The sequence below is a fragment of the Streptomyces sp. NPDC050703 genome (genome assembly GCF_040654435.1).
Classification (GTDB): domain Bacteria; phylum Actinomycetota; class Actinomycetes; order Streptomycetales; family Streptomycetaceae; genus Streptomyces.
Genome location: NZ_JBFAHX010000027.1, coordinates 57,218 through 107,992, shown reverse-complemented (window position 1 = coordinate 107,992; position 50,775 = coordinate 57,218). Strand labels below are relative to the sequence as shown.

Here is a 50,775-nt window from a genome sequence, read left to right as displayed (position 1 = left end):
CGCTCCCCCCACCCCCCCCCCCACCCCCAGTTAAACAACACTCTCCCCCCCCCCCCCCCTCTCCCCACCCCCCCGGCTGCGCGGCGGGCGTCTCCCTCCCGCCCGCCCGGTACCCCGTGGTCCATGGGTGCCGTAGGGGCAGGGCCGCTGCTTCGTGGTTCCGGGGAGGCGGGTGGGTGGGAGAGGGGGCGCCGCGGAGCGGTGGTTCAGGGCCGTCCGAGGCTCAGGAGCCAGCCGTCGTGAGGGCGGCCGACAGCTCCACGGCCACCTGCTGGAGCACCGGCACGATCTTCTCCGTGGCCGCCTCGGTGACCCGCCCCGCGGGGCCGGAGATCGAGATGGCCGCCGCCGTCGGCGAGTCCGGCACCGGCACGGCGAGGCACCGTACGCCGATCTCCTGCTCGTTGTCGTCGACCGCGTACCCCGCGCGGCGGACCTCCTCCAGCGCGTCGAGGAACCCCTGCGGCGTGGTGATCGTCTTCTCCGTGGCCGCGGGCATCCCGGTGCGCGCGAGCAGCGCCCGCACCTCCTCGGGGGGCGTGTGGGCGAGGAGTGCCTTGCCGACGCCCGTGGAGTGCGGCAGGACCCGCCGGCCGACCTCGGTGAACATCCGCATGGAGTGCTTGGACGGCACCTGCGCCACGTACACGATCTCGTCGCCGTCGAGCAGCGCCATGTTCGCCGTCTCGCCGGTCTCCTCGACGAGGCGGGCGAGGTAGGGCCGGGCCCAGGTGCCGAGCAGCCGGGAGGCGGACTCGCCGAGCCGGATCAGGCGCGGGCCGAGGGAGTAGCGGCGGTTGGCCTGCTGGCGTACGTAGCCGCAGGCGACCAGCGTGCGCATCAGGCGGTGGATCGTCGGCAGCGGGAGGCCGCTGCTGGCGGAGAGCTCGCTGAGACCGACCTCGCCCCCGGCGTCCGCCATCCGCTCAAGGAGATCGAAGGCGCGCTCTAGGGACTGGACGCCACCGCTCGCGGCGGGGGGCTTTGAGGCGGCGACTTCAGCAAGGGCGTCGTTGGCGCTTGACGTCGGCACGGCGCGTTCCTTTCGGTGCTGGCGGGCAAGGAAGCAGCCTACCGGGCGGTTCCTCGCCGGGGCTCGGGCGCGCTCTCGCGCCGTCGCCGGTCGGGTCGCCTTTGTCCGCGTCTCCATGGGGTTGTCCAAGGAGCCTTCGGCGCCGTCGTTGTGCGTAGCTACGTTTTGGTGAGCGGAATCATATTTCCACCTTGTGGAAAAGTCCAGTGCCGATTTCCGGCGCCCCGCCGGCCGCCCTCGGGCCCGCATCCGACCCTTGACGCCACGAGAGCGAGCGTGAAAACTTCTTCAACAGAACGTTGAATTCCGTTAAGCGGAAACACAAGGTCTGTGTAGCGGAACAGAAGAGACGAAGAGAGGGGACACGGGTGTCCGAACGAGACGTCGACGCCGTCGCGAGTGCCGGGAACGGCGAGGCGGAGCTGGTGCTGCGCTCCACACGTGTCGTCACCCCGGAGGGGACCCGGGCCGCCTCGGTCGCCGTCTCCGGCGGGAAGATCGCGGCCGTCGCCGCGTACGACGCCCCCGTGCCGGACGGCGCGCGTCTGGAGGACCTCGGCGACGACGTCCTGCTGCCCGGCCTCGTCGACACGCACGTCCACGTGAACGACCCCGGCCGCACGGAGTGGGAGGGCTTCTGGACCGCCACCCGCGCCGCGGCCGCCGGCGGCATCACCACGCTCGTCGACATGCCGCTCAACTCCCTGCCGCCGACCACGACGGTCGACAACCTGCGCACCAAGCAGGAGGTCGCCAGGCCCAAGGCGCACATCGACGTCGGCTTCTGGGGCGGAGCCCTCCCCGACAACGTCCAGGACCTCAAGCCGCTGCACGACGCGGGTGTGTACGGCTTCAAGTGCTTCCTCTCGCCCTCCGGCGTCGAGGAGTTCCCCGAGCTGAACCAGGACCAGCTCACCGCCTCCATGGCCGAGATCACCGGGTTCGGCGGGCTCCTGATCGTGCACGCCGAGGACCCGCACGAGCTGGACGCCGCCCCGCACAAGAGCGGCCCCAAGTACGCGGACTACCTCCAGACCCGGCCGCGGGTCTCCGAGAACACCGCGATCGAGGGGCTCGTCGCGGTCGCCAAGCGGATCGGCGCGCGGGTGCACGTCCTGCACCTGTCCTCCTCCGACGCGCTCCCGCTCATCGCCGCCGCCAAGCGCGAGGGCGTCAGGCTGACCGTCGAGACCTGCCCGCACTACCTGACCCTGACCGCCGAGGAAGTCCCCGACGGCGCCAGCGAGTTCAAGTGCTGCCCGCCCATCAGGGAGGCGGACAACCAGGACCTGCTCTGGGCGGCGCTGGCCGACGGCACCATCGACTGCGTCGTCACCGACCACTCGCCCTCCACCGCCGACCTGAAGACCGACGACTTCGCCACCGCCTGGGGCGGCATCTCCGGACTCCAGCTCAGCCTGCCCGCCGTCTGGACCGAGGCCAGGAAGCGCGGGCACACCCTTGAGGACGTGGTGCGGTGGATGTCCACCCGCACCGCGGAACTGGTCGGACTCGACCAGAAGGGCGCCATCGAGGCCGGCCGCGACGCCGACTTCGCGGTCCTCGCGCCCGACGAGACCTTCACCGTCGACCCCGCGGAGCTCCAGCACAGGAACCGGGTCACGGCGTACGCGGGCAAGACCCTCAGCGGCGTCGTGAAGTCCACCTGGCTGCGCGGCGAACGCATCCTGCACGGCGGCGAGTTCACCGAACCCGCAGGCCGACTTCTGGAAAGGAAGAACTGACACCGTGACGGCGCAGAACACCCCTACCCCCGCCACCTTCACCGGCGACGCGAGCCCCTACGGCGGCGGCGAGCCCTACGCCGACTACCGCACGGCCGACTTCCCCTTCACCCAGTACGCCAACCTCGCCGACCGGCAGCTCGGGGCCGGTGTGATCGCCGCCAACGACGAGTTCTTCGCGATGCGCGAGAACCTGCTGCTCCCGCACGCCGCCGTGTTCGACCCCGAGCACTTCGGCCACAAGGGCAAGGTCATGGACGGGTGGGAGACCCGCCGCAGGCGCGGTGTCTCGGGCGAACACCCGTGGCCCACCGAGGACGACCACGACTGGGCGCTCGTACGGCTCGGCGCGCCCGGCGTCGTACGCGGCATCGTCGTCGACACCGCCCACTTCCGCGGCAACTACCCGCAGGCCGTCTCCGTGGAGGGCACCAGCGTCGACGGCTCGCCGACGCCCGAGGAGCTGTGCGGCGACGACGTGAAGTGGACGACCCTCGTCCCGCGCACCCCGGTCGGCGGACACGCCGCCAACGGCTTCGCCGTCGACGTCGAGCAGCGCTTCACGCACCTGCGCGTCAACCAGCACCCGGACGGCGGCATCGCCCGCCTCCGCGTCTACGGCGAGGTCGTCGCCGACCCCGCGTGGCTCGCCGCGCTCGGCACGTTCGACGTCGTCGCCCTGGAGAACGGCGGCCAGGTCGAGGACGCCTCCGACCGCTTCTACTCCCCGGCCACCAACACCATCCAGCCGGGCCGCTCCCGCAAGATGGACGACGGCTGGGAGACCCGCCGCCGCCGCGACGACGGCCACGACTGGATTCGCTACCAGCTGGTGCAGCAGTCCGAGATCCGGGCCGTCGAGATCGACACCGCCTACCTCAAGGGCAACTCCGCCGGCTGGGCCGCCCTCTCCATACGTGACGGCGAGTCGGGGGAGTGGGTCGAGGCCCTGCCGCGCACGCGGCTCCAGCCCGACACCAACCACCGCTTCGTCCTGGACACGCCGGCCGTCGGTACGCACGCCCGTATCGACATCTTCCCGGACGGCGGCATCTCCCGTCTGCGCCTGTTCGGTTCGCTGACCGAGCAGGGCGCGGCCGGCCTCGCCGCCCGCCACCGGGAGCTGGGCGGCTGACCGGCGCCCTCCCCGAACGCGGGGCGCACCGGGTGGACAGCCCCGGTGCGCCCCGCACTCATGACCGGACGCCCCGCCGGGGACGCGTCAGGCGGCGTGGCCGCCGTCCACCGACAGCTCGGTGCCGGTGACGTACGCGGCGTCGTCCCCGGCGAGATAGCCGACCAGCGACGCCACCTCGTCGGCGGAGCCGAAGCGGCCGAGGGCCGTCATGGCGCTCTGCCCCTCGGCGAAGGGGCCGCCCGCCGGGTTCATGTCGGTGTCGATGGGACCCGGCTGGACGAGGTTCGCCGTGATCCTGCGGCCGCCCAACTCCCGTGCCAGCGCCTTGTTCAGGCCGACCAGCGCGGCCTTGCTCGTCGCGTAGAGCGTGCCGCCGGGGCCGGGGACGCGCTGGGCCATGCAGCTGCCGATGGTGATGATCCGGCCGCCGTCGCGGAGCCGGGCGGCGGCGGTCTGCGAGGCCAGGAAGACCCCGCGTACGTTGACGGCGAGGACCCGGTCGAGGTCCGCGAGCGTCAGGTCGCCGAGGGGGCCGAGCACCCCGATGCCCGCGTTGTTCACCAGGATGTCCAGGCCGCCGAGGTCGTCGGCGGCGCGGTCCACCGCGCCCGCGGCGTCGCCGGCGTCCGCCGCGTCCGCCCTGATGGCGAGGGCGCGCTGCCCCATGGCCCGGATCTTGGCGACGACCTCGTCCGCCGCGCTCTCGTTCTGTACGTAGGTGATCGCCACGTCCGCGCCCTCCTGGGCCAGGCGCAGCGCGATCGCCGCGCCCATGCCGCGGCTGCCGCCGGTCACCAGGGCGGTCCTGCCGATGAGAGAAGACATGTCCGTACCTCTTTCACATGCTGTCGTTACGCGTGACTTCTGCCGTTCTGGGGCGAGAAGTGCTTGTGCGCTCAATGAAAGACGTCCGGGCGGGCCGGGGCTGGCGGTAAATGGACACCGAACTGGCCGGCCGGGAGACCGAGCGCCCGGCCGGCCGGGGGAGACCGCGGGGGGCGGGGGAGAGTGGTGAAGGTCCGTGAACTAGCGGCGAATTTCCCGGACTTGGCGTTGACACGCCAACCTCTACGCGCGTCACACTGGCCCCATGCGAATCCCCCCACGAATCCTCGGCGCATCCGCCCTCGCCGCCGCCCTCCTCATCGGCGGCCCCGTCACGGCCACCGCGGGCGCGGCCCCGGCCGCCCCGGTGGCCCACTCCGCCCCGGCCCCGTACTCCGCCGCCGCGGTCGGCGACATCTGTCTCTCCGCGCTGCCCTCCGAGGCGCACGACACCCTCGACCTGATCGCGGCGGGCGGCCCCTACCCGTTCCCGCAGGACGGCACCGTCTTCCAGAACCGCGAGGGCGAGCTGCCGCGGCAGGGCTCCGGCTACTACCACGAGTACACGGTCGTCACGCCGGGCTCCGACGACCGCGGGGCCCGCCGCATCGTCACCGGTGAGAAGAGCCAGGAGGACTACTACACCGCCGACCACTACGCGTCCTTCGACCTGGTCGACCACGGCTGCTGAGGGTCCGAGCCGGCACCCCGGCCGACCACCCTGGCCCCGTCCGCCGGGGCCCGGGTCAGCGCCTGCCGCGGCTCTCGGCGACGGCGAACAGCGCGCAGGCGAGGACGGTCAGCGTGACGCTCGCGTAGACCTCGTAGCCGTCGAGGAACCGCAGGCGCGCCACGACGCCCCAGCCGTCGAGGCGGCCGGTCAGCTCGTGCACCAGACCGGCCGCGCCCTGGAGCAGCAGAACGACGCCCACGCATTCAAGAAGCCGCTTCATCCCGTGATCCTCGCCCCGCCCCCCTCCCGCGCACATCCACCGGAGGGCGAGGGTCCGCCGCGCGGTCCGGGCCGAAAGTCGCGGACCGGGGTGACTTTCGTAGCCGATCACAGGCACGGGACGCCGTGCGCCGTCCGCGGTGCGTAGATTGCCGACCATGAGCGGTACCGAACCCCCGCGGCGATCCGAGTCCGTGGCCGACCACCCCCAGCCCCTGGCCAGGAGTCCGTGGACGCTGCCCTCCGCACTCGCCAGGGAGTTCGATCCCAGCCGTGCGGGACGCAAGCAGCGGCGGACCGTGCGCGACTGGGTCGTCGACTTCTCCTGCTTCCTCGTCGCCGTCGTCATCGGCATGGTGGGCGCCGACGCCGTCGGGCAGAACCCGCATGTCTCGCCGGGTGTCGCCACGTTCGACCAGGTGATCGGGGCGCTCGCCTGCGCCGCGGTCTGGCTGCGCAGGCGCTGGCCCGTCGGCCTCGCCATCGCGATGGTGCCGGTCACGGTCATCTCCGACACGGCGGGCGGCGCGGCGACCATCGCCCTCTTCACCCTCGCCGTGCACCGGCCCTTCCGCTACGTGGCCTGGATCGGCACCGCCTCGCTCGTGGCGGTGCCCCTCACCTTCTGGCTGCGCCCCGACGCCGAGCTGCCCTACCTCGCGGCCATCGCCTTCGGCGTCCTGCTGATGGCGACCGTGATCGGCTGGGGGATGTTCGTGCGCTCCCGCCGCGAGCTGCTGCTCAGCCTGCGCGACCGCGCCGTCCGCGCGGAGAACGAGGCCGCCCTCCGGGCCGAACAGGCCCAGCGCCTGGCCCGCGAGGCCATCGCCCGCGAGATGCACGACGTGCTCGCCCACCGCCTGACCCTGCTCAGCGTGCACGCGGGCGCCCTGGAGTTCCGCCCCGACGCGCCGCGCGAGGAGATCGTCCGCGCGGCGGGCGTCATCCGGGAGAGCTCCCACGAGGCGCTGCAGGACCTGCGGCAGGTCATCGGCGTCCTGCGCGGCGGTGACACGGACGCGTCCGGCAGGCCCCAGCCCACGCTCGCCGCCCTCGGCGCCCTGATCGCCGAGTGCCGCGAGGCGGGCATGAAGGTCACCCTGGACAGCCGCGTCACCGACCCGGAGGCCGTGCCCGCCGCCCTCGGGCGCACCGCCTACCGCATCGCGCAGGAGGCCCTGACCAACGCCCGCAAGCACGCCCCCGGCGCCGAGGTGACCGTCACCGTCTCCGGGCGGGCCGGCGAGGGGCTGACCATGACCGTCGCCAACCCCGCGCCGCCCGGCGACGTGCCGAAGGTGCCGGGCTCGGGACAGGGCCTGATCGGGCTCACCGAACGGGCCTCGCTCGCGGGCGGCACCCTCGCCCACGGACCGGGGCCCGACGGCGGCTTCCGCCTGGACGCCTGGCTACCGTGGGCGTCATGAAACCGATCAGGCTGCTGCTCGTCGACGACGATCCGCTGGTGCGCGCGGGGCTCTCCTTCATGCTCGGCGGCGCGGACGGCATCGAGATCGTCGGTGAGGCGGGCGACGGCAGCGAGGTCGCGCCACGCGTCGGCGAACTCCGCCCCGACGTGGTCCTGATGGACATCCGCATGCCCACGATGGACGGCCTCGCCGCCACGGAGGCGCTGCGCAAGCGCCCCGACGCGCCCGAGGTCATCGTGCTCACCACCTTCCACGCCGACGAACAGGTCCTGCGGGCGCTGCGGGCGGGCGCGGCCGGCTTCGTCCTGAAGGACACCGCCCCGGCGGAGATCGTCGCGGCGGTCCGTGCCGTCGCCGCGGGCGAGCCGGTGCTCTCGCCGACGGTGACGCAGCAGCTCATCAGCCGGGTGACGGGCGCCGACCCGCAGCTCGACCGCAGGCGGCGGGCGCTGGCCCGGCTCGACGCCCTCGGGGAGCGGGAGCGCGAGGTCGCCGTCGCGGTGGGCCGCGGCGGCTCGAACGCGGACATCGCGGCGGAGCTGTTCCTGAGCGTGGCCACGGTGAAGGCGCACGTCTCCCGCGTCCTGACCAAGCTGGACCTCAACAACCGCGTGCAGATCGCCCTGCTGGTGCATGACGCGGGGCTGCTGGACCAGGACCTCTGAGGCTCGGCCCCGCCCCGCGCGCCGCGGGGTGACGGCGTCGCTCCGGGCGCCGTTCGTCACCGGCACCGCCGTGTCCGCCCGCACAGGCCGGACGGGCTCGGCACTTTCGCCGGACCGGCTCAAACGGCGGTGGTAGTAGTCGTGCATGACTGAGACCCAGCCGGAGCCGCGCCCCGAGCCGCGACCCGAACCCATCGACCTCGCCATGGCCAGGAAGGTCCTGGAAGCGCAGCCGTTCAGCCGGCTCGTGCGGGCCCGCATCACCCGCTTCGGGGAGGGCGCGGCCACCCTGGAGATCGGTGCCCGCGAGGAACTCCAGCAGCAGAACGGCTTCCTGCACGGCGGCGTCCTCGCCTACGCGGCCGACAACTCCATCACCTTCGCCGCGGGCACCACACTCGGGCCCGCGGTGCTGACCTCCGGGTTCTCCATCCAGTACGTCCGCCCCGCGACCGGCACGAAGCTCGTGGCCCGCGCGGTCGTCGCCCATACCGGGCGGCGGCAGGCCACGGTGCGCTGTGAGCTGTTCTCCGTGAGCGGCACGGGAGGCACGGGCGGGGACGACACCGAGACGCTGTGCGCCATCGCGCAGGGCACGGTGCTGTCCACCGCCTGACCGGCGGGGGAGGTGCGCTCAGCCGCCGGGGATCTCCGTCATCCGCACCGGCCGCCGCTCGCGCCGCGACCGTTCGCACGCCTCGGCGATCCGGAGCGCGTGCAGCGCCTCGCGGCCGTCGCAGGGGTTGGTCCGCTCGCCCCGGACGACCTCGACGAACGCGGCGAGTTCCGCCTCGTACGCCGGGGCGAAGCGTTCGAGGAAGCCGGGCCAGGGCTTGTCCGGCGCGGCGGGGCCCGCCGGTTCCGCCGACGTCAGGGGCGTGCGGTCGTCGAGGCCCACCGCCAGCTGGTCGTTCTCGCCCGCCAGCTCCATGCGGACGTCGTAGCCCGCGCCGTTGCAGCGCGTCGCCGTCGCGGTGGCGAGCGTGCCGTCGTCGAGGGTGAGCAGCGCCGCGGCGGTGTCGACGTCGCCCGCCTCGCGGAACATCGCGGGGCCCGCGTCCGAGCCGCTCGCGTACACCTCCGTGACCTCGCGGCCCGTCACCCACCGCAGGACGTCGAAGTCGTGCACGAGGCAGTCGCGGTAGAGGCCGCCGGAGAGCGGCAGGTACGCGGGCGGGGGCGGCGCCGGGTCCGAGGTGATCGCCCGTACGGTGTGCAGCCGGCCGAGGCGGCCCGCCCGCACCGCCTCGCGCGCCGCCGCGTACCCCGCGTCGAAGCGCCGCTGGAAGCCGAGCTGCAGCACCGTCCCCGCGGCCTCGACCTCGCCGAGCGCGGCCAGCGTGCCCGGCAGGTCGAGCGCGATGGGCTTCTCGCAGAACGCCGGGAGGCCGGCGCGGGCCGCGGCGCCGATGAGACCGGCGTGCGCGGCGGTCGCCGCGGTGATCACCACGGCGTCCACCCCGATGGTGAGGACGTCGTCCACCGAGGGCGCGGAGACCGCCCCGGTCCGTGCCGCGAGGCCGGCCGCCCGCACCGGGTCGGCGTCGGCGACGACCAGGGACGTCACGTCGGGGTGACGGCTCAGGGCCGCCGCGTGGAAGGTGCCGATACGGCCTGTTCCGATCAGTCCGATGCGCATGGAACCAGCCTCACCGCGCCCCGCCCGCCCTGTCAATCATTTGTCCGGACAACAGAACCTCATAACTTCCCGTCATCTTCTCTTCGGGCTACGCTCGCCCCGTGTCCAAACCACTCGCCAACGCAGCGCAGGGCAAGCAGGACGGGCAGGGCGGCCAGGACCGGCAGTCCAGGGACCCCGCCGTGGCCCTGGGGCTCGGCGTCGACCGCAGCAGCCCGGTCCCGCTCTACTTCCAGCTCGCCCAGCAGCTGGAGGCGGCGATCGAGCGGGGCGCGCTGACCCCCGGCAGTCTCCTGGGCAACGAGATCGAGCTCGCCGGGCGCCTCGGGCTCTCCCGGCCCACCGTCCGCCAGGCCATCCAGTCACTCGTCGACAAGGGGCTGCTCGTACGGCGCAGGGGCGTCGGTACGCAGGTGGTGCACAGCCAGGTCAAGCGGCCCCTTGAGCTGAGCAGCCTCTACGACGACCTGGAGGCCGCGGGCCAGCGCCCCGGGACCCGCGTCCTGCGCAACACCGTCGGGCCCGCGTCCGCCGAGGTCGCCGCCGCGCTCGGTGTCGCCGAGGGGGAGGAGGTGCACCACGTCGAGCGGCTGCGCCTGGCCCACGGGGAGCCCATGGCCTTCCTGACCAACCACATCCCCGCCGGGCTCCTCGACCTCGACACCGCCCGCCTGGAGGCCACCGGCCTCTACCGCCTGATGCGCGCCGCCGGGCTCACCCTGCACAGCGCCCGCCAGTCCGTCGGGGCCCGCGCAGCGGCCGCGGGCGAGGCCGAGCGCCTCGCCGAGCCCGAGGGGGCGCCGCTGCTCACGATGCGGCGCACGACCTTCGACGACACGGGGCGGGCGGTCGAGTTCGGGGCGCACGTCTACCGGGCCTCGCGGTACTCCTTCGAGTTCCAGCTCCTCGTACGGCCGTAGGGCGGCCGGAGGTCCCAAGTCGCTCACGGTCGTCAGAATGTTCTGACAAAGCCATTGACGCTGCCGCGCGCCCGCCGCTAGAACTCCCCCAGCCGCATCCGGGCGGCCGGGGAGAAGAGGTGGTCCCATGCGTACAGCCCGTGTAGCCCGCCGTACCCGTACCCGTACCCGTACCCGTACGGCCGCGGCCCTCGTCGCGGTGGTCGCCCTCGCGGGGTGCAGCGGCTCCGGCGGCAAGGACGACGAGGACGGCCCGGGGGACGGCGGAGGCGGCGGCAAGGGCGTGGGCACGCCCCGCCTCAAGATCGCGATGGTCACGCACTCCGGCGAGGGCGACACCTTCTGGGACATCGTCCGCAGCGGCGCCAAGCAGGCCGCCCGCAAGGACAACGTCGACTTCCTCTACGCCAACGACAAGGAGGCCAAGGGCCAGGCCGAGCTGGTCCAGTCGTTCGTGGACAAGAAGGTCGACGGGCTCATCGTCACCCTGGCCAAGCCCGAGGCGATGAAGTCCGTCCTCGGCAAGGCGAGGGCCGCCGGGATACCGGTGGTCACGATCAACTCCGGGGGCGAGTTCTCCGAGGAGTTCGGCGCCCTGAGCCACATCGGCCAGGACGAGTCCGTGGCCGGCGAGGCCGTCGGCGACGAGCTCGACACGCGCGGGAAGAAGAAAGTGCTCTGCGTCATCCACGAACAGGGCAACGTCTCGCTCGAACAGCGCTGCGCCGGGGTGGAGAAGACCTTCGGCGGGTCGGTCGAGAACCTGAACGTCGAGGGCACCAACGCGCCCGGCGCCCAGTCCTCCATCAGTGCGAAGCTCCAGGCCACCGAGGACATCGACGCCGTCGTCACGCTCGGCGCGCCGATCGCCGCCCTCTCGGTGAAGGCCAGGGAGGACGCCGGGAGCGAGGCGGAGGTCGACACCTTCGACCTGAACGCCGAGGTCGTCAAGCGGCTCAAGGCCAAGGAGGTCGGCTTCGCCGTCGACCAGCAGCCCTACCTCCAGGGCTACCTCGCCGTCGACGAACTGTGGCTGTACGAGACCAACGCCAACGTCCTGGGCGGCGGCGAACCCGTCCTCACGGGACCCGCGATCGTCACCGGGAAGGACGTGCCGAAGCTGGAGAAGTACACGGCCCGCGGTACCCGATGAACACATGCCTGATCCGCGTGGTCGATACTTGGGCGGCCGGGGCCGAGGATCGGGACCGGCCGCACCGAGGAGCAGAACAAGAAGGGCACGGCGTCGTGGCAAGGGTTCGGACAGGGGTACGCGCGGTGGGCGCCGTGCTGGTGGCGGTGCTCGGAGTGTCCCTCGTGGGATGCAGCAGCACGGGCGGCAAGCGCGCCGAGGAGGCGCGCAAGGCGTCGAAGGACCGGGGAAAGGCGGCGGTGTCCACCCCGCGCTGGACCTTCGGCATGGTGACGCACTCGGGTGACGGCGACACGTTCTGGGACATCGTGCAGGAGGGCGCCGAGGAGGCGGCCCGCAAGGACAACATCAACTTCTTGTACGCCCACGACGACGAGGCGCAGCAGCAGGCCCAGCTCGTGGACTCCTACATCGACAAGAAGGTCGACGCGATCATCGTCACCCTGGCCAAGCCGGACGCGATGAAGGGAGCCCTGGCCCGCGCGAAGAAGGCCGGCATCCCCGTGGTCACCGTGAACTCCGGCTCCGCCGAGTCCAAGAAGTTCGGGGCGCTCACGCACATCGGCCAGGACGAGACGATCGCGGGCGAGGCCGTCGGCAAGGAGCTGAACGAGCGCGGCAAGAAGAAGGCGCTGTGCATCCTGCACGAGCAGGGCAACGTCGGCCACGAGCAGCGCTGTGACGGCGCCAAGAAGACCTTCGACGGCACGATGCGGAACCTCTACGTGACCGGCACCAACATGCCCGACGTGCAGTCCTCCATCGAGGCCCGCCTCCAGACCGACAAGTCGATCGACGCGGTCGTCACGCTCGGCGCGCCCTTCGCGGACGCGGCGGTCAAGGCCAGGGAGGGCGCGGGCACGGAGACGGAGGTCGACACCTTCGACCTGAACGAGAAGGTCGCCGCGGGCCTGAAGTCCGGCGATCTCGGCTTCGCCGTCGACCAGCAGCCCTTCCTCCAGGGCTACGAGGCCGTGGACCTGCTCTGGCTGTACAAGTACAACGCCGACGTGCTCGGCGGCGGCAAGCCGGTCCTGACCGGCCCGCAGATCGTCACCAAGGAGCAGGCCGGCGAGCTTGAGGACTACGCGAAGCGAGGGACCCGATGACCGCCACGGCCCCGGCGCCGGCTCCGGAGGGCAAGAGCGACGAGCGCCTCGTCAAGACCTCTCCCCTGAAGAAGCTGATGGGCCGCCCCGAGCTGGGCTCGGTCGTCGGCGCCGTCGCCGTCTTCATCTTCTTCTCGATCATCGCGGACAGCTTCCTGCAGGCCAGCAGCCTCGCCACGGTCCTGTACGCGGCCTCCACGCTCGGCATCATGGCGGTGCCGGTCGCGCTGCTCATGATCGGCGGCGAGTTCGACCTGTCGGCCGGTGTCCTGGTGACGACGTCGGCGCTCGTCTCGTCGATGTTCAGCTACCAGATGACGGCGAACGTCTGGGTGGGCGTCGGCGTCTCGCTCCTGGTCACCCTCGCCATCGGCGTCTTCAACGGCGTCATGCTGACCCGCACGGACCCGCCGAGCTTCATCATCACGCTCGGCACGTTCCTGATGCTGACCGGCATGAACCTCGGCTTCACCAAGCTGATCAGCGGCACGGTCTCCACCAAGTCGATCGGCGACATGGAGGGCTTCGAGTCCGCCAAGGCCGTCTTCGCCTCGACGATCTCCGTCGGCGGCGTCGACTTCAAGATCACCATCGTGTGGTGGCTCGCCCTGATCGCCCTCGCCACCTGGATTCTGCTGCGCACCCGCGTCGGCAACTGGATCTTCGCGGTCGGCGGCGGCGAGGACGCGGCCCGCGCGGTCGGCGTCCCGGTGGCCGCGACCAAGATCGGCCTGTACATGGGCGTCGCCTTCGGCGCCTGGGTCTCCGGACAGCACCTGCTCCTGTCGTACGACACCGTCCAGTCCGGCGAGGGCGTCGGCAACGAGCTGATCTACATCGTCGCGGCGGTCATCGGCGGCTGCCTGATCACCGGCGGCTACGGCTCCGCGGTCGGCGCGGCCGTGGGCGCGCTGATCTTCGGCATGGTCAGCAAGGGCATCGTGTTCGCCGAGTGGAACTCCGACTGGTTCAAGTTCTTCCTCGGCGTGATGCTGCTCCTGGCCACCCTGCTCAACCACTGGGTCCGCAAGCGCGCGGAGGCGACGAAATGACCGACGTGACGGACGAGGCTCCGCCGGCTCCCGGGCGCACGCCGCTCGTCGAGCTGGACGACGTCAGCAAGTACTACGGCAACATCCGGGCCCTCGAAGGCGTGTCCCTGGAGGTCCACGCGGGGGAGATCTCCTGCGTGCTCGGCGACAACGGCGCGGGCAAGTCCACCCTCATCAAGATCATCGCGGGGCTGCACCAGCACGATGCCGGCTCGCTGCGGATCGAGGGCGAGGACACCCGGCTGGGCTCCCCGCGCGAGGCCCTGGACCTGGGCATCGCCACGGTCTACCAGGACCTCGCCGTCGTCCCGTTGATGCCGGTCTGGCGGAACTTCTTCCTCGGCTCCGAGCCGACGAAGGGGGCGGGGCCCTTCAAGCGCATGGACGTGGACCTCATGCGCGAGACGACCCGCGCGGAGCTGCTGCGCATGGGCATCGACCTGCGGGACGTGGACCAGCCGATCGGCACGCTCTCGGGCGGCGAGCGCCAGTGCGTGGCCATCGCCCGCGCCGTCCACTTCGGCGCGAAGGTCCTCGTCCTCGACGAGCCGACCGCGGCGCTCGGCGTGAAGCAGTCGGGCGTGGTGCTGAAGTACGTGGCCGCGGCGCGGGACGCGGGCCTCGGCGTGGTCCTCATCACGCACAACCCGCACCACGCGTACCTGGTCGGCAACCGCTTCGTCCTGTTGAAGCGGGGCGCGATGTCCGGCAGCTACGCGCGCGACGAGGTGACCCTCGACGAGCTGACCCGCCAGATGGCGGGCGGCTCGGAACTGGACGACCTCCGTCACGAGCTGGAAAGGGCCCCGTAGGGGCCCGTCAGGGGCGCGGGGAACTGCGCGCTCAGCCGGAGAAGACCCGCGGACGCGTCTGCCGATGACCGCGCAGACGCGTCTGCGGCATGTTCGTGGCCGGCCGCGCAGTTCCCCGCGCCCCTACGGGGCACCGCGGGGTGCCCGTTGTGCGCGCCCCCGCGAGCGTGAGGCAGAATCGCCGCAATGAGCACCTACCGCGACCTAGCGCACCGCGGCTCCGCACGAGCCACCGTCCTGCGGACCGTAGGCACGCGTGAACGCCGTTCCCATCTGACGGCGCCCCGCGTCAACACCGTCGGCATCGACATCGGCGGCACCAAGGTGATGGCGGGCGTCGTCGACCCCGACGGCAACATCCTGGAGACGCTCCGCACGGAGACACCGGACAAGTCCAAGAGCCCCCGGGTCGTCGAGGACACCATCATCGAGCTGGTCCTCGACCTCTCCGACCGCCACGACGTGCACGCGGTCGGCATCGGCGCGGCGGGCTGGGTGGACGCGGACCGCAACCGCGTCCTGTTCGCCCCCCACCTCTCCTGGCGCAACGAACCGCTCCGCGACCGCATCTCCGGCCGCCTCGCGGTCCCCGTCATGGTGGACAACGACGCGAACACCGCCGCCTGGGCGGAGTGGCGCTTCGGCGCGGGCCGCGGCGAGGACCATCTCGTCATGATCACCCTCGGCACCGGCATCGGCGGCGCGATCCTGGAGGACGGCCAGGTCAAGCGCGGCAAGTTCGGCGTGGCCGGCGAGTTCGGCCACATGCAGGTCGTCCCCGGCGGCCACCGCTGCCCGTGCGGCAACCGCGGCTGCTGGGAGCAGTACAGCTCGGGCAACGCGCTGGTCCGCGAGGCCCGCGAACTGGCCGCCGCCGACTCCCCGGTGGCGTACGAGATCATCGAACGCGTCAAGGGCAACGTCCCCGACATCACCGGACCGCTCATCACCGAGCTGGCCCGCGAGGGCGACGCGATGTGCGTGGAGCTGCTCCAGGACATCGGCCAGTGGCTGGGGGTCGGCATCGCCAACCTCGCGGCGGCCCTCGACCCGTCCTGCTTCGTGATCGGCGGCGGGGTCTCGGCCGCCGACGACCTCCTGATCGGCCCCGCCCGCGACGCCTTCCGCCGCCACCTCACCGGCCGCGGCTACCGCCCCGAGGCCCGTATCGCCCGCGCCCAGCTCGGCCCCGAGGCCGGCATGGTCGGCGCCGCGGACCTGGCCCGCCTGGTCGCCCGCCGCTTCCGCCGCGCCAACCGCCGCCGCGTCGAGCGCTACGAACGGTACGAGCGCTACGCCGAGGCCCGCAGCTCCGACGACCGCACCTCCCAGGGAACCCTGTAGATGACCGTGCCCCGCCAGCCCTCGTCCCCGGACCGCCCCGGCGCCCCCGAGCCGCCGGAGCGTGGCAGGGGCAAGCCCGAGGGCCGCCGCCACATGCTCCGCCGCCGCTGGCTGACGGCCACGATCATCGTGCTCCTGATCGGCATCCCCGCCGGGTACCTGGTGATCTCCGCGAACCAGAGCCGCAACAGCGGACGCGACAAGGAGAACAAGTACTCCGCCACGGGCCTCACCGAGGGCTGGCCGTCCAAGGTGCAGCGCCGCCTCTACGAGGTGCCGGTCCCTCCGTACTCGAAGGAGGTGGCGTACTACGAGACGAACAACTGGCGCACCAGCCGCCTCTACGTCCAGTTCCTCACCAGCAACAAGGGCCTGGACACGTTCCTGCGGCGCATCGGCGCGAGCGGCGGCGACCTCAGGCCGAAGGACATCACCATCAGCAAGCGCGACCGCGAGGTCGTCGGCTGGGAGTTCACGGGCCAGGGCCCCTGGTCGGGCCTGACACACGAACAGAAGAACCCGAAGCCCACCCAGGACGTGGTGGTGGACCGCGCGAACCCGAAGCACCCGATGGTCTACGTGGTCTCGTCCACGACACCCTGAGGGGCCTCGCGGCCTCTTCGCGGGCCGTGGGGACGCACACGTTCGAGCTTGGTCCAGCCGGTCCAGCCCCGCTTCGTCAGCAGCTCGATGAACCGGCGGGACGGCGGCAGCGCCTCGAACACGTACGTGTCCAGGAGCCGGGCGAACGGTGCCTCGATGCCGGTGTCGTCGACGTAGGACTCACCCTGCTCCTCGGCCAACCACGTGATGTAGGAGGCCAGTTCGTCGGCCAGCGCCACCAGTCGCGGGTCGTCGTCGGCGTGGTCGAGTGCTGCGCTCAGGGTGAGGTAGAAGTCGATGATCCGCGGATCGGCGAGCTGCTCCCGTTTGCGTGCCATCCACTCCGGTACCCGCTCGGGGGAGCGGGCCGCCAGCGGGATCCAGCCGTCGCGTTCGACCTGGACGATCCGCTCGTCGACCCCGAGCGCCCGCAGCAGGCCGAGGAACTCGACCACCTCCCGGGGCAGCGCCAGGCTGTCCCCGGCGGCGAGGCGGGCGATCCGCTCGCGGTGCCGCTGCCGCTCACGGATCTCCGCCCGCAGCCGCTCGTCGATGTCCGCGACCGCCGCGGCGAACTGCTCCTCGTCGGCCCGCAACACCTCCCGGACGCGCGCGAGCGGGACCCCGGCCTCGGCGAGCGTCCGAATCCTGACCAGCTCGAACACGGCAGCGGCGTCGTACCGCCGATACCCGGAGTGGTCCCGTTCCGGCTCCGACAGGAGCCCCTTGGCGTGGTAGTGCCGCACCGCGCGCACGGTCACTCCCGCGTACGACGCCAGCTCGCCGATCGTCAGCATCGGACCAGTCTCCTAGTCCGCCGCCCGGGTCCGGTAGAGACGCCGCGCCCAGAGGTGGCCGGAGAGCCCGATCGCCCCGCACCAGCCGATGGCCAGGAGCACGTCCTCACCCTCGGGTGATCCGGCCAGCAGGCCGCGGAGGGCGTCCATGGCCGGTGTGAACGGCTGGTGACCGGCGAACCACCGCAGGCCGGTCGGCAGGGACTCGACCGGCACGAACCCGCTGCCCACGAACGGCAGCATGATGAAGATCATCGGCCAGTTGCTCGCGGTCTCCGGGTTCGGGCTGGCGAGCCCCAGCGCCACGGCGAACCAGGTGACCGCGAACGACAGCAGCGCGAGCAGACCGGCCAGCCCCGCCCACTGCGCCGGCGAGGCCGAGGTCCGCAGACCGAGCAGGAACGCCACACCGATGACCGTCGCGAGCGCCAGGGCGGTCTGGATCATCGCGCCGAGCACATGTCCGGTGAGCACCGAGACCCTGGCGATGGCCATGGTCCGGAACCGGTCGATGATCCCGCCCGTCATGTCGGCGGCGACCGATACCGCGGTGCTGATGGACACGCTCGCCACCGCCATCACCAGGATGCCCGGGGTGATGAACGTCAGGTAGCCGAGGCGGCCCTCCGCGGCGGTCCCGGGCGGCCGGGCCCCCATCGAGCCGCCGAAGACGTAGACGAACAGGAGCAGGAACAGCAACGGCAGGGCGGTCAGCATCAGCGTCTGTGAGGGGTAACGGACCATGTGGCGCAGATTGCGGCGCAGCATGGTCGCCGAGTCGCGGAGGGCATACGTCGCGCTGTTCATGCCGGCACCTCCTCGGTGGAGCGGTCGGTGAGGGCCAGGAACACGTCGTCCAGGTCCGCGGTGCGCACGGCGAGCCCGGTGACCGCGTCGTCGTCGAGTCCGGCGAGCAGCCTTCGCAGCGAGGTGAGGCTGCCGTCGTGCGGCAGGGTCACGGTGAGCGCCGCGGCGTTCGCGCTCGCTCCGGGGAACGTGCGCGCCAGTTCGGCCAGCCGCTCGGCGTCGGCGGCCCGGAGTTCCACATGACCGCCGGGGACCAGCCGCTTCAGCTCGGCCGCAGTGCCCTCCGCGGCCAGCCGGCCGCCGTCGAGGACACCGATCCTGTCGGCGAGCCGGTCGGCCTCCTCCAGGTACTGGGTGGTGAGGAAGACGGTGACGCCCTCGGCCACCGACTCCCGCACGATGTCCCACAGGTCACGGCGGCTGCGCGGATCGAGGCCCGTGGTCGGCTCGTCGAGGAAGACCAGCCGTGGCTCCGACACCAGCGTCATGGCCAGGTCCAGCCGCCGTCTCATGCCACCGGAGTACGTCGCCGCGCGCCGGTCGGCGGCATCGGCCAGGTGGAACCGCTCCAGCAGCCGTTCCACCACACCCCGGGCGCGGTACCGGTCGAGGTGGCCGAGGTCGGCCATCAGGCGCAGGTTCTCCCGACCGGTCAGCAGCGGGTCCACGGCGGAGAACTGCCCGGTCACCCCGATCGACGCGCGCACCCGGTCGGCCTCGCGGCGTACGTCGTACCCGGCGATCCGCGCCTCGCCGGCGTCCGCGGGGAGCAGCGTGGACAGAATCCGTACGGTGGTGGTCTTGCCGGCCCCGTTGGGTCCCAGCAGGGCGTAGACGGTGCCCGCGGGGACGGTCAGGTCGAGGCCGGCGATCACGTCGTGGCCGCCGTAGGACTTGCGCAGCCCGGTGACCTCGATCGCCCTGGTTCTCGTAGTCATGCCCGCCATGCTGGGAGGTTGCCCCTGCGTCAGGGTCAACCGCCGGGGTCACGAGGACGGCGCGGGAGTGCGGCGAACCCCCGCCCGTCACCCCCGGTTCAGCCGAACGCCTCGTTTGTTGAAGTGCCAACTGTGGGCATGTCTCTGCGTGTTGAGACGTGAGTGCACCCCCCACAGGAGGAACCCCATGCGCCGTCGACTTGCCGCTCTCGCCGTGAGTGCCGCCTCCCTGACCCTGGGGCTCGGCGTCGCCGCGGCGCCGGCGTCCGCCGTGCCCGCCGACAAGGCGCAGGTGCTGAGCCGCTGGACCCAGATTGACGTGGGCAGCTACAACGCCTGGGTCTCGGCCCGCGGCAACCAGGCGGCGTGGAGCGCGTACCGGTTCGACTGGTCCACCGACCACTGCTCCTCCTCGCCCGACAACCCCCTCGGCTTCCCGTTCAAGACGGCCTGCGCGCGGCACGACTTCGGCTACCGCAACTACAAGGAGGCCGGCACCTTCGACGCCAACAAGGCGCGGGTGGACAGTGCCTTCTACGCCGACCTCAAGAGGGTCTGCGCACAGTACGGCGGGGCCAAGAAGGCCACGTGCGACGGGACGGCCTGGACGTACTACCAGGCCGTCGACAAGCTCGGCCGCTCCGATCTGGTGGACCGCGGGGCCGCCGCCTGACCGGCCGGGCGGGGCGTCGGGGCGTGGCGGGACGAGGGCCGCACGGGGCGTCGACAGGCGTGCGTGCGGCGGCAGTTGGGGACCGGCCGCGAGCGATCATGTCTTGACCGATTCGGGAGTACGCGTCCAGCACCGCGGCAGACACCGGCGTCCTGGGCCGCACACCGGCGCGCCCGCGCCGCGAGCGGTCGAGGTCGCGGCGGACCACTGGCGGGCGGTGCGCGACAGGCTCGCCGAGGGCGACGCCTCACGTCCCGCCTTCGATCGGGCCATCCCCGCACCGGTCGCGCTCCACGGGGACGTCCGGCGCGCTGTCCTGGAGATCTCCTGCTTCGAGCAGGAGGGACGTCTCCTCGGCCTGGTCACGGGCGTCGGCACCATCGTCACCGCGCTCGGGATGATGATGGCGCCGCTCGGCGGGGTGTGGGCCGACATCGTCGACCGGCGGGCCCTGCTGATCGTCATCGACCTGGCGCGGTTCGTCGTTGTCGCGCTGATAGCCGTCGGCGTGATGACCGACTCGCCCAACCTGGTCTACGTCTACGTCTACGTCTACATCGCGGCCGCGGTGCTCGGCACGGGTGAGTCCGTCTACCTCGTTACCGCCCGGGCGTTCCTGCCCAAGGGCGTCCCCGCCGAGCGGCTGATCACGTCCAACGGCTGACCACGTCAACGGTTGGCTGCAGGCGGTGCAGGTGGTGCCCTGGGGCAGTGTCGGCCAGCCGCTGGGCGGTGTGCTGTCCGCGTTCGCCGCGGCGGCGCCGTTCATCCTCGACGGCGTCTCGTTCCCGCTCGGCGTCCTGCTGCTGTTCCCCCCGCTGCGGACGACGCGGACCGAGCCGGCCGGGCCGCGGACCGGCTGGTGGCGGATGATCCGCGAGGGCATGCGCCATCTGCGGGAGGACGGCCTGCTGATCCGGCCGGCGGCGATCCTCGGCACCCTCAACTTCTTCACCACGAGCCCCGGTGTGCTGACGGTCCTCTGCGTCGTTCAGTGGCTGGACCTCCCAGGCGGCGCCCACGGCTTCTTCCTCGCCGCGAACGCGCTCGGCGCGATCACCGCCGGCGTCGTCGCCCAGTTGCTGCCGGCCTCGTCGCTGATGCTGAAGGCGTCAGCGCCTGGGGTGCTCTTCGGCGCTGGAGGACGTGCCGGAGCAGGTGGTGGAGTTCGTGCGGCGGCACACGCCACGTCACTCCGCCCCGGTGGGCGGAACCCACGCCGAACTCTACGGTTCGCACGGGGTCGCCCAGCTGTTCAGAGAGGCTGGCGAGGTGCCGCGAGTACGTCCCCGAGTACCTTCTCGAGCGTGACGCGGGCCAGTTCGTGTCTCAGGGTCTTCTCGATGCCCTCGTAGATGCCCTGCATCGCCGGCTGGATGCCGTGACCCACCACGCATCCCTGGTCCGGGGTGGCACGGTGCATGGCGAACAGCGGGCCGGCCTCCACTGCCTCGTACACGTCGAGCAGGGTGATCGACTCCAGCTCGCGCGCCAGCGACCAGCCCGCGCCCACGCCCCGCCGGGACTCCACGAGCCCGGCCCTGCGCAGCTCGCCGAGCAGCCGTCTGATCACCACGGGGTTGGTGTTCGCGCTGGTCGCGATCTGCTCGGAGGTGGCGACCTCATGGCCCTGACGCTGGTAGAGACCGATCCAGGCCAGCGCATGGGCGGCGATGGTCAGCCTGCTGTTGGCGCTCATGATCCCTCCTCCGGTCGCAACGCCCCATGTTACGACGGCGCGGTCGCAACAGTGAAGGTTGCGACCGTGCGCTGTAACTATTACGGTTACGACAGTGGGGGAGAGGCGGTCGAACGGACCGTGAGCGAGTTGCGAACTCAAAGGAGTACAGGAATGGAAAGTAACGAAAAGACCGTCCGCGAGGCTTACCGGCTTGCGGAAGGGAACATTCTCGACGGTGACGGTTTCCTGGCCTTGTTCACCGAGGACGGCTCGTTCAACGACATGTCGACCTCGCAGAGTTTCCGCGGGAAGCAGATTCCTCAGGTGATCGCGGGCCTCGCCCACTCGTTCCCCGATGTGCACCGTGAGCTGCTTGAGGTACATGCGTTCGGTGATGTCGTCGCCGTGGAGTTGCGCATCCAGGGCACGCATCTCGGAGGGTTTCCGACTCCGGTCGGCGAGATCCCGCCGACCGGGAACCGGATCGACGTGCCGGCGGCGGACCTCTGGTACCTCCGTGACGGAAAGGTCGAAAGGTTCAATTGCTACAACTCGATGAGCGTGTGGCTTGAGCAGATCGGGGTCCACCCTGACTTCAAGTCCGCAGTCGAAGCCACCGGGGCGGCAGCCACGACGGCGTGACTCTGCCGGTCAGCGCCGAGTATGCGACAGGACACCTTCTTCTTCGGGCCGCATACCCGGCGCTGCTCCTTGAGCGAAGTCGTTGTTCGCACCCGGCCGCCGACACGACCCGGCAGGCCGACTCACCGGGTATCGGCAACCCTGGCCGAGGTACGCGGGGCCGGACTGCCCTTCCCCATGCCGCCAAGCCCTGCGCATCCGACGCTGACCGTGGACGAGTTCACCCCGCGCGCGGACCGCAGAGGGCTCGGCCTGCCATGAGTCCGTGACGATCACGAGAACCGGCGCGGAGGCCGGCGTGGGAGACGGCACCACCCGCGCCCCTTGCTCCGCCCTCGGGCGGGACGACGACTCCCAGCTCGACGCCTTGCGGGCCACGGCATCCCGAGGGACAGATGTGCAGCGCGAAGACCAGCACCCGCGTCCGCGGAGGGCCCAGCTCCTCCGGCTGCTGCAGACCGAGCACGATGACACCGCAGCTCGCGCCGACCACCTGCGCGAGCAGATCGAGCGGCTTGCCACCAACCCTGCCGGGACGGAGGCCCGCCTGGCCGAGCCCGCCGCCACCCGCGAAGTCATCGACGGCCTCACCCCTCCCGGCCACACAACAGCCCCCGCGCCGGCCGCCACTGCCACCGTCTACCAGCGCATCGCGACCGTGTTCACCAGCCACTCCGGAAAGGTGTTCCATGTCCGCGATCTGCACGAGCAGCACCTCGACCTGCCCACGGACGAGCCCTCGGTCAACGTCACCCGCTCCCGCCGGGATGACTGCCATCGGTCCGGCCTCAGCACTGCCCTGGCACTGACGTGGGCGAGCCGTCGGCCGGATGCCGGTCAGCTGACGGAGGCTGTCGGCACGGCGGCCGAACCATTCTCGTGGAGACATCGAGTCCGCCCGGTACCCGGGCGGGACCACGGGGAGCGGACCATGCCGTTCGTCACCACCGGCGACGGAGTCGAGATCTTCTGCAAGGGCCGGGGCTCGGGCCGACCGGTCATGTTCCACCACGGCTGGCCGCTGAGCTCGGACGACGGGGACGCCCGGTTGCTGTTCCTCGTCCCCCCGAGCAGCTGAACACCGAGGCGTCCTTCGCCGCCCCTGCGGAGTCAGCCCCGCCGAGTGCTCTCGTCGGGCCGTCGGCGCACGCGCCGGCTCGACCACGGCGGCGACCGGCAGGCCAACGCCGCCCTGCACCGCACCGTCTTCACCGGGCGCGCCCCGACCTGCGCACCCAGGCGCACGACGAACGCCGCACCCAGCCAGGGCAAGACCCGGCGTGAGGTCGTCCGACGCCCCCAGCGGTGTGCCGCCCGCGAGGTCCCCAGCCTGGTCGGACCGGTTCCCGGCACCCCTGCGTTGGAGGGGCGTCCGGGAGACGTGAGAGGGTGCGGGGCGTGAGTGAGACACCGCCGAACACCCTGCAATACCGCTTCGACGGGCCAGAAGACGCCCCGGTCCTGATCCTCGGAGCCTCACTGGGTACCACATGGCACATGTGGGACCGCCAGGTCCCCGAGCTGACCCGGCAGTGGCGGGTGTTCCGGTTCGACATGCCGGGACACGGCGGTGCGCCCGCGTACCCCTGTCCTTCCGTCGGCGAGCTGGCCGAGCGGCTGCTCGCCACGCTGGACGAGCTGGGCGTGCGCCGGTTCGGCTACGCGGGGTGCGCCTTCGGCGGCGCCATCGGCGCCGAGCTGGCGCTGCGGCACCCGGAGCGCGTCGCCTCGCTCGCGCTGATCGCCGCGTCGCCGCGGTTCGGCACCGCCGACGAGTTCCGCCAGCGCGGCGTCATCGTGCGGAGCAACGGCCTCGACCCCATCGCCCGCTCCGCCCCCGAGCGCTGGTTCACGCCCGGCTTCGCCGCCGCGCAGCCCGCGATCACCGACTGGGCCGTGCAGATGGTGCGCACCACCGACCCCGGGTGCTACATAGCCGCCTGCGAGGCCCTCGCCGCCTTCGACATCCGGGCCGAACTGGGCAGGATCGGCGTCCCCACCCTCGTGCTCGTGGGCTCGGAGGACCAGGTCACCGGGCAGGGCGAGGCGCGCACGCTCGTCGCGGGCATCCCCGACGCCCGGCTCGCCGTCGTACCGGGCGCCTCGCACCTGGCCCCCGTCGAGCAGCCCGCCGCCGTCACCGACCTCCTCGTACGCCACTTCTCCAGCGCCTGGCAGGACACCCAGACGGCGATCATCGCGCCGCCCGTCAAGCCCGTCATCGCCCCGCCGGCCGCCGCCCCCCTGGCCGCGATCGCCCCGGCGGAGCAGCCCGAGGCCGTGCCGGGCACCGGCAGGCCCGACCCGTACGATGCGGGCATCAAGGTCCGCCGCGAGGTGCTCGGCGACGCCCACGTGGACGGCGTCCTCGCCGCCGCCGACGACTTCTCCGGCGACTTCCAGGAGCTGATCACCCGCTACGCCTGGGGCGAGGTCTGGAACCGCCCCGGCCTCGACCGCCGCTCCCGCAGCTGCGTCACCCTCACCGCGCTCGTCGCGGGCGGTCACCTGGAGGAGCTGGCTTTCCACACCCGGGCCGCCCTGCGCAACGGCCTCACCCCGGCCGAGATCAAGGAAGTGCTGCTCCAGGCCGCCGTCTACTGCGGCGTCCCCGCGGCGAACTCCGCCTTCAGGGTCGCCCAGGCCGTGATCCGCGAGGAAACCACGCCGCAGGAGTAGCAGGATGGAGGGATGACCGGCATCACGAACCCCTCGGACCAGGACCGCTCGCCCGTGGACGGGCGGCGCATGACCCTCACGAAGAAGTCCCACGCGTGCGTGCGTCTCGAAAAGGACGGACGCACCCTGGTCATCGACCCGGGCGGCTTCAGCGAGGAGGACGCCGCGCTCGGCGCCGACGCCGTCCTGGTCACCCACGAGCACCCCGACCACTTCGACGAGGGCCGGCTCCGGGCCGGCCTGGAGGCGAACCCCGCCGCCGAGATCTGGACCCTGAAGGCGGTCGCCGACCAGATCTCGGCCGCCTTCCCCGGACGCGTCCACACCGTCGGGCACGGCGACACGTTCACGGCCGCCGGGTTCGACGTGCAGGTCCACGGAGAGCTGCACGCCGTGATCCACCCGGACATCCCCCGCATCACCAACGTCGGCTACCTCGTCGACGGCTCGGTCTTCCACCCCGGCGACGCCCTGACGGTCCCCGGGCAGCCGGTGGAGACGCTGATGCTGCCGGTCATGGCGCCCTGGAACAAGATCTCCGAGGTCATCGAGTACGTGCGGGAGGTCGGGCCGCGGCGCGCCTACGACATCCACGACGCGCTCCTCACCGACCTCGCCCGGCCGATCTACGACCACCAGATCGGGTCGCTCGGCGGCGCGGAGCACCTGCGCCTGACGCCGGGGGAGAGCACCGTCCTCTGACCGCGGCGGCGGACCGCGGGCCGCTGACTGTCAGTGGTGCCGGGTAGGTTGTGGGGCATGCGCATTGCGACCTGGAACGTGAACTCGATCACCGCTCGGCTGCCGAGGCTGCTCGCCTGGCTGGAGGCCACCGGCACGGATGTCGTGTGCATACAGGAGACCAAGACGACGGCCGAGCAGTTCCCCGCCGACGAGCTCCGCGAGCTGGGCTACGAGTCGGCGGTGAACGCGACGGGCCGGTGGAACGGCGTGGCGCTGGTCTCCCGGGTCGGCCTGGAGGACGTCGTCAAGGGCCTGCCGGGCGACCCCGGGTACGACGGGGTGCGGGAGCCCCGCGCCATCTCCGCGACCTGCGGCCCGGTCCGCCTCTGGTCGGTGTATGTGCCGAACGGCCGGGAGGTCGGCCACGCGCACTACGCCTACAAACTCCAGTGGTTCGAGGCCCTGAAGGCCGCCGTCGCCGGGGACGCGGGAGGCTCCCGCCCCTTCGCCGTCCTCGGCGACTACAACGTCGCGCCGACCGACGACGACGTCTGGGACCCCTCGCTCTTCGTGGACTCCACGCACGTCACCCCCGCCGAGCGCGCCGCCCTCGCCGACCTGCGCGGGACGGGCCTGACGGACGTCGTGCCGCGCCCGTTGAAGTACGACCACCCGTTCACCTACTGGGACTACCGCCAGCTCGGCTTCCCGAAGAACCGCGGCATGCGCATCGACCTGGTCTACGGCAACGAACCCTTCGCCAAGGCCGTCACCGACTCCTACGTGGACCGTGAGGAGCGCAAGGGCAAGGGCGCCTCCGACCACGCGCCCGTCGTGGTGGACCTGGACGTCTGAGGGCCACCCGGGGACCCCGGGCGGCCCGAGACGCTCAGGGCTCCAGTTTCCGCAGGTCGACGGAGTTCGCGAGCGCCGCGAGCCCCGCGTCCCCGGGGTGCAGGTGGTCCCCGCTGTCGTAGGCGGGCAGCATGCGCGCGGGGTGCGCGGGGTCGCGGAGCACCGCGTCGAAGTCGAGCACGGCGTCGAAGTCCCCGCCCTCGCGGATGTACGCGTTGACCGCCTCCCGCTGGGCGTCGGCCGCCGCCGTGCACAGGGACTCGCCCTCGCAGGGCGCGATCGTGGCGGCCACGACGTGCAGGTCACGGGCGTGGGCGCGGTCGGCGACCTTCCGCAGGCCCGCGATCACCTCGTCCGCGGAGGCGCCCCAGCGCACGTCGTTGACGCCCTCGAAGACGACGACCGTGCGCGCCGAGGTCTGGGCGAGGACGTCGCGGTCCAGGCGGTGCAGGGCGCTCACCCCGCCGGTGTCGGTGGAGACGCCGTCGCCGGGGTAGCGGTCGGCGACGACGCGGTTGGCGGAGATGCCGTGGTTGAGGACGCCGTAGCGCGGCACGTCGGACTGGTTCAGGAGGCGGGTCGCCAGGACGTTGGGCCAGCGCCGGTTGGCGCTCTGGGCCGAGCGGACGCCGTCCGTGATCGAGTCGCCGAGCAGCACCACCGAGCCGGGCCCGCCGCTCACGTCGACGCCGGTGAGCAGCGGCCATGTCGTGATCGTCGAGGAGTACGCCGCGGGGGAGCCGTCCGCGGCATGATCGCCGGGGGAACTGACGTACGAGCGCTGGATCGCCTGGCTGTGCACCGGGGCCGTCGTCACCTGCCCCGGCAGGTGGAAGCTGACCAGCAGATTGCTGTCGGCGGGGACGTCGAAGTCGAGCGGATCGCTGTACGCCTGGGCGCCCGCCGGGATCCCGGTGCCCGTCCGGCCGCCCCGGAAGGTCAGCCGCCGGGGCTCGCCCCTGGCCTCCGCCCCGGCCTCCTGCACCGCCACGGTCGCGCCGCCGATCCTCACCGGGGCCGCCGCGAAGGTGTTGTCGAGGCGGACGCGCACCCGCGGCCCGCCCGTGCTGGTGTGCACGACGAGCCGCACGGTCCGGTCGCTGTAGTCGCCGACCGCGGTGTACCCGGAGGTCGAAGCGGCCCAGCTGCCCGTCCACCCCTTGGCGGGCGACCGCACCGACAGGGCGAAGACGTGCAGGTCCGTGGCGCTCCTGTCACGCGGCAGGACCACCGAGGCGACCTCGCGCCCCCGGGCGAGCGGCACGGTCACCACGTACAGCCTGGCCTTCTCGGCGAGCTGTCCGCCGGGCGTGTTGATGTGCGGCAGGGCCACGGACTTCGTGGCGAGCGGGCCCGAGCGCCAGTCCGGCGCGGTGAGCCGGTAGCCGCCGCGCGAGCCGTCCCGGTAGCGGACCGTGCCGGTGCCGCTCGCCTCGCCGCCGGTCCCCGCGACCAGGAAGGCCAGGGCGTCCCCGCGCCCGCGCACCCGTACCGTCTGGCCGTCGGCGACCACGTTGTCCCGCTCGCCGGGGCCGCTGCGCGGAAGGGTCAGCTCCGCCCCGTCGACGCCGAGGGTGCGCCCCGGGGTCCAGCCCGCGGCCGCCAGGTCCCGCGCGGACAGCGAGGCGCCCGCCCCGTCGAAGTCCGCTTCGCCGGGACGGGCGTCGTCGCTGACCGCGCGGTTGTCGAAGAGCCGCTCCAGGGGGAGCGGCCGGGGTCTGTGCGGGGCCGCGGCCTCGGCGGCGGCCACGGGGACGATGCCGGTGAGGAGAACGGCCACGACGGCCGCTCCCCGGATACGTCGGCGCACGACGGACCCCTCCCGTTTCGGGTGGCCCCCGCCGTGGTGGCAGGCGCCCGGTGATGACGGATGCGCCATGAAGCTAAGGAGGCGTCGGAGGCGCGTCAACGCGTCGCGCGTGAACACGGCGCGAACTCACCTGTACGGGCCGGGTACCAGCCCCGACTCGTACGCGAGGATCACGAGCTGCACGCGGTCCCTGGCGTCGAGCTTGGCCAGGAGGCGGGTGAGATACGTCTTCGCGGTGGCGACGCTGAGGCAGAGCTCCTCGGCTATCTCCGTGTTGGACAGGCCGCGGCCCACCAGGGTCAGCACCTCGCGCTCGCGGTCGGTGATGCCCTCGACCGTCACCTCGCGCGGCGGCCCCGTCTCGGGGCGGCCCGCGAACTCCCTGATGAGCCTGCGGGTGACGCTCGGCGCGATCAGACCGTCCCCGGCGGCGACCACGCGGACCGCCGCGAGGATGTCGTCGAGGGCCATGTCCTTGACGAGGAACCCCGCGGCGCCCGCGCGCAGCGCCCCGTAGACGTAGTCGTCGTCGTCGAACGTGGTCAGGACGACGACGTGCGCGGGCGCCGGGCCCGTCGCGATGCGGCGGGTGGCCTCGATGCCGTCCATGCCGGGCATGCGGATGTCCATCACGACGACGTCGGGGAGCAGCTCCGCGCACCGCCGGACCGCCTCCTCGCCCGAGGACGCCTCGCCCACGACCTCGATGTCGGGGGCGTCGGTGATGACCATGGCCAGGGCCGCGCGGACCAGGGGCTGGTCGTCGACGAGCAGGACGCGCACCGTCATCGCGCACCCGCCGGGGCCGGCAGCGGCAGCCTGGCCGTCACGCGGAAGCCGCCCTCGGGGCGCGGCGCGGCGTGCAGTTCGCCGTGCAGGAGCGCCACGCGCTCACCCATGCCGACCAGCCCGTACCCCGGGCCGTGCGGCGGTACGGCCGTGCCGCGTCCCGCGTCCTCGACGCCGATGACGATCTCCTCTTCCCGGTACTCCACGGTCACGGCGCAGGACGCGGCGTCCGCGTGCCGCACCACGTTGGTGACGGCCTCCTGGACGATGCGGAACGCCGACAGGTCGATGTCAGGGGGCAGCGCCCGGGCCTCGCCCCGCCACCGCACGTCCACGCGGACCCCGGCTGCCGTCGTCGTCGCGGCGAGCCGGCCGAGGTCCGCGAGCCCGGCGGCGGGTCCGAGCGGTACCGCCTCGCGCCCGGCACCGGGGCCCCGGCCCGAGCCGTCCGGCGCCGTCCCGTCCGCGTCGCTCTCCCGCAGCGCCCCGAGGAGCCGCCGCAGCCCCGCCAGGGTCTCCCGCCCGGCCGTCTCCACCGCGACCATCGCCTCGCGCGCCCTGGCCGGCTGGGTCTCCGCGACCCGGGCCGCCGCGCCCGCCTGGAGCGCGATGATGCCGATGCTGTGCGCGACCGTGTCGTGCATCTCGCGGGCGATCCGCAGCCGCTCGGCGGTGACGGCCTGCGCCGTGGCCTGGGCGCCGAGCCGCTCGGTGTAGACGCGGGTGCGCCGCACCGAGTCGCCGGTCAGCCAGGCCACGGCGGCGAGCAGGCAGTACGCCTGCCACCCCGACCAGCTGCTCTCGGTGGAGTGGGGGAGCCGGAAGGGCAGCCCGAGGACCTGCCGCAGGACCGCGAAGCCGGGCAGGGCGCAGAGCGCGAGGGCACAGGCGGCGGCGCGCGCCCGTGCGCCCCGCGTGGCCACGACGAAGCCCAGGGCGATGTCCACGGCCACGTACTGGAGGAAGGTGACGGCGACCTCGCCGACCGCCGCCGTCGCCGCGTACGAGCAGGCGATCAGCAGCGTGAGGGCCGAGAGCGGCCTGCGCCGCAGCAGGCGGCCCGCGCAGAGCGCCCCGCCGACGGCGGCGGCGATGACCAGCCAGTCCCAGGGGGTGGGGCCGGGGAGCGCGCTCGTCGGCATCAGCGGGAGGCCGAGGTGGGCCCGGGCGGCGAAGGCCATGCCCAGGCACCAGGACGCGGCGGCCCACGTGCCGGGCGAGGCGTACGTGGCCAGGGGGAGCGGCGGCGATGCGGACATGCGGTGATCGTAGCCACCCCGTCACCGAGGGGCATCGGACCCGGGGTGTACAACCGGGGTCGACATCCGCCGCGCCAGGTGTCAGCGCCGGTCCGACGACCGGCGGAGCGGCGCACGGCAGCCTGGTCACCGTGATCGAAGTCCATGAACTGACGAAGCGCTACGGCACCACGACCGCGGTGCGCGGCCTCGGCTTCCGGGTGCGTCCGGGCCGGGTGACCGGCTTCCTGGGGCCGAACGGCGCCGGGAAGTCCACCACCCTGCGCCTGATCCTCGGCCTGCACGCGGCCACCAGCGGCCGGGTCACCGTCGGGGGCCGCCCGTTCCGGGACCGCCCGCGCGGCCTGCGGCACGTCGGCGCGCTGCTCGACGCGGGCGACGTGCACGGCGGCCACAGCGCGCGCACCCACCTCCGCATCCTGGCCCGGGGCAACGGCATCCCGTACGCGAGGGTCGACGACGTCCTCGCGGAGGTCGGCCTCGCGGAGGCGGCCCGCCGCCGCGCCGGCGGCTTCTCGCTCGGCATGCGCCAGCGCCTGGGCATCGCCGCCGCCCTGCTCGGCGACCCGCCCGTGCTGCTCTTCGACGAGCCGCTGAACGGCCTCGACCCGGAGGGGGTGCGCTGGGTCCGCGGCCTCTTCGGGCGCCTCGCGGCCGAGGGCAGGACCGTGTTCGTCTCCAGCCACCTCATGTCGGAGATGGAGCACACCGCCGACGACCTGGTGGTGATCGGCAGGGGCGAGCTGATCGCCGCGGAGAGCCTCGCCGCGTTCGCGGCCCGCGCGGGCCGCGGTGCCGTGACGGTGCGTACGCCGGACGCGGCCGTCCTGACGCCGTCACTGACCGCGGAGGGCGCCACGGTCGTGCCCGACGACGAGGGAAGGCTGCTGGTCAGCGGCCTCGACGCGGAGCGCGTCGGTGAACTGGCCCTGCGGCACCGGGTGTTGCTGCACGAGCTGACCACGACCACGCCCTCGCTGGAGGACGCCTTCATGGAACTGACCGCCCCCGACGTCGAGTACGCGGCGGGAGGGGACCGATGACCCCCGTCGCAAAAGCCGCGGCCCGCACGTCCCCCGCGGCGTCCCCGGGCTCCGGGGAACCGCGCCCCCGGTTCACCGACCTGCTCGCCGCCGAGTGGCTGAAGTTCCGCTCGCCGCGCTCGACCGCCTGGTCCCTGGCGGGCACCGTGCTCGCCGTGCTCGCCTTCAACGCGGGGACGGCGTACGACACGTACCGCTACTGGCGGGAGAACGACGCGGAAGGCCGCGCGCGCTTCGCCCGGGACGGGATCGCGCTCCAGGAGGCCTTCAACGGCAACGCGATGCTCGTCATGATGCTCGCGGCCGGGGCCGTCGGCGCCCTCGCGGTGGCGGGGGAGTACCGGACCGGGCTGATCCGCACGACGTTCACGGCCGTGCCCGCCCGGCGGTCCCTGGTCACCGCGAAGGTCCTGGTGGTCGCCGCGGCCACGGCCGCCACCGGCGCGGTCGCCGCGGGCCTGTCCTTCTGGCTGACGCAGACGATCCTGGACGGCCGCGGCCTCGGCGTCCCCATCGGCCACCCCGGCGCGTGGCGGCTCGTCGCCGCCTCCGCGCTGCTCGCGCCCGTCTCGGCGCTGACCGGCATGGCGCTCGGTGCCCTGCTGCGGCACGTCGGAGCCGCCCTGGTCGCCGTCTTCGCGCTGCTGCTCCTGCTGCCGGGGATGCTCGGCGACGACCGGCACTGGACGGCCGTCGCCGGCCACGCCACGCCGTACCAGGCATGGCTGCGCCTGGCCGAGGCCGGCGAGGCGACCGCACGCTACCCCTGGACGGCCGCGGGGGCCTGGCTCACCCTCGCCCTCTGGTCGCTCGCCGCGGCGGCCGTCACCGTGGGGACGGTGGACCGCCGCGACCTGTGAGGCACGCGGGTCAGGGCGCGGCCGGGGCCTCGGGGCCGTCCCCGGCGGCCACGCGGACCACCACGGCGTACGAGCCGCAGCCGAGCAGCAGGCGGCCGGGTATCCGGTCGCCGCGCGAGGTGTGCAGGGCGTCGAGGAGCCCTGTCGCCGGGTCGAACGTGATGTCGGCGAGTGTCCCCGCCGAGTCGCCCAGCTCGGTCAGCAGACGCTGACCGAGGAGCTTCTGGTCCCCCGCGGCGTCGGCCGCGGTGAAGCGGGCCGCCGACGACGTCGCGACGACGACCGCGTCGGGCCCCACCGCGTGCACGTCCTCCCAGGCGATGACATCGCCCCCGACCTTGGTGTCCTCCAGGCGGAGCGCGGTGATCCGGCCCGACTCCGGGTCGACGACGAGCCCGGCCACGGTGCCCACGCGCGAGGCGTCCGCCGAACTGACGACCGGCCGGCCCACGGTCTGACTGAGCAGCATCACGGCGTCCGCCCCTCTCCGACGGCGCCGGGGCCGCCCGTACCGCCGAGCCGCCTGCGCCGCACGGAGGCGGCGAGGCCCGTGAGGTCCCCGGCGATGTCCTCGGTGTCCCGCGCGGGGACCATCAGCGTGTCGCCCGTCATGGCGGGGTGGCCGCCGAGCGCCAGGAAGACGGTGGCCTCGTGGTGGCCGAGCGCCTCGGTGGACGACATCTCGACGCCGACCACGGCGCCCTCCGCGCCCGCCTCGACGACCACGTCGCGCACGGTGCCGACCTGCACCCCGAGGTCGGTCAGCACGCGGGCCCCGCGCACCAGGCCGCCGGACGCCTCCTCCCAGCCGGCGACGGCCGCCTTGTTCTCAAGGGCCTCCTCGGAGGCGATCATCACGGCGTCGGCGCCGAGCGCGTGCACCCCCGCCCACGGCAGGCTCTTGCGCAGCGGCCCGGAGAACAGGCCGCGCCCCGCGAGCGTGAACCCGGCGATCCTGCCGTTCGTCCCGTCCAGCACGACGTCCTTGACCTGGCCGACGGCCTCACCGCCGAGCGTGACGACCGGGCGCCCGGTCAGCCCCGCGGCCGGCATCAACTCCCTCACCGGGTCTCCTTTGCCCAGCTCATGTCTCATCGCGCGCCCCCTCGCCCGGAGCGCCTGCCGCGCCGCACCACGATGACCCCGCCGCGCCGCCGCCGCGCCTGCACGCCGAGCACGACGGCCGCCAGCAGACCCACCACGGCGATCACGGCAACGCACCACACCCACCACGCCATCCGTCCACCTCCCGGATCGAGCACCTGACAGTCATACGTACCCGCGTACGGGTCCTTCAGCGCCCCCGGGCCGCCTACCAGCGCGGGTGATCCGCCCGATTCCGTGATCGACTGATGCCAGGTACATTCTTGGACATACGGATGGGCGGGCCTTCGGATCGGCGGACGGGTGAGGGTGCGCGCCCGGCCGCGCACCCGGCGGGTGTCATCGACGGAGAGGCCGACCATGAACATCCCGTTCCTCGACAGGTGGCGCAGGCGGCACGCGGGGGCCGAGCCGGCGGGCGCGGGGCTCGCGGGCGCGTTCGAGGCCGACCCCGACGGCGTGGCCGCGCTCCTCGCCGAGTGCGAACTGCTCCGGTCCCAGGCGGCGGTGGCGGGCCTGGAGCTCGACGACACCCCCGCGTCGCTCGCGGCCCTCGACCAGCTCCTGCCGCGCTGGCGCGACGACCCGGAGCTGCTGCCCTGGCTCGGCAACGACGCGGGGCTCTACCTCGGCTCGGTCGTGGTGCGGACGGTGCCGGGCGCCACCTGGCACGTCTGGCCCGGCGGCAGCGCCGTCGTGCGGCTCGCCTCGGGGCGCGAGATCGCGGTCGTCGAGGCGGGGCTCGACTGGGCGGTCCACGGGGCGCCGGAGCTGTCCCAGGTCTACGCCGAGGCCTCGGAGGCCTGAGCACCTCTGCCCCTGATTGCCGCAAATACGGTTAATGCCCCTGCATGCGTGTCGTCCAGTTAGTCCCGTTTTGACGTGGATAGTTTGCGCGGACGTACACAGCAGAAAGTGGGCAGGTCTTGCCATGGCCGTCGATCCGTTGATCGAGCTGCGTGATGTGAACAAGTACTACGGTGAGCTGCATGTCCTTCAGGACATCGACCTCACCGTCGGCAAGGGGGAGGTGGTCGTCGTCATCGGCCCTTCGGGGTCGGGCAAGTCGACGCTCTGCAGGACGATCAACCGGCTTGAGACCGTGCAGTCCGGCGAGATCCGGCTGGACGGGCAGCCGCTGCCCGCGGAGGGCAAGGCGCTCGCACGGCTCAGGACCGAAGTGGGCATGGTCTTCCAGTCCTTCAACCTCTTCGCCCACAAGACCGTGCTCCAGAACGTGTCCCTGGCGCAGATCAAGGTGCGCGGCCGCAAGAAGGACGAGGCGGACAAGCGCTCCCGCGAACTCCTCGAACGGGTGGGGCTCGCCGCGCACGCCGAGAAGTACCCGGCCCAGCTCTCCGGCGGCCAGCAGCAGCGCGTGGCCATCGCCCGCGCCCTGGCCATGGACCCCAAGGCACTGCTCTTCGACGAGCCGACCTCGGCACTCGACCCGGAGATGATCAACGAGGTCCTCGAAGTCATGCGGCAGCTCGCCCGGGAGGGCATGACGATGGTCGTCGTCACCCACGAGATGGGCTTCGCCCGCTCCGCCGCCAACCGCGTGGTCTTCATGGCCGAAGGACGCATCGTCGAGGACCGGTCCCCCGAGGACTTCTTCACCCACCCGGAGAGCGAGCGCGCCAAGGACTTCCTCTCCAAGATCCTCAAGCACTGAGGGGGCGACGTGCTGCTGACACGACCCACCGCGCCCGCGATCCGGCTGCTCGCGGCCCTCGTCCTGACCGCGCTCGCCTCCGCCGCCTGCGGCAAGGAAGGCAGCCCGCCGACCAAGGGCCCGGCGCGCGACGAGCTGCCGGAGTACTCCGTCGCGAAGGACTTCCGGCTCCCGCAGTCCGGGACCTGGAAGAAGGCCAGGAGCCGCGGCCACTTCGTCGTCGGGGCCAAGGAGGACCAGCCCTACCTCGGCGAGAAGGACCCGGCGTCGGGCACCTACTCCGGCTTCGACATCGAGATCGCCAGGATGGTCTCGGCCTCGCTCGGCCTCGACCCCCGGCGCGTCGAGTTCAGGACCATCGCGTCCGCCAACCGCGAGACCGCCCTGCAGAACGGGCAGATCGACTACTACGTGGGCACCTACACCATCAACGACAACCGCAAGAAGCTCGTCGGGTTCGCCGGCCCCTACTACATGGCGGGCCAGGGCCTCCTCGTCCGCTCCGACGAGAAGGACATCGAGGGCCCCGGGGACCTGGCGGGCAGACGCGTCTGCTCGGCGGCCGGGTCCACCCCGTACCAGCGCGTCCGGAAGGACTACCCGAAGGCCACCCTCGTCGCCTACGACACCTACTCGATCTGCGTCGACAACCTGCTGACCTACCAGGTCGACGCCGTCACCACCGACGACGCGATCCTGATCGGCTACGCCGCCAAGGTGCCCGAGGAGCTGAAGGTCGCCGGCAAGCCCTTCTCGCGGGAGCCGTACGGGATCGGGGTGCCCAGGGGCGACGACGCGCTGCGCCTGGCCATCGACGACGCCCTCGCCGCCGGCGAGAAGAACGGCGACTGGAAGAAGGCCTATGACGCCACGCTCGGCCTCTCCGGAGTGCCCGCGCCGCAACCGCCCGCCATCGACCGCTACCCGGCGAGCTGAGGAGGCGTCGTGGACGTACTGACAGACAACTTCTCCACGTTCGGCGAAGGGTTCCTCGGCACGGTCGAACTCACCGTCCTCGCCTCCCTCCTCGCGCTCGTGCTCGGCTTCCTCGTGGCCTCCTTCCGGGTCGCGCCCGTCGGCTCCTTCCGGGCCTTCGGCACGGCGTGGGTGACCGTCCTGCGCAACACCCCGCTCACGCTGCTCTTCTTCGCCGTGCTGCTGGGCCTGCCGCGCTTCGGGCTCGTGCTGCCGTTCGAGGTGTTCGCGGTGCTCGCCCTCGGCTGCTACACCTCCGCCTTCATCTGCGAGGCCCTCAGATCCGGCATCAACACCGTGCCCAAGGGGCAGGGCGAGGCGGCCCGCAGCCTCGGCATGACCTTCGGTCAGACCCTGTCGGCGGTGGTGCTCCCGCAGGCCTTCCGCTCGGTCGTCGCACCGGTCGGCTCCAACCTGATCGCGCTGGCCAAGAACTCCGCGATCGCCGGCGCGTTCAGCGTCACCGAACTGCTCGGCACCTACAAGACGCTCAACGAACTGGGCTACGACATCATCTGGACCTTCGTCTGGATCGCCCTCGGCTACCTCATCGTCACCCTGGCCATCAGTGCCGTCTTCAATGTCCTGGAAAAGCGCTGGGGAGTCGCACGATGAAGGCCGTCTCCCACGATTCCACCGCCCTGTACGACATCCCCGGCCCCAGGACCGTGCGCAGGCACCGGCTCTACGGGGTGGTCTCCACCCTCGTCCTGCTCGCGCTCGTCGCCTGGCTGCTCTACCTGCTCTTCGACACCGAGCAGTTCACCGCCACCAAGTGGACGCCCTTCGAGTACAAGGGCATCCAGGAACTGCTGCTCAGGGGCCTCGGCAACACGCTCAAGGCGTTCGCCATCTCCGCCGTCCTCGCGCTCGCCCTCGGCGGACTGCTCGCCATGGGGCGGCTCTCGGACCACCGCCCGGTGCGCTGGGTGGCCACGCTCGTCGTCGAGTTCTTCCGCGCGATGCCGGTACTGGTGATGATCTTCTTCGTCTTCGTGGCGCTGAAGGTCCAGCCGCTGCCCGCGCTCGTCACCGGACTCACGCTCTACAACGGCTCGGTGCTCGCCGAGGTCTTCCGCTCCGGCGTCAACTCCGTGGAGCACGGGCAGAAGGAGGCCGCCTACGCGTTGGGCATGCGCAAGTCCCAGGTCATGAGCCATGTGCTCGTGCCCCAGGCCGTGCGCGCCATGCTGCCCGCCATCATCAGCCAGTTGGTGGTCGCCCTCAAGGACACCTCGCTCGGCTTTCTGATCACCTACGAGGAGTTCCTCCACGCCGGGAAGCTGATCGCGTCGAATCTCGACTACGATTTGCCCTTCATCCCCGTGGTCATGGTGATCTCACCGATCTACATCGGGATGTGCATGTTGCTGTCATGGTTCGCCCAATGGGTGTCCAAGCGTCAGCGGCGCAATCCGAAGACCGAGGCCGCGGAAGTAGCACCGGCCGAACCAGGAACGCTGCTGCCGAAGGGGGTCCCCCCGGATCACTGAGATCTGGGGGGAGCAGTAGCTCGCAGGGCCATGCCCGGCCGGCGGCAGCCGGAGATCACTGCTCGCGCAGGGGAACGGACACGTAGGACGGGTCCGCCTCCGGCGAGGAGAAGGTCAGCTGCGCGCCGGACGGGTTGTGCTCGATGTAGAGCGGGTCGACCGTGTCGACGACCAGGGCGAGCTTGTGGCCCGCCGGTACGTCGTAGGCCGTGGAGAACAGCTCCAGGTCGACGCCGAACGGCTTGCCCGGCGTCTTGCCGTGGAAGGTGTACGGCGCGTTGCTGACCAGCTTGCCGAGGCCGAGCGGCCCCACGTCGTAGAGGTAGGCGACGAGGGTGCCGCTCTCCTTGGTGCTCGACAGGGTCGTGTGCAGCTTCGCCGTGCCGCGCACCCGCTGCGCGGTGGTGTACCGCTCGGACTCCCAGACGCCGGTGTGGCGGCGCGGGAGCAGCGGCACCGAGGTCATCGGCGGGATCTTCAGGAACTGGTCCAGGGCGTTGGAGAGGATCGCGGTGCCGCCGTTGGCGCCGGAGTCGACGTTGGCGCGGATCGTGGTGGAGCCCGCCATGGCGATCTTCTCGCGGGTGGGGCCGACCGACTTCCAGTCCGGGTAGCCCTCGTAGCCGCCGTCCGACCGGCTCTTGAGCCGGACCGGCTGCTCCTTGTCGATGCCGTTGGCCTCGCCCTTGAGGTAGTGGTCGAACCACCGGCGGGTCGACGTCCAGGTGTCGTTGGGCAGGCCGAGGAGGCCGGTCGCCTCGGCGGTCGCGTGGTCGCCGGGGCGGAACTCCAGGCGCTTGGGTCCCGTCAGGCGCTCGTAGAACTCGGCGTACTGGTTGGGCGGGAAGAGCGAGTCGCCCCAGGCGTTGCCGAGCATGATGGCGGCGCCGTTGCCGTTGATCTCGTCGAGGTGGGTCGTGGGGGACCGCTCGGCGCCCCAGGCGATCATCTCGTCCTCCTTGTCCAGGTTCGACGCGAGGAAGTTTTTCAGCGTCTGCCGGAGTTCGGCGCTCGGCCGGCCGGTGACGGCGCCGAGCCCGCCGAGCAGCGCGGCGGCCTGGACGTGCTGGGTGCGGCCGCTGTAGATCGAGTCGATCAGGTCGGCCCAGCCGCTGAGCGCGGCCACGGCCTTGACGCGCTTGTCGTGCCCGGCGGCGAGCAGACTGATGCCCGCACCGTACGAGACGCCCGCCATGCCCACCTTCGCCGGGTCGGCCGGGGTGTTCTCCAGCGTCCAGTCGATGACCTTGGAGGCGTCGGCGACGTCCTCGGGGCCCGCGGTCTCGATCTCGCCGCCGGACTGCCAGAAGCCGCGCGAGTTGTAGCTGACCACCACGTAGCCGGAGTCGGCGAGCCGCTGGGCCTGGGCGACGTACTCGATCTGCGGCATGCCCCAGCTGGTGGGCAGCACGATGGAGGGGTACTTCGCGCCCTGCCTGGCGCCCTTCGGCGTGAAGACGTTCGCCTTCAGGACCGTGCCGCCGTCGCCGGGGATGTCGACGAAGCGCACGGCGGCGGAGCCCGCGGTGGGCGGCGCGGCGGCCGGAACCGCCCGCGCCACGGGCGCGAGGCCGAAGGCGGCGCCGGCGACGAGAGTCGCCGATACGGTTCCCACGGCGGTGGTGCGCAGGGCGGGGTGCGGCAGTCCCACGGGTCACTCCTCGGTCGGACGGTGCAAAGTGACCTGACGGTAACCGCGAGGGCTTACCAGCGGTAACCCGTCGGTAAGTTACGCCCCGGTAACGATTGGTGGGCGGTGGACCGGGGCGAACCCCGGTGGCACCTCAGTGCAGGGCGCTCCTGGACCGCCACTCCGGCCAGGACAGATTCCACTCGCCGTAGCCGTTGCCCGGGGCGGGGGCGCCCTTCGAGCCGCTGCCGACGATCTCGAAGGGGTCGCCGGGGCGGACCTGGCCGTAGAGCCAGCCCGCGTCGCCGTCGCTCATGCCGACACAGCCGGAGCTGCGGTTGGCGCTGCCGAAGTAGCGGGCGTTCCACGGGGCGGCGTGCGCGTACATGCCCGACCACGTCAGGCGCATGGAGTGGTCGACCATCTTGTCGTAGCTGTCGCCGCCGGTGAGGCCGACCGTCTCGGAGCGCATGTTGACCGTGCCCTCCTTCGCCATCAGGACGGAGGTACCGCCCCAGGAGGCCTTCTGGCCGCCGGGGGTGCCCGCGGAGACCGGGAGCGTCCTGACCCAGACGCCCTCCCGCACCAGCGTCGCCGTCCTGCTGTCCAGGTCCACCCTGACGATCTGGCTCCTGCCGACCGTGAACCTCGTGGAGTAGTCGCGCACGAACCAGCCGCCGGTGCCGGAGTCGACGCCGTTGAGCCGTGCGTCGAGACGCACCTTCGTGCCGGACCTCCAGTACCTCCTCGGGCGCCAGTCGACGCGGTCCCTGCCGTCGTAGTTCCTGATCCAGCCCCAGGAGCCCGCCGTGTGGTCCGAGGTCGTCACCTTGAGCTGCCTCTCGACCGCGGCCTTGTTCCCCACCGGGTGGTCGAAGGTGATCGACAGGGGCTGGGCGATGCCCACGGTGCTGCGCGCGGCCGGGGCGAGGGTCACCTTGTTGACCCGGTCGGGCTCGGCCGTCGCGAAGAACGCCCCGGCCCTGCCGCCCTCCTCGGTGACCGCCCGCACCCTGTACGCGGTGCCGGGCGCCGCCCTGCGCCCGGAGGTCCAGGAGCTGCCGTCCGCGGCGACCCTGCCGGGCAGCCTCTCCCCCTTGCCGTCGGTGACGGCCACCCGCTCCAGCGTGCCCTCGGCCAGCCGCACCTTCACCGGGCCGCCCGCCCTCGCGTCCCGGCCCGTGAGGTTCACGGAGATCTCCGGCTCCCCGCCGGAGCCCGAGCAGGCGCTCAGGGCGGCGGCGAGGACGGCGAGGCCCGCGGCGGCCGCGAGGGTGCGCATGGGGACTCCATGGAGAGAGCGCGGCGGACGCCGACGGTTGTCTGATGTGCGGAAGATGACCGCCACGTCACCTTAGGACCCCGGATGGTCCCGAACCGCGATGACGCGCCGTCACTTCGCGCGATGGGAGGTGCGGGCCGACGGCACGGGGAGCGGCGTCCGGGCGGCGCGCGTCACGTCCGCGACCAGCTCCACCACGTCGGGTCCGTACGCCTGGGAGTTGACGACCTTCAGGAGCAGCACGAAGGCGTTGGCGCCGTACTTGCGGGCGAGCTTCTCGTGGTGGCGGGCGAGGTGCCGGGCGGCGGCCTGGCTGGCGACCGCGCGCTGGCCGCAGAAGAGGAACACCGGCCTCGTCTCCTGCCCGCGGTCGACGGTGAGCCGCGCGAGGAGCACGTACTCGGTGAGGCCCGCCTCCAGGCGGTAGCGGTCCGGGCCGACCTGGAACGCCCCGCGGTCCGGTATCGGCTCCGGTTCGGTGTTCACCCGGACGCCCGGCAGCAGCGAGTGCATGTGCGCGGCCATGCGGCGATTGGCCACCGGGCTTCCCACGCAGAACTCCGTGCGCTCGCCGAAGCTCTGCTGGGCCGCGTCATGGGCGACGATCTGCGCGTGGGCCCCGCACTCCCTGATCACCCCGGCGAGCTCGATGAGCGCCGACACGTCGTGACGGACCACGCTCTGCTCGGGTCCGTTCGCGTCGCGGTTGACGACGAGCAGCGACTCCGCGTTCTCGGGCAGCCCGAAGAAGGCCTGCTCGCGGCGGAGCCGGTGCTTGGACAGCCGGCTCCGGGCGAGCCAGCCGAGCACGGCACTGACGCCGGCCGCGATCAGGCCGAGGACGATGATGCGCACGTCTCCAGTCATGGGGGCGCATGCTAGCGGCACGCCGAAACTCTGCTCGGGTCGGTCCTTACGCGATCGGGGGCGCGAAGTTACGCTGCGCGGACGGCTGTTGACAGGAGGTACGAATGCGTCGCGCTGTCGTACGTAATCTGACGCTATGGGCGGTCGGAGGGGTATTGGTGTCGGTGGGTGCCGCCGCGCCCCCTTCGGCTACGCGCTCAGCGGAACCGGCCCCGGCGGCCGGTACGCCCGTCCAGAAGGTGCCGGTCGCCGTCGGCCACGGCGGGGCGGTCGCCAGTGTCGACGCGGACGCGTCGGCCGCCGGCATCGAGATTTTGCGGAAGGGCGGCAACGCCGTCGACGCCGCGGTCGCCACGGCCGCCGCGCTCGGCGTCACAGAGCCGTACTCGGCGGGCGTGGGCGGTGGCGGGTACTTCGTCCACTACGACGCGAAGACCCGCCGGGTCAGCACCATCGACGGCCGCGAGACGGCCCCCCGCACCGCCGACTCCAAGCTCTTCCTGGAGAACGGCAAGCCGATCCCCTTCGCCGACGCGGTCACCAGCGGCCTGGGCGTGGGCACGCCCGGCACGCCCGCCACCTGGCAGTCGGCGCTCGACAAGTGGGGCAGCAAACGGCTCGGCACGCTCCTGAAGCCCGCCGAGCGCCTGGCACGTGACGGCTTCACCGTCGACGCGACCTTCCGCTCGCAGACCGCGTCGAACCAGAAGCGGTTCGCCGACTTCCCCGCGACGGCCGAGCTGTTCCTGCCGGGCGGCGAGCTCCCGAAGGTCGGCTCGACCCTGAAGAACCCCGACCTGGCCCGCACGTACGCGGAGCTGGGCCGCAAGGGTGTCGGCGCGCTGTACCGCGGCAAGCTCGCCGAGGACATCGTCCGCACCGTCAACGAACCGCCCGTCGACCCGGACTCCGGCCGCGAGGTCCGCCCCGGCGACCTCTCCCTCAAGGACCTCGCCGGGTACGCGGTGAAGGGCCAGAAGCCCACGAAGACCTCCTACCGCGGCCTCGACGTGTACTCCATGGCGCCCTCCTCGTCGGGCGGCACCACGGTCGGCGAGGCCCTCAACATCCTGGAGCGCACCGACCTCTCCAGGGCCTCACAGGCCAGGTACCTGCACCGCTACATCGAGGCGAGCCGCATCGCCTTCGCCGACCGGGGCCGCTGGGTGGGCGACCCCGCCTTCGAGGACGTCCCGGCCAAGGAGCTGCTCTCCCAGCGGTACGCGGACACGCGCGCGTGCCTCATCAAGGACGACGCCGTGCTCAGGAGCCCGCTCGCGCCCGGCGACCCGCGCCGCCCCAAGGCGTGCGCCGCGGGGGACGAGGCGGCGCCGACGACGTACGAGGGTGAGAACACCACGCACCTCACGGCGGCCGACAAGTGGGGCAACGTCGTCGCCTACACCCTCACCATCGAGCAGACCGGCGGCAGCGGCATCACCGTGCCGGGCCGCGGCTTCCTGCTCAACAACGAGCTGACGGACTTCTCCTTCGCCCCGGCGAACCCGGCGGTCCACGACCCGAACCTGCCGGGGCCCGGCAAGCGCCCGCGCTCCTCGATCGCGCCGACGATCGTCCTGAAGGACGGCAAGCCCGTGGTGGCGCTCGGCTCACCCGGCGGCGCGACCATCATCACCACCGTCCTGCAGACCCTGACCGGCTTCGTCGACCGCGGGCTGCCGCTGGTCGAAGCGATCGCGGCGCCCCGCGCGAGCCAGCGCAACGCCGCGCAGACCGAGCTGGAACCGGGCCTCTGGGACAGCCCGCTGAGGGCGGCCCTGGAGAAGATCGGGCACTCCTTCAAGCGCACGCCCGAGATCGGGGCGGCGACCGGCGTCCAGCGCCTCCCCGGCGGCAGGTGGCTCGCCGCGGCCGAGAAGGAGCGCAGGGGCGGCGGCTCCGCCATGGTGGTGCGGCCCGAGAAGTGAGACACGGCCGGGGGCCGGGCCGCGCCGGGCCCGGCCCCCGGCGGGCCTCCGGGGCGGGCCGGTCTGCGGCGCGCCTCCGGGGCCCGGCCCCCGCGCGGCGTCACAGTGCCGTGAGGATGCGGGGCCCCTCCTCCGTGATCGCCACGGTGTGCTCGGCGTGAGCCGCGCGGCTGCCGTCGTCGGTGCGCAGCGTCCAGCCGTCCGGCGCCGCGTGGTAGCCGTCGCCGCCGCCCGCGATCACCATCGGCTCGATGGCGATGACCATGCCGTGGCGCAGCGGCATGCCGCGGCCGGGGCGGCCCTCGTTGGGCACGCCGGGGTCCTCGTGCATGCTGCGGCCGATGCCGTGGCCGCCGAAGTCCTCGGGGATGCCGTACCCCGCCTTCCTGCACACGGTGCCGATGGCGTGGGCGATGTCGCCGATGCGGTTGCCGACCACCGCGGCCGAGATGCCCGCCTCCAGGGCGCGCTCCGCCGTCTCGATGAGGCGTACGTCCTCGGGGCGCGGCGTCCCCACCGTGAAGCTGATGGCCGAGTCGCCGGCCCAGCCGCCGAGGTGCGCCCCGAAGTCGGCGGAGAGCAGGTCGCCGTCGCGCAGCCGGTAGGAGGTCGGGACGCCGTGCACGATCGCGTCGTTGACCGAGGCGCAGAGCACGGCGGGGAAGGGGACGGGCGCGAAGTGCGGGTGATAGCCGAGGAAGGGCGAGGAGGCACCGGCCTCGCGGAGCACGGCGTGCGCGATCTCGTCCAGTTCGAGCAGGCTGACGCCCACGCCGGCCGCCTCGCGGACGGCGGTCAGCGCTTGTGCCACGACACGTCCCGCTTCCCGCATCGCGTCGATCGATTCGTTCGTCTTGAGTTCCACCATGCCAATTACTATACCGGTATTTAAATGGGGGTCGTACGATGGCGGCATGGTACGGACACCTTTGACACCTGAGGAGCGCGAGCGCGGCGAGCGGCTCGGGCGGCTGCTGCGGGATGCGCGGGGCGTGCGGAGCATGGTGGCGGTGGCCGCCGAGGCGGGCCTCTCCGCGGAGACGCTGCGGAAGATCGAGACCGGGCGGGCCCCGACCCCCGCGCTCTTCACCGTGGCGGCGCTCGCCTCCGTGCTGGGGCTCTCGCTGGACGACCTCGTGGAGCGGTGCGAGCTGCTGCCGGCCTGAACCGGCGGTAACCCGGCGGGCCCTGCGGCATGGGGGCGCCGCCGGCGAAGCGCCGTGCCCGCGGCGAACCGCGTGTAGTCGTCCCGTAACACATCTGGTGTTATCTTCCGGACCGGAATACTCCTGTCTGCACGGGGTGGAGCTGGTCGCATGAGAGTGGGACAACTCCCGGATCAGGTCGGGGAGTTCGCGAAGTACCTGCGGGGACTGCTGGGCCGTCTCGACCAGGACGCCGGCTGGTGCGGCGTGTTCTGGCAGCGCGACCCGGACGGCATGCGGGCCTGCCTGGACGGCGTCGAGGTCCCGCCCTGGGACGTGGTGCAGGCGCTGCTGCACGACCTCGCGGCCGACCGCGGCGTCCCCGAGGCCGAGCGGGAGGCGGAGCGGGCGCGCACCCTGCACCGCGCCTCGCTCACGGCGTACGACGCGAGACCCGGCGCCCGCGAGCTCCTGAGCGACCGGCTCGACATGATGCTCGGGGAGCAGCGGATCGCCGCCGAGCGGGAGGCGGAGCTGGCCCGGCGGCTCGCCGCGGCCACCGACCCCGACGAGGCCGACCGCGTCAACCTCGACCTGGCGTGGGTGCGCGACGACCACGAGCGGGCCTCCGCGCGGTGCGTGGAACTGCGGGAGCGCATGGACCGCCTCGACGCGGCGGAACGCCCCACGTGGGTGGAGTTCGGCCCCGGCGCGGCGGCGTCCGCCCCCGGGGCGGCCCATGACCCCGGGCTCCCGGCGCAGCGGGACTCCGTCGCGCCGTCCGCCCACCCCGGCCCCTGGTTCGAACCGGCCCCGCCCGGCCCCGAGGACGTGGATGGCGTGGGCGGCTCGGGCGGCACGAGCCCCTCGGCCGAGCCGGACGGCCGGCACGCTCCGGAACCCCCCGGCACGGACGCCCTCCACGGCGCCGTCACCGGCACCCCCCACCACGACACGTCGGCCACCGTCGAACTGCTCGCCGGGCTCCGCAAGGAGGGCCGCAGCGGTGAGGCGCACGGCGTCCTGGTGGAGATCGCCGGGTGGCCCGCCGAGCGGCTGCCCGAGCTGGCCGGTGAGCTGCACCGCGCGGGGCTCGGCGCGGACTGGGCGACCCTGCTGTGGGAGGCGGCGTCCCTGCCGCCCGACCGCCTGGTGGCCCTCGCGGACGCCCTCGCGGGGGCGGGCCGCGCCGATGACTGCCGCAAACTGCTGCGGCAGGGCGTCGCGCGCCCCGCCCCGGAGATCGCCGAGGCGATCCTCGCGCTGCTCGACGCGGGCCGCGAGCGGGAGGCGCGCGCCCTGCTCGACTCCTACCACCGCGTGCGCACCCCCGAGGACGCGGCGGCCTGCGCGCACACCGACCCCCACCGGCTCATCCCCCTGCTCCTGGAGACGGCGCGGGCGGTCTCCGAGGAGCACCACTGGGACCTGGTGCACGCCCTGCGCGTGGCCGGGTTCAGCGCCTGACCCCGATCCGGCCTGACCGTTCCGCCGGCGCCCGGTGCCCGTTCTCGCCCGCTCGGGTACGAATCATGATCGACTCCGGCGGTTGGCGGCGATGGTCTTGCCCAGCCCGCCGGACAGGCTTACGTTTTCCTCTCTACGCACCCGGTCTACGTGCGTAGAGGCTCTCTGACGTCCTCTCAAGGGCAGTCCCTCCAAGGGCAGGTGAAGGAGCAGCTCATGGTCAACGTCGTACGCGCCGCACTGGTCCAGGCGACCTGGACAGGCGACAGCGAATCCATGATCGCCAAGCATGAGGAGCATGCCAGGGACGCCGCCCGGCAGGGCGCGAAGGTCATCGGGTTCCAGGAGGTCTTCAACGCCCCCTACTTCTGCCAGGTCCAGGAGGCCGAGCACTACCGCTGGGCCGAGCCCGTGCCGGACGGACCCACCGTCACGCGCATGAAGGAGCTGGCCCGCGAGACCGGCATGGTGATCGTCGTCCCCGTCTTCGAGGTCGAGCAGTCCGGCTTCTACTACAACACGGCGGCCGTGATCGACGCCGACGGCAGCTACCTCGGCAAGTACCGCAAGCACCACATCCCCCAGGTCAGGGGCTTCTGGGAGAAGTACTACTTCAAGCCGGGCAACCTCGGCTGGCCCGTCTTCGACACCGCGGTCGGCAAGGTCGGCGTCTACATCTGCTACGACCGCCACTTCCCCGAGGGCTGGCGCCAGTTGGGCCTGAACGGCGCCCAGATCGTCTACAACCCCTCCGCCACCTCACGCGGCCTCTCCGCGTACCTGTGGCAGCTCGAACAGCCCGCGGCGGCCGTCGCCAACGAGTACTTCGTCGCCGCGATCAACCGCGTCGGCCAGGAGGAGTACGGCGACAACGACTTCTACGGCACGTCGTACTTCGTCGACCCGCGCGGCCAGTTCGTCGGCGACCCGGCGAGCGACAAGGACGAGGAACTCGTCGTCAGGGACCTGGACTTCGCGGTCATCGAGGAAGTACGTCAGCAGTGGGCGTTCTACCGCGACCGGCGCCCCGACGCCTACGAAGGGCTGGTGCGGCCATGACCGACCTGTACGACCGCCACAAGGCGGTCCTGCCCGACTGGCTCGCCCTCTACTACCAGCGGCCCATCGAGATCACCCACGGCGAGGGCCGGTACGTCTGGGACGCCGAGGGCCGCAAGTACCTCGACTTCTTCGGCGGCATCCTCACCACCATGACCGCGCACGCCCTGCCCGAGGTCACCAAGGCCGTGGCCGAGCAGGCCGGACGGATCATCCACTCCTCGACGCTCTACCTCAACCGGCCGATGGTCGACCTCGCCGAGCGCGTCGCCGCCCTCTCCGGCATCCCCGACGCCCGCGTCTTCTTCACCACCTCCGGCACCGAGGCCAACGACGCGGCGCTGCTCCTCGCCACCGCCCACCGCCGCTCCAACCAGATCCTGGCGATGCGCAACAGCTACCACGGCCGGAGCTTCACGGCCGTCGGCATCACCGGCAACGCCGCCTGGTCGCCGACCAGCCTCTCGCCCCTCCAGACGCTGTACGTGCACGGGGGCGTCCGCAGCCGGGGACCGTACGCCGCGCTGAGCGACGCTGAGTTCACCGCGGCCTGCGTCGCCGACCTGCGGGACATGCTGGGGCAGGGGCGCGGGGGAGTGGCGGCGCTCATCGCCGAGCCGATCCAGGGCGTCGGCGGCTTCACCTCGCCGCCCGACGGGCTCTACGCCGCCTTCAAGGAGGTCCTGGACGAGCACGGCATCCTCTGGATCACCGACGAGGTGCAGACCGGGTGGGGCCGCACGGGCGAGCACTTCTGGGGCTGGCAGGCGCACGCGGCAAGCGGGCCGCCGGACATCCTGACGTTCGCCAAGGGCATCGGCAACGGCATGTCGATCGGCGGCGTGGTGGCCCGCGCCGAGGTCATGAACGGCCTCGACGCCAACTCCATCTCCACCTTCGGCGGCTCCCCCGTCACCATGGCGGCCGGCCTCGCCAACCTCACGTACCTCCTGGAGCACGACCTCCAGGGCAACGCCCGGCGCGTCGGAGGGCTCCTCATCGAGCGGCTCAGGGCCGTCTGCGCCCAGGTGCCCGCCGTACGCGAGGTGCGCGGGCGCGGCCTGATGATCGGCATCGAACTGGTCGACCCCGGCACCGGCGGCCCCCGCCCCCGGGCGGCGGCCGCCGTGCTCGAAGCGGCCCGCGAGGGCGGCCTGCTGCTCGGCAAGGGCGGCGGCCACGACACCAGCGTCCTGCGCGTCGCCCCGCCGCTCTCCCTGACCGTCGCGGAGGCGGAAGAGGGAGCGTCGATCCTGGCAGAGGCCCTGCGCAGCGCCTGACGGCGCATCCACCCGAAGGGAGCGCACCACATGAGCGACCGCACCCTGATCCGCGGCGGCCTCGTCGTCACCGCCGCCGAGGAGACCCACGCCGACGTGCTGATCGAGGACGGCAGGATCGCCGCCCTCGCCGCGAGCGGCAGCGCGGCGGCGCGGGCGTGGACCGCCGAGCGCGTCATCGACGCCACGGACAGGTACGTCATCCCCGGCGGGGTCGACGCCCATACGCACATGGAGTTCCCGTTCGGCGGCACCGCGTCGTCGGACACCTTCGAGACCGGTACCCGGGCGGCGGCCTGGGGCGGCACCACCACCATCGTCGACTTCGCGGTGCAGTCCGTGGGGCGCTCCCTGCGCGAGGGCCTGGACGCCTACCACGCGAAGGCGGCCGGGAAGTGCGCCATCGACTACGCCTTCCACATGATCGTCTCCGACGTCGACGAGTCGTCGCTCAAGGAGATGGACGGCCTCGTGGGCGAGGGCGTGACGTCGTTCAAGCTCTTCACCGCCTACCCCGGGGTGTTCTACAGCGACGACGGGAAGATCCTGCGCGCCATGCAGAAGGCCGCCACGAACGGCGCGCTGATCATGATGCACGCGGAGAACGGCATCGCGATCGACGTCCTGGTCCAGCAGGCACTCGCCCGCGGCGACACCGACCCCCGCCACCACGGCGAGGTGCGCAGGGCGCTCCTGGAGGCGGAGGCCACGCACCGCGTCATCCAGCTCGCCCGGGTCGCCGAGGCGCCCCTGTACGTCGTGCACGTCTCGGCCGCGGAGGCGGTGGCGGAGCTGGCGGCGGCGCGGGACAAGGGGCTCCCGGTCTTCGGCGAGACCTGCCCGCAGTACCTGTTCCTCTCCACGGACAACCTCGCGGAGCCGGACTTCGAGGGCGCGAAGTACGTGTGCTCGACGCCCCTGCGGCCCCGCGAGCACCAGGCGGCGCTCTGGCGCGGCCTGCGCACCGACGACCTCCAGGTGGTCTCCACCGACCACTGCCCGTTCTGCTTCACGGGCCAGAAGGAGCTGGGCCGCGGCGACTTCTCGAAGATCCCCAACGGGCTCCCCGGCGTGGAGAACCGCATGGACCTGCTCCACCAGGCCGTCGTGGACGGCCACATCACGCGCCGCCGCTGGATCGAGATCGCGTGCGCCGCGCCGGCGCGGATGTTCGGCTTCTACGGCAAGAAGGGCACGATCGCGCCGGGCGCCGACGCGGACGTCGTCATCTACGACCCGGCGGCCGAGCAGACCATCTCGGCGGCGACGCACCACATGAACGTCGACTACTCCGCGTACGAGGGCAAGCGCGTGCGCGGCCAGGTGGAGACGGTCCTCTCGCGCGGCGAACCCGTCGTCGAACGGCGCGAGTTCAAGGGGCGTGCGGGCCATGGGGCGTTCGTGCCGCGGGGCCTTTCGCAGTACGTGGACTAGGAGGCGGCCACCATGGATTTCGGACTCGTGCTGCAGACCGACCCGCCCGCCTCGACGGTCGTGGGGCTCATGCGGCGTGCGGAGCGCAACGGCTTCCGGTACGGCTGGACCTTCGACTCCGCCGTCCTGTGGCAGGAGCCGTTCGTCATCTACAGCCGCATCCTGGAGCACACCACGCGGCTGACGGTGGGCCCCATGGTCACCAACCCCTCCACCAGGACCTGGGAGGTCACCGCCTCGACCTTCGCCACGCTCAACGACATGTACGGCAACCGCACCGTGTGCGGCATCGGGCGCGGCGACTCCGCGATGCGGGTGGCGGGCCGCAGGCCCAACACGCTGGCCCGGCTCGGCGAGGCGATCGGCGCCATCCGCGACCTGGCCGAGGGGCGCGAGGCCGACATCGACGGGCAGGCGCTGCGGCTGCCGTGGGTGCGGGACGGAAAGCTGCCGGTGTGGATGGCGGCGTACGGCCCGAAGGCGCTGGCGCTCGCCGGGCAGCGGGCCGACGGCTTCATCCTCCAGCTCGCCGACCCCTTCCTCACCGCGTACATGGTCGGGGCCGTGCGGGAGGCCGCGGCCGAGGCCGGGCGCGACCCGGCGGGGGTGAAGATCTGCGTGGCCGCGCCCGCGTACGTGGGCGACGACCTGGCACACGCCCGCGAGCAGTGCCGGTGGTTCGGCGGCATGGTCGGCAACCACGTCGCCGACCTCGTCGCCAGGTACGGCGAGCACTCCGCGATGGTGCCCGAGGCCCTGACCGCCTACATCAAGGCGCGCGAGGGCTACGACTACAGCCACCACGGGCGGGCCGGGAACCCCGACACCGCCTTCGTGCCCGACGAGATCGTCGACCGCTTCTGCCTCGTCGGCCCCGTCGAGTCCCACGTCGAACGGCTGCGGGAGCTACGGGACCTCGGCGTCGACCAGTTCGCCGTGTACGCGATGCACGACGCCAGGGAGGAGGTCATCGACGCGTACGGCACGGAGGTCATCCCCCGGCTGACCTGATCCCGGCGCCCCCGCCCCCATGCCGTGGCCATGGCATGATCTCGGCGTGACCGTCACGCCGAGACCGCTCCGACGCGCCGTGATCCTCGCCGTGGCCCCGCTGCTGCTCGCCGGCTGCGGGCTCGCCGCGGAGCTGGAGCGCGAGGCCGATCCGGCGCGCGAGGCGACGACGCCCGAGGCCGGGCCGTCGGGCCCCGCCGAGCCGTCCGGCCCCGCGCCCGGCCCCACCGAGCCGCCCGCCGCCGGCCCCTGCCCCGACTCGGGCTGGCGGATGTCACCCGGCATGGTCACCGCCGCCATGGGGCTGCGCGCGATGTCCGTGACGCTGACCAACTGCGGCACGGGCGTGCGCGAGGTGAACGGCTACCCCGACATCCGCGTGCGCGGCCTGGACCGGCGGCTCTTCGCCGTGACGGTGCTCAAGGGCACCGAACCGGTGACCTCCATGGACGACCCGGGACCGCGGCGCGTGCGGCTGCGTCCCGGAC

53 protein-coding genes and 1 pseudogene (1 of these 54 running past the window's edge) are annotated in these 50,775 nt (G+C 72.5%); 35 read left to right on the top strand and 19 right to left on the bottom strand.

Annotated elements, in window-relative coordinates; translation table 11 throughout:
- Positions 1–223 precede the first annotated feature (223 nt).
- On the bottom strand, positions 224–1,033 hold the full coding sequence (locus AB0I16_RS23995) for an IclR family transcriptional regulator (protein WP_363251560.1): 810 nt from the start codon (positions 1,031–1,033) through the stop codon (positions 224–226).
- Between the two features lie 368 nt (positions 1,034–1,401).
- Between AB0I16_RS23995 and allB the strand changes: the two genes are divergently transcribed.
- Complete coding sequence (gene allB, locus AB0I16_RS23990) at positions 1,402–2,778, top strand: allantoinase AllB (protein WP_363251559.1); 1,377 nt, start codon at positions 1,402–1,404, stop codon at positions 2,776–2,778.
- 4 nt (positions 2,779–2,782) lie between these two features.
- A complete protein-coding gene (gene alc / locus AB0I16_RS23985) occupies positions 2,783–3,913 on the top strand; it encodes an allantoicase (protein WP_363251558.1) in 1,131 nt (376 codons plus the stop codon).
- 87 nt (positions 3,914–4,000) lie between these two features.
- Here the strand turns inward: alc and AB0I16_RS23980 are convergent, their stop codons facing one another.
- Positions 4,001–4,741: an SDR family oxidoreductase gene (locus AB0I16_RS23980; RefSeq protein WP_363251557.1), complete on the bottom strand. Its 741-nt coding sequence runs from the start codon at positions 4,739–4,741 to the stop codon at positions 4,001–4,003.
- A gap of 265 nt (positions 4,742–5,006) precedes the next feature.
- Here AB0I16_RS23980 and AB0I16_RS23975 point away from each other — a divergent pair, with 265 nt between their 5' ends.
- Positions 5,007–5,432: a ribonuclease gene (locus AB0I16_RS23975; protein WP_363251556.1), complete on the top strand. Its 426-nt coding sequence runs from the start codon at positions 5,007–5,009 to the stop codon at positions 5,430–5,432.
- 55 nt (positions 5,433–5,487) lie between these two features.
- Here the strand turns inward: AB0I16_RS23975 and AB0I16_RS23970 are convergent, their stop codons facing one another.
- The gene (locus AB0I16_RS23970) at positions 5,488–5,694 is read right to left on the bottom strand and encodes a hypothetical protein (RefSeq protein ID WP_363251555.1); all 207 of its coding nucleotides are present in this window, start codon (positions 5,692–5,694) and stop codon (positions 5,488–5,490) included.
- Between the two features lie 157 nt (positions 5,695–5,851).
- On the opposite strand from AB0I16_RS23970, the gene AB0I16_RS23965 reads away from it, so the two are divergent.
- From AB0I16_RS23965 to AB0I16_RS23955, 3 genes are all read left to right on the top strand, one after another.
- The gene (locus AB0I16_RS23965) at positions 5,852–7,120 is read left to right on the top strand and encodes a histidine kinase (RefSeq protein WP_363251554.1); all 1,269 of its coding nucleotides are present in this window, start codon (positions 5,852–5,854) and stop codon (positions 7,118–7,120) included.
- Positions 7,117–7,788, top strand: a complete 672-nt coding sequence (locus tag AB0I16_RS23960; RefSeq protein ID WP_363251553.1) for a response regulator transcription factor — start codon at positions 7,117–7,119, stop codon at positions 7,786–7,788. Before AB0I16_RS23965 ends, AB0I16_RS23960 begins: the two co-directional genes overlap by 4 nt.
- Before the next feature lie 145 nt (positions 7,789–7,933).
- A complete protein-coding gene (locus tag AB0I16_RS23955) occupies positions 7,934–8,404 on the top strand; it encodes a PaaI family thioesterase (RefSeq protein WP_363251552.1) in 471 nt (156 codons plus the stop codon).
- Positions 8,405–8,422: 18 nt separating this feature from the next.
- On the opposite strand, the gene AB0I16_RS23950 is transcribed toward AB0I16_RS23955, so the two are convergent.
- Complete coding sequence (locus AB0I16_RS23950) at positions 8,423–9,427, bottom strand: Gfo/Idh/MocA family oxidoreductase (protein WP_363251551.1); 1,005 nt, start codon at positions 9,425–9,427, stop codon at positions 8,423–8,425.
- Between the two features lie 182 nt (positions 9,428–9,609).
- On the opposite strand from AB0I16_RS23950, the gene AB0I16_RS23945 reads away from it, so the two are divergent.
- From AB0I16_RS23945 to AB0I16_RS23915, 7 genes are all read left to right on the top strand, one after another.
- On the top strand, positions 9,610–10,347 hold the full coding sequence (locus tag AB0I16_RS23945; protein ID WP_363251569.1) for a GntR family transcriptional regulator: 738 nt from the start codon (positions 9,610–9,612) through the stop codon (positions 10,345–10,347).
- Positions 10,348–10,474: 127 nt separating this feature from the next.
- Entirely contained in the window at positions 10,475–11,500 is a 1,026-nt protein-coding gene (locus tag AB0I16_RS23940) for a sugar ABC transporter substrate-binding protein (RefSeq protein WP_363251550.1), read from the top strand.
- 95 nt (positions 11,501–11,595) lie between these two features.
- Positions 11,596–12,609 (top strand): sugar ABC transporter substrate-binding protein, encoded by a 1,014-nt coding sequence (locus tag AB0I16_RS23935; protein WP_363251549.1) that lies wholly within the window; start codon positions 11,596–11,598, stop codon positions 12,607–12,609.
- Positions 12,606–13,661 carry an ABC transporter permease gene (locus AB0I16_RS23930; protein ID WP_363251548.1) on the top strand — a complete coding sequence of 352 codons (1,056 nt, stop codon included), beginning with the start codon at positions 12,606–12,608 and terminating at the stop codon, positions 13,659–13,661. The genes AB0I16_RS23935 and AB0I16_RS23930 overlap by 4 nt, the downstream gene beginning before the upstream one ends.
- Complete coding sequence (locus tag AB0I16_RS23925; protein ID WP_363251547.1) at positions 13,658–14,473, top strand: ATP-binding cassette domain-containing protein; 816 nt, start codon at positions 13,658–13,660, stop codon at positions 14,471–14,473. Before AB0I16_RS23930 ends, AB0I16_RS23925 begins: the two co-directional genes overlap by 4 nt.
- 186 nt (positions 14,474–14,659) lie before the next feature.
- Positions 14,660–15,817 (top strand): ROK family glucokinase, encoded by a 1,158-nt coding sequence (locus tag AB0I16_RS23920; RefSeq protein ID WP_363251546.1) that lies wholly within the window; start codon positions 14,660–14,662, stop codon positions 15,815–15,817.
- Positions 15,818–16,420, top strand: coding sequence for a sugar kinase (locus AB0I16_RS23915; protein ID WP_363251545.1), 603 nt, complete (start codon positions 15,818–15,820; stop codon positions 16,418–16,420).
- On the opposite strand, the gene AB0I16_RS23910 is transcribed toward AB0I16_RS23915, so the two are convergent.
- From AB0I16_RS23910 to AB0I16_RS23900, 3 genes are read right to left on the bottom strand one after another with little or no spacing between them, the layout of a single operon-like run.
- Positions 16,393–17,217 carry a MerR family transcriptional regulator gene (locus AB0I16_RS23910; protein ID WP_363251544.1) on the bottom strand — a complete coding sequence of 275 codons (825 nt, stop codon included), beginning with the start codon at positions 17,215–17,217 and terminating at the stop codon, positions 16,393–16,395. The genes AB0I16_RS23915 and AB0I16_RS23910 overlap by 28 nt on opposite strands.
- Positions 17,218–17,229: 12 nt before the next feature.
- Complete coding sequence (locus tag AB0I16_RS23905; protein ID WP_363251543.1) at positions 17,230–18,024, bottom strand: ABC transporter permease; 795 nt, start codon at positions 18,022–18,024, stop codon at positions 17,230–17,232.
- Complete coding sequence (locus tag AB0I16_RS23900) at positions 18,021–18,962, bottom strand: ATP-binding cassette domain-containing protein (RefSeq protein WP_363251542.1); 942 nt, start codon at positions 18,960–18,962, stop codon at positions 18,021–18,023. The genes AB0I16_RS23905 and AB0I16_RS23900 overlap by 4 nt, the downstream gene beginning before the upstream one ends.
- A gap of 187 nt (positions 18,963–19,149) precedes the next feature.
- Between AB0I16_RS23900 and AB0I16_RS23895 the strand changes: the two genes are divergently transcribed.
- Together AB0I16_RS23895 and AB0I16_RS23890 are read left to right on the top strand one after the other, a co-directional pair.
- Positions 19,150–19,635: a phospholipase gene (locus tag AB0I16_RS23895; RefSeq protein ID WP_363251541.1), complete on the top strand. Its 486-nt coding sequence runs from the start codon at positions 19,150–19,152 to the stop codon at positions 19,633–19,635.
- A gap of 103 nt (positions 19,636–19,738) precedes the next feature.
- Complete coding sequence (locus AB0I16_RS23890) at positions 19,739–20,299, top strand: hypothetical protein (RefSeq protein WP_363251540.1); 561 nt, start codon at positions 19,739–19,741, stop codon at positions 20,297–20,299.
- Here AB0I16_RS23890 and AB0I16_RS23885 read toward each other — a convergent pair.
- Positions 20,283–20,657: a hypothetical protein gene (locus AB0I16_RS23885; protein ID WP_363251539.1), complete on the bottom strand. Its 375-nt coding sequence runs from the start codon at positions 20,655–20,657 to the stop codon at positions 20,283–20,285. The two genes, AB0I16_RS23890 and AB0I16_RS23885, sit on opposite strands and share 17 nt — an antisense overlap.
- Positions 20,658–20,890: 233 nt before the next feature.
- Complete coding sequence (locus AB0I16_RS23880) at positions 20,891–21,334, bottom strand: Rrf2 family transcriptional regulator (protein ID WP_363251538.1); 444 nt, start codon at positions 21,332–21,334, stop codon at positions 20,891–20,893.
- A 153-nt stretch (positions 21,335–21,487) separates the two neighbouring features.
- Here AB0I16_RS23880 and AB0I16_RS23875 point away from each other — a divergent pair, with 153 nt between their 5' ends.
- The 5 genes and pseudogenes from AB0I16_RS23875 (at position 21,488) to AB0I16_RS23855 (ending at position 26,176) form a co-directional block, all read left to right on the top strand.
- The gene (locus tag AB0I16_RS23875) at positions 21,488–21,958 is read left to right on the top strand and encodes a nuclear transport factor 2 family protein (protein WP_363251537.1); all 471 of its coding nucleotides are present in this window, start codon (positions 21,488–21,490) and stop codon (positions 21,956–21,958) included.
- A 931-nt stretch (positions 21,959–22,889) separates the two neighbouring features.
- Positions 22,890–23,021 (top strand): annotated as a pseudogene (locus AB0I16_RS23870) (alpha/beta hydrolase); the annotation flags it as partial.
- A 335-nt stretch (positions 23,022–23,356) separates the two neighbouring features.
- A complete protein-coding gene (gene pcaC / locus AB0I16_RS23865; protein WP_363251536.1) occupies positions 23,357–24,637 on the top strand; it encodes a 4-carboxymuconolactone decarboxylase in 1,281 nt (426 codons plus the stop codon).
- Between the two features lie 69 nt (positions 24,638–24,706).
- A complete protein-coding gene (locus tag AB0I16_RS23860; RefSeq protein ID WP_363251568.1) occupies positions 24,707–25,339 on the top strand; it encodes an MBL fold metallo-hydrolase in 633 nt (210 codons plus the stop codon).
- A 57-nt stretch (positions 25,340–25,396) separates the two neighbouring features.
- Complete coding sequence (locus AB0I16_RS23855; protein ID WP_363251535.1) at positions 25,397–26,176, top strand: exodeoxyribonuclease III; 780 nt, start codon at positions 25,397–25,399, stop codon at positions 26,174–26,176.
- 34 nt (positions 26,177–26,210) lie between these two features.
- On the opposite strand, the gene AB0I16_RS23850 is transcribed toward AB0I16_RS23855, so the two are convergent.
- From AB0I16_RS23850 to AB0I16_RS23840, 3 genes are read right to left on the bottom strand one after another with little or no spacing between them, the layout of a single operon-like run.
- Positions 26,211–28,055: an SGNH/GDSL hydrolase family protein gene (locus AB0I16_RS23850; protein ID WP_363251534.1), complete on the bottom strand. Its 1,845-nt coding sequence runs from the start codon at positions 28,053–28,055 to the stop codon at positions 26,211–26,213.
- 57 nt (positions 28,056–28,112) lie between these two features.
- Positions 28,113–28,775 (bottom strand): response regulator transcription factor, encoded by a 663-nt coding sequence (locus AB0I16_RS23845; RefSeq protein ID WP_363251533.1) that lies wholly within the window; start codon positions 28,773–28,775, stop codon positions 28,113–28,115.
- Positions 28,772–30,034, bottom strand: coding sequence for a sensor histidine kinase (locus AB0I16_RS23840; protein WP_363251532.1), 1,263 nt, complete (start codon positions 30,032–30,034; stop codon positions 28,772–28,774). The genes AB0I16_RS23845 and AB0I16_RS23840 overlap by 4 nt, the downstream gene beginning before the upstream one ends.
- A 131-nt stretch (positions 30,035–30,165) precedes the next feature.
- Between AB0I16_RS23840 and AB0I16_RS23835 the strand changes: the two genes are divergently transcribed.
- Together AB0I16_RS23835 and AB0I16_RS23830 are read left to right on the top strand one after the other, a co-directional pair.
- Positions 30,166–31,077: an ATP-binding cassette domain-containing protein gene (locus AB0I16_RS23835; protein ID WP_363251531.1), complete on the top strand. Its 912-nt coding sequence runs from the start codon at positions 30,166–30,168 to the stop codon at positions 31,075–31,077.
- Positions 31,074–31,937, top strand: a complete 864-nt coding sequence (locus AB0I16_RS23830; RefSeq protein ID WP_363251530.1) for an ABC transporter permease — start codon at positions 31,074–31,076, stop codon at positions 31,935–31,937. Before AB0I16_RS23835 ends, AB0I16_RS23830 begins: the two co-directional genes overlap by 4 nt.
- A 10-nt stretch (positions 31,938–31,947) precedes the next feature.
- Here the strand turns inward: AB0I16_RS23830 and AB0I16_RS23825 are convergent, their stop codons facing one another.
- The 3 genes from AB0I16_RS23825 to AB0I16_RS23815 are packed head-to-tail and all read right to left on the bottom strand — an operon-like array spanning position 31,948 to position 33,409.
- On the bottom strand, positions 31,948–32,406 hold the full coding sequence (locus AB0I16_RS23825; RefSeq protein WP_363251529.1) for a PRC-barrel domain-containing protein: 459 nt from the start codon (positions 32,404–32,406) through the stop codon (positions 31,948–31,950).
- Positions 32,406–33,002 carry a PRC-barrel domain-containing protein gene (locus AB0I16_RS23820; RefSeq protein WP_363251528.1) on the bottom strand — a complete coding sequence of 199 codons (597 nt, stop codon included), beginning with the start codon at positions 33,000–33,002 and terminating at the stop codon, positions 32,406–32,408. The genes AB0I16_RS23825 and AB0I16_RS23820 overlap by 1 nt, the downstream gene beginning before the upstream one ends.
- Positions 33,003–33,028: 26 nt before the next feature.
- On the bottom strand, positions 33,029–33,409 hold the full coding sequence (locus tag AB0I16_RS23815) for a hypothetical protein (protein WP_363251527.1): 381 nt from the start codon (positions 33,407–33,409) through the stop codon (positions 33,029–33,031).
- On the opposite strand from AB0I16_RS23815, the gene AB0I16_RS23810 reads away from it, so the two are divergent.
- From AB0I16_RS23810 to AB0I16_RS23790, 5 genes are all read left to right on the top strand, one after another.
- Entirely contained in the window at positions 33,402–33,848 is a 447-nt protein-coding gene (locus AB0I16_RS23810) for a DUF6278 family protein (RefSeq protein WP_363251526.1), read from the top strand. The genes AB0I16_RS23815 and AB0I16_RS23810 overlap by 8 nt on opposite strands.
- 124 nt (positions 33,849–33,972) lie before the next feature.
- Positions 33,973–34,716 (top strand): amino acid ABC transporter ATP-binding protein, encoded by a 744-nt coding sequence (locus tag AB0I16_RS23805; protein WP_363251525.1) that lies wholly within the window; start codon positions 33,973–33,975, stop codon positions 34,714–34,716.
- Positions 34,717–34,728: 12 nt separating this feature from the next.
- On the top strand, positions 34,729–35,652 hold the full coding sequence (locus AB0I16_RS23800) for a glutamate ABC transporter substrate-binding protein (RefSeq protein ID WP_363251567.1): 924 nt from the start codon (positions 34,729–34,731) through the stop codon (positions 35,650–35,652).
- Positions 35,653–35,661: 9 nt separating this feature from the next.
- Positions 35,662–36,306: an amino acid ABC transporter permease gene (locus tag AB0I16_RS23795; protein WP_363251524.1), complete on the top strand. Its 645-nt coding sequence runs from the start codon at positions 35,662–35,664 to the stop codon at positions 36,304–36,306.
- Positions 36,303–37,184, top strand: a complete 882-nt coding sequence (locus AB0I16_RS23790; protein ID WP_363251523.1) for an amino acid ABC transporter permease — start codon at positions 36,303–36,305, stop codon at positions 37,182–37,184. Before AB0I16_RS23795 ends, AB0I16_RS23790 begins: the two co-directional genes overlap by 4 nt.
- A gap of 55 nt (positions 37,185–37,239) precedes the next feature.
- On the opposite strand, the gene AB0I16_RS23785 is transcribed toward AB0I16_RS23790, so the two are convergent.
- From AB0I16_RS23785 to AB0I16_RS23775, 3 genes are all read right to left on the bottom strand, one after another.
- Entirely contained in the window at positions 37,240–38,835 is a 1,596-nt protein-coding gene (locus AB0I16_RS23785) for a CocE/NonD family hydrolase (protein WP_363251522.1), read from the bottom strand.
- Positions 38,836–38,968: 133 nt separating this feature from the next.
- Positions 38,969–40,096, bottom strand: a complete 1,128-nt coding sequence (locus AB0I16_RS23780) for an Ig-like domain-containing protein (RefSeq protein WP_363251521.1) — start codon at positions 40,094–40,096, stop codon at positions 38,969–38,971.
- Between the two features lie 111 nt (positions 40,097–40,207).
- Complete coding sequence (locus AB0I16_RS23775; protein WP_363251520.1) at positions 40,208–40,963, bottom strand: hypothetical protein; 756 nt, start codon at positions 40,961–40,963, stop codon at positions 40,208–40,210.
- Positions 40,964–41,067: 104 nt separating this feature from the next.
- Here AB0I16_RS23775 and ggt point away from each other — a divergent pair, with 104 nt between their 5' ends.
- Complete coding sequence (gene ggt, locus AB0I16_RS23770; RefSeq protein WP_363251519.1) at positions 41,068–42,891, top strand: gamma-glutamyltransferase; 1,824 nt, start codon at positions 41,068–41,070, stop codon at positions 42,889–42,891.
- Positions 42,892–42,991: 100 nt separating this feature from the next.
- Here ggt and map read toward each other — a convergent pair whose 3' ends face one another.
- Complete coding sequence (gene map, locus AB0I16_RS23765; RefSeq protein ID WP_363251518.1) at positions 42,992–43,759, bottom strand: type I methionyl aminopeptidase; 768 nt, start codon at positions 43,757–43,759, stop codon at positions 42,992–42,994.
- A 46-nt stretch (positions 43,760–43,805) separates the two neighbouring features.
- Between map and AB0I16_RS23760 the strand changes: the two genes are divergently transcribed.
- From AB0I16_RS23760 to AB0I16_RS23730, 7 genes are all read left to right on the top strand, one after another.
- Positions 43,806–44,057, top strand: a complete 252-nt coding sequence (locus AB0I16_RS23760; protein ID WP_363251517.1) for a helix-turn-helix transcriptional regulator — start codon at positions 43,806–43,808, stop codon at positions 44,055–44,057.
- A gap of 150 nt (positions 44,058–44,207) precedes the next feature.
- Positions 44,208–45,503 (top strand): hypothetical protein, encoded by a 1,296-nt coding sequence (locus AB0I16_RS23755; protein ID WP_363251516.1) that lies wholly within the window; start codon positions 44,208–44,210, stop codon positions 45,501–45,503.
- 216 nt (positions 45,504–45,719) lie between these two features.
- Positions 45,720–46,562 (top strand): nitrilase-related carbon-nitrogen hydrolase, encoded by an 843-nt coding sequence (locus tag AB0I16_RS23750; RefSeq protein WP_363251515.1) that lies wholly within the window; start codon positions 45,720–45,722, stop codon positions 46,560–46,562.
- Positions 46,559–47,842, top strand: a complete 1,284-nt coding sequence (locus AB0I16_RS23745) for an aspartate aminotransferase family protein (protein WP_363251514.1) — start codon at positions 46,559–46,561, stop codon at positions 47,840–47,842. Before AB0I16_RS23750 ends, AB0I16_RS23745 begins: the two co-directional genes overlap by 4 nt.
- Positions 47,843–47,872: 30 nt before the next feature.
- Positions 47,873–49,276, top strand: coding sequence for a dihydropyrimidinase (gene hydA / locus AB0I16_RS23740; protein WP_363251513.1), 1,404 nt, complete (start codon positions 47,873–47,875; stop codon positions 49,274–49,276).
- Between the two features lie 12 nt (positions 49,277–49,288).
- On the top strand, positions 49,289–50,287 hold the full coding sequence (locus AB0I16_RS23735; protein ID WP_363251511.1) for a TIGR03842 family LLM class F420-dependent oxidoreductase: 999 nt from the start codon (positions 49,289–49,291) through the stop codon (positions 50,285–50,287).
- 46 nt (positions 50,288–50,333) lie between these two features.
- A protein-coding gene (locus tag AB0I16_RS23730; protein ID WP_363251510.1) for a DUF4232 domain-containing protein crosses the window boundary here: on the top strand, positions 50,334–50,775 show its 5' portion. The gene runs 251 nt beyond the window's last position; the window shows 442 of its 693 coding nt (coding positions 1–442); its start codon is at positions 50,334–50,336; its stop codon lies off the right edge, out of view.

Coding starts and splice junctions, on each gene's coding strand:
- AB0I16_RS23980 (WP_363251557.1), bottom strand. CDS start 4,741: ATGTCTTCTCTCATCGGCAGGACCGCCCTGGTGACCGGCGGCAGCCGC.
- AB0I16_RS23975 (WP_363251556.1), top strand. CDS start 5,007: ATGCGAATCCCCCCACGAATCCTCGGCGCATCCGCCCTCGCCGCCGCC.
- AB0I16_RS23970 (WP_363251555.1), bottom strand. CDS start 5,694: ATGAAGCGGCTTCTTGAATGCGTGGGCGTCGTTCTGCTGCTCCAGGGC.
- AB0I16_RS23965 (WP_363251554.1), top strand. CDS start 5,852: ATGAGCGGTACCGAACCCCCGCGGCGATCCGAGTCCGTGGCCGACCAC.
- AB0I16_RS23960 (WP_363251553.1), top strand. CDS start 7,117: ATGAAACCGATCAGGCTGCTGCTCGTCGACGACGATCCGCTGGTGCGC.
- AB0I16_RS23955 (WP_363251552.1), top strand. CDS start 7,934: ATGACTGAGACCCAGCCGGAGCCGCGCCCCGAGCCGCGACCCGAACCC.
- AB0I16_RS23950 (WP_363251551.1), bottom strand. CDS start 9,427: ATGCGCATCGGACTGATCGGAACAGGCCGTATCGGCACCTTCCACGCG.
- AB0I16_RS23940 (WP_363251550.1), top strand. CDS start 10,475: ATGCGTACAGCCCGTGTAGCCCGCCGTACCCGTACCCGTACCCGTACC.
- AB0I16_RS23930 (WP_363251548.1), top strand. CDS start 12,606: ATGACCGCCACGGCCCCGGCGCCGGCTCCGGAGGGCAAGAGCGACGAG.
- AB0I16_RS23925 (WP_363251547.1), top strand. CDS start 13,658: ATGACCGACGTGACGGACGAGGCTCCGCCGGCTCCCGGGCGCACGCCG.
- AB0I16_RS23920 (WP_363251546.1), top strand. CDS start 14,660: ATGAGCACCTACCGCGACCTAGCGCACCGCGGCTCCGCACGAGCCACC.
- AB0I16_RS23915 (WP_363251545.1), top strand. CDS start 15,818: ATGACCGTGCCCCGCCAGCCCTCGTCCCCGGACCGCCCCGGCGCCCCC.
- AB0I16_RS23910 (WP_363251544.1), bottom strand. CDS start 17,217: ATGCTGACGATCGGCGAGCTGGCGTCGTACGCGGGAGTGACCGTGCGC.
- AB0I16_RS23905 (WP_363251543.1), bottom strand. CDS start 18,024: ATGAACAGCGCGACGTATGCCCTCCGCGACTCGGCGACCATGCTGCGC.
- AB0I16_RS23900 (WP_363251542.1), bottom strand. CDS start 18,962: ATGACTACGAGAACCAGGGCGATCGAGGTCACCGGGCTGCGCAAGTCC.
- AB0I16_RS23895 (WP_363251541.1), top strand. CDS start 19,150: ATGCGCCGTCGACTTGCCGCTCTCGCCGTGAGTGCCGCCTCCCTGACC.
- AB0I16_RS23880 (WP_363251538.1), bottom strand. CDS start 21,334: ATGAGCGCCAACAGCAGGCTGACCATCGCCGCCCATGCGCTGGCCTGG.
- AB0I16_RS23875 (WP_363251537.1), top strand. CDS start 21,488: ATGGAAAGTAACGAAAAGACCGTCCGCGAGGCTTACCGGCTTGCGGAA.
- AB0I16_RS23860 (WP_363251568.1), top strand. CDS start 24,707: ATGACCCTCACGAAGAAGTCCCACGCGTGCGTGCGTCTCGAAAAGGAC.
- AB0I16_RS23855 (WP_363251535.1), top strand. CDS start 25,397: ATGCGCATTGCGACCTGGAACGTGAACTCGATCACCGCTCGGCTGCCG.
- AB0I16_RS23850 (WP_363251534.1), bottom strand. CDS start 28,055: ATGGCGCATCCGTCATCACCGGGCGCCTGCCACCACGGCGGGGGCCAC.
- AB0I16_RS23845 (WP_363251533.1), bottom strand. CDS start 28,775: ATGACGGTGCGCGTCCTGCTCGTCGACGACCAGCCCCTGGTCCGCGCG.
- AB0I16_RS23840 (WP_363251532.1), bottom strand. CDS start 30,034: ATGTCCGCATCGCCGCCGCTCCCCCTGGCCACGTACGCCTCGCCCGGC.
- AB0I16_RS23830 (WP_363251530.1), top strand. CDS start 31,074: ATGACCCCCGTCGCAAAAGCCGCGGCCCGCACGTCCCCCGCGGCGTCC.
- AB0I16_RS23825 (WP_363251529.1), bottom strand. CDS start 32,406: ATGCTGCTCAGTCAGACCGTGGGCCGGCCGGTCGTCAGTTCGGCGGAC.
- AB0I16_RS23810 (WP_363251526.1), top strand. CDS start 33,402: ATGAACATCCCGTTCCTCGACAGGTGGCGCAGGCGGCACGCGGGGGCC.
- AB0I16_RS23815 (WP_363251527.1), bottom strand. CDS start 33,409: ATGTTCATGGTCGGCCTCTCCGTCGATGACACCCGCCGGGTGCGCGGC.
- AB0I16_RS23805 (WP_363251525.1), top strand. CDS start 33,973: ATGGCCGTCGATCCGTTGATCGAGCTGCGTGATGTGAACAAGTACTAC.
- AB0I16_RS23790 (WP_363251523.1), top strand. CDS start 36,303: ATGAAGGCCGTCTCCCACGATTCCACCGCCCTGTACGACATCCCCGGC.
- AB0I16_RS23780 (WP_363251521.1), bottom strand. CDS start 40,096: ATGCGCACCCTCGCGGCCGCCGCGGGCCTCGCCGTCCTCGCCGCCGCC.
- AB0I16_RS23775 (WP_363251520.1), bottom strand. CDS start 40,963: ATGACTGGAGACGTGCGCATCATCGTCCTCGGCCTGATCGCGGCCGGC.
- ggt (WP_363251519.1), top strand. CDS start 41,068: ATGCGTCGCGCTGTCGTACGTAATCTGACGCTATGGGCGGTCGGAGGG.
- map (WP_363251518.1), bottom strand. CDS start 43,759: ATGGTGGAACTCAAGACGAACGAATCGATCGACGCGATGCGGGAAGCG.
- AB0I16_RS23760 (WP_363251517.1), top strand. CDS start 43,806: ATGGTACGGACACCTTTGACACCTGAGGAGCGCGAGCGCGGCGAGCGG.
- AB0I16_RS23755 (WP_363251516.1), top strand. CDS start 44,208: ATGAGAGTGGGACAACTCCCGGATCAGGTCGGGGAGTTCGCGAAGTAC.
- AB0I16_RS23750 (WP_363251515.1), top strand. CDS start 45,720: ATGGTCAACGTCGTACGCGCCGCACTGGTCCAGGCGACCTGGACAGGC.
- AB0I16_RS23745 (WP_363251514.1), top strand. CDS start 46,559: ATGACCGACCTGTACGACCGCCACAAGGCGGTCCTGCCCGACTGGCTC.
- hydA (WP_363251513.1), top strand. CDS start 47,873: ATGAGCGACCGCACCCTGATCCGCGGCGGCCTCGTCGTCACCGCCGCC.
- AB0I16_RS23735 (WP_363251511.1), top strand. CDS start 49,289: ATGGATTTCGGACTCGTGCTGCAGACCGACCCGCCCGCCTCGACGGTC.